The 56,629-nt window shown below is 72.8% G+C and carries 51 protein-coding genes and 1 tRNA gene (1 of these 52 only partly in view); 38 read left to right on the top strand and 14 right to left on the bottom strand.

Features of this window, described 5'->3' with window-relative positions; translation table 11 throughout:
- Window positions 1-16 precede the first annotated feature (16 nt).
- From ID804_RS11470 to ID804_RS11460, 3 genes are read right to left on the bottom strand one after another with little or no spacing between them, the layout of a single operon-like run.
- Window positions 17-1,243, bottom strand: a complete 1,227-nt coding sequence (locus ID804_RS11470) for a DUF4350 domain-containing protein (protein WP_169080242.1) — start codon at window positions 1,241-1,243, stop codon at window positions 17-19.
- Window positions 1,240-1,908, bottom strand: coding sequence for a DUF4129 domain-containing protein (locus tag ID804_RS11465; protein ID WP_169080240.1), 669 nt, complete (start codon window positions 1,906-1,908; stop codon window positions 1,240-1,242). Before ID804_RS11465 ends, ID804_RS11470 begins: the two co-directional genes overlap by 4 nt.
- The gene (locus tag ID804_RS11460) at window positions 1,905-3,080 is read right to left on the bottom strand and encodes a glycerophosphoryl diester phosphodiesterase membrane domain-containing protein (protein WP_169080238.1); all 1,176 of its coding nucleotides are present in this window, start codon (window positions 3,078-3,080) and stop codon (window positions 1,905-1,907) included. The genes ID804_RS11465 and ID804_RS11460 overlap by 4 nt, the downstream gene beginning before the upstream one ends.
- 132 nt (window positions 3,081-3,212) lie before the next feature.
- Between ID804_RS11460 and mtrA the strand changes: the two genes are divergently transcribed.
- The 6 genes from mtrA (at window position 3,213) to secA (ending at window position 11,877) form a co-directional block, all read left to right on the top strand.
- Entirely contained in the window at window positions 3,213-3,893 is a 681-nt protein-coding gene (gene mtrA, locus ID804_RS11455; RefSeq protein WP_169080219.1) for an MtrAB system response regulator MtrA, read from the top strand.
- A gap of 4 nt (window positions 3,894-3,897) precedes the next feature.
- Window positions 3,898-5,517, top strand: coding sequence for an MtrAB system histidine kinase MtrB (gene mtrB, locus ID804_RS11450; RefSeq protein WP_169080217.1), 1,620 nt, complete (start codon window positions 3,898-3,900; stop codon window positions 5,515-5,517).
- A complete protein-coding gene (locus ID804_RS11445; protein WP_169080215.1) occupies window positions 5,510-7,201 on the top strand; it encodes a GerMN domain-containing protein in 1,692 nt (563 codons plus the stop codon). Before mtrB ends, ID804_RS11445 begins: the two co-directional genes overlap by 8 nt.
- A 94-nt stretch (window positions 7,202-7,295) precedes the next feature.
- Window positions 7,296-8,045 (top strand): ComF family protein, encoded by a 750-nt coding sequence (locus ID804_RS11440; RefSeq protein WP_169080213.1) that lies wholly within the window; start codon window positions 7,296-7,298, stop codon window positions 8,043-8,045.
- A 91-nt stretch (window positions 8,046-8,136) separates the two neighbouring features.
- Window positions 8,137-8,817 carry a ribosome hibernation-promoting factor, HPF/YfiA family gene (hpf, locus tag ID804_RS11435; RefSeq protein WP_169080211.1) on the top strand — a complete coding sequence of 227 codons (681 nt, stop codon included), beginning with the start codon at window positions 8,137-8,139 and terminating at the stop codon, window positions 8,815-8,817.
- 225 nt (window positions 8,818-9,042) lie between these two features.
- A complete protein-coding gene (secA, locus tag ID804_RS11430; RefSeq protein ID WP_169080209.1) occupies window positions 9,043-11,877 on the top strand; it encodes a preprotein translocase subunit SecA in 2,835 nt (944 codons plus the stop codon).
- A 153-nt stretch (window positions 11,878-12,030) separates the two neighbouring features.
- Here the strand turns inward: secA and ID804_RS11425 are convergent, their stop codons facing one another.
- Window positions 12,031-12,519: an Rv3235 family protein gene (locus ID804_RS11425; protein WP_211161227.1), complete on the bottom strand. Its 489-nt coding sequence runs from the start codon at window positions 12,517-12,519 to the stop codon at window positions 12,031-12,033.
- 190 nt (window positions 12,520-12,709) lie between these two features.
- Here ID804_RS11425 and ID804_RS11420 point away from each other — a divergent pair, with 190 nt between their 5' ends.
- On the top strand, window positions 12,710-13,294 hold the full coding sequence (locus tag ID804_RS11420; RefSeq protein WP_169080207.1) for a hypothetical protein: 585 nt from the start codon (window positions 12,710-12,712) through the stop codon (window positions 13,292-13,294).
- Here ID804_RS11420 and ID804_RS11415 read toward each other — a convergent pair.
- Window positions 13,270-13,554 (bottom strand): helix-turn-helix domain-containing protein, encoded by a 285-nt coding sequence (locus tag ID804_RS11415; RefSeq protein WP_317451282.1) that lies wholly within the window; start codon window positions 13,552-13,554, stop codon window positions 13,270-13,272. The two genes, ID804_RS11420 and ID804_RS11415, sit on opposite strands and share 25 nt — an antisense overlap.
- A gap of 131 nt (window positions 13,555-13,685) precedes the next feature.
- Between ID804_RS11415 and ID804_RS11410 the strand changes: the two genes are divergently transcribed.
- From ID804_RS11410 to ID804_RS11400, 3 genes are read left to right on the top strand one after another with little or no spacing between them, the layout of a single operon-like run.
- Complete coding sequence (locus ID804_RS11410) at window positions 13,686-14,324, top strand: CpaB family protein (RefSeq protein ID WP_169080205.1); 639 nt, start codon at window positions 13,686-13,688, stop codon at window positions 14,322-14,324.
- 1 nt (window position 14,325) lies between these two features.
- Entirely contained in the window at window positions 14,326-15,954 is a 1,629-nt protein-coding gene (locus tag ID804_RS11405; protein WP_169080203.1) for a nucleotide-binding protein, read from the top strand.
- 4 nt (window positions 15,955-15,958) lie between these two features.
- A complete protein-coding gene (locus ID804_RS11400) occupies window positions 15,959-17,458 on the top strand; it encodes a sensor histidine kinase (RefSeq protein ID WP_169080201.1) in 1,500 nt (499 codons plus the stop codon).
- A 129-nt stretch (window positions 17,459-17,587) separates the two neighbouring features.
- Here the strand turns inward: ID804_RS11400 and ID804_RS11395 are convergent, their stop codons facing one another.
- The gene (locus tag ID804_RS11395) at window positions 17,588-17,836 is read right to left on the bottom strand and encodes a WhiB family transcriptional regulator (protein ID WP_055859575.1); all 249 of its coding nucleotides are present in this window, start codon (window positions 17,834-17,836) and stop codon (window positions 17,588-17,590) included.
- A 244-nt stretch (window positions 17,837-18,080) separates the two neighbouring features.
- On the opposite strand from ID804_RS11395, the gene ID804_RS11390 reads away from it, so the two are divergent.
- Window positions 18,081-18,458, top strand: a complete 378-nt coding sequence (locus ID804_RS11390; RefSeq protein WP_169080200.1) for a hypothetical protein — start codon at window positions 18,081-18,083, stop codon at window positions 18,456-18,458.
- A 61-nt stretch (window positions 18,459-18,519) separates the two neighbouring features.
- Here ID804_RS11390 and bcp read toward each other — a convergent pair whose 3' ends face one another.
- A complete protein-coding gene (gene bcp / locus ID804_RS11385; RefSeq protein WP_169080198.1) occupies window positions 18,520-18,996 on the bottom strand; it encodes a thioredoxin-dependent thiol peroxidase in 477 nt (158 codons plus the stop codon).
- 166 nt (window positions 18,997-19,162) lie between these two features.
- Between bcp and ID804_RS11380 the strand changes: the two genes are divergently transcribed.
- Window positions 19,163-19,235, top strand: a tRNA-Lys gene (locus tag ID804_RS11380).
- A 12-nt stretch (window positions 19,236-19,247) separates the two neighbouring features.
- Here ID804_RS11380 and ID804_RS11375 read toward each other — a convergent pair.
- Entirely contained in the window at window positions 19,248-20,576 is a 1,329-nt protein-coding gene (locus ID804_RS11375) for a hemolysin family protein (RefSeq protein WP_169080196.1), read from the bottom strand.
- A gap of 200 nt (window positions 20,577-20,776) precedes the next feature.
- On the opposite strand from ID804_RS11375, the gene ID804_RS11370 reads away from it, so the two are divergent.
- Together ID804_RS11370 and ID804_RS11365 are read left to right on the top strand one after the other, a co-directional pair.
- Window positions 20,777-21,409 (top strand): LysE family translocator, encoded by a 633-nt coding sequence (locus tag ID804_RS11370; protein ID WP_317451281.1) that lies wholly within the window; start codon window positions 20,777-20,779, stop codon window positions 21,407-21,409.
- A 124-nt stretch (window positions 21,410-21,533) separates the two neighbouring features.
- Window positions 21,534-24,239: an AMP-binding protein gene (locus tag ID804_RS11365; RefSeq protein ID WP_169080192.1), complete on the top strand. Its 2,706-nt coding sequence runs from the start codon at window positions 21,534-21,536 to the stop codon at window positions 24,237-24,239.
- Here ID804_RS11365 and ID804_RS11360 read toward each other — a convergent pair.
- Complete coding sequence (locus ID804_RS11360) at window positions 24,184-24,390, bottom strand: hypothetical protein (protein ID WP_169080190.1); 207 nt, start codon at window positions 24,388-24,390, stop codon at window positions 24,184-24,186. The genes ID804_RS11365 and ID804_RS11360 overlap by 56 nt on opposite strands.
- 142 nt (window positions 24,391-24,532) lie before the next feature.
- Between ID804_RS11360 and ID804_RS11355 the strand changes: the two genes are divergently transcribed.
- The 3 genes from ID804_RS11355 to ID804_RS11345 are packed head-to-tail and all read left to right on the top strand — an operon-like array spanning window position 24,533 to window position 29,904.
- Entirely contained in the window at window positions 24,533-25,111 is a 579-nt protein-coding gene (locus ID804_RS11355) for a TetR/AcrR family transcriptional regulator (RefSeq protein WP_317451280.1), read from the top strand.
- A 9-nt stretch (window positions 25,112-25,120) separates the two neighbouring features.
- Window positions 25,121-28,003: an MMPL family transporter gene (locus ID804_RS11350; protein ID WP_169080186.1), complete on the top strand. Its 2,883-nt coding sequence runs from the start codon at window positions 25,121-25,123 to the stop codon at window positions 28,001-28,003.
- Entirely contained in the window at window positions 28,000-29,904 is a 1,905-nt protein-coding gene (locus tag ID804_RS11345) for a YhgE/Pip domain-containing protein (RefSeq protein ID WP_169080184.1), read from the top strand. The genes ID804_RS11350 and ID804_RS11345 overlap by 4 nt, the downstream gene beginning before the upstream one ends.
- Window positions 29,905-30,021: 117 nt before the next feature.
- Here the strand turns inward: ID804_RS11345 and ID804_RS11340 are convergent, their stop codons facing one another.
- Window positions 30,022-31,539 (bottom strand): amino acid permease, encoded by a 1,518-nt coding sequence (locus tag ID804_RS11340; RefSeq protein WP_169080182.1) that lies wholly within the window; start codon window positions 31,537-31,539, stop codon window positions 30,022-30,024.
- A gap of 214 nt (window positions 31,540-31,753) precedes the next feature.
- On the opposite strand from ID804_RS11340, the gene ID804_RS11335 reads away from it, so the two are divergent.
- Genes ID804_RS11335 through ID804_RS11315 form a run of 5 tightly spaced genes read left to right on the top strand, consistent with a single transcriptional unit; the run spans window position 31,754 to window position 36,774 of the window.
- Complete coding sequence (locus ID804_RS11335) at window positions 31,754-33,133, top strand: glutamine synthetase family protein (RefSeq protein WP_169080180.1); 1,380 nt, start codon at window positions 31,754-31,756, stop codon at window positions 33,131-33,133.
- A complete protein-coding gene (locus tag ID804_RS11330) occupies window positions 33,114-33,872 on the top strand; it encodes a gamma-glutamyl-gamma-aminobutyrate hydrolase family protein (protein ID WP_169080178.1) in 759 nt (252 codons plus the stop codon). Before ID804_RS11335 ends, ID804_RS11330 begins: the two co-directional genes overlap by 20 nt.
- Window positions 33,869-35,227, top strand: coding sequence for an aldehyde dehydrogenase family protein (locus ID804_RS11325; protein WP_169080176.1), 1,359 nt, complete (start codon window positions 33,869-33,871; stop codon window positions 35,225-35,227). The genes ID804_RS11330 and ID804_RS11325 overlap by 4 nt, the downstream gene beginning before the upstream one ends.
- A 16-nt stretch (window positions 35,228-35,243) precedes the next feature.
- Entirely contained in the window at window positions 35,244-36,032 is a 789-nt protein-coding gene (locus ID804_RS11320; RefSeq protein ID WP_169080174.1) for a 3-oxoacyl-ACP reductase, read from the top strand.
- 10 nt (window positions 36,033-36,042) lie between these two features.
- The gene (locus ID804_RS11315) at window positions 36,043-36,774 is read left to right on the top strand and encodes a FadR/GntR family transcriptional regulator (RefSeq protein WP_169080172.1); all 732 of its coding nucleotides are present in this window, start codon (window positions 36,043-36,045) and stop codon (window positions 36,772-36,774) included.
- 21 nt (window positions 36,775-36,795) lie between these two features.
- On the opposite strand, the gene ID804_RS11310 is transcribed toward ID804_RS11315, so the two are convergent.
- On the bottom strand, window positions 36,796-37,599 hold the full coding sequence (locus tag ID804_RS11310; RefSeq protein WP_211161226.1) for a sugar phosphate isomerase/epimerase family protein: 804 nt from the start codon (window positions 37,597-37,599) through the stop codon (window positions 36,796-36,798).
- 142 nt (window positions 37,600-37,741) lie between these two features.
- On the opposite strand from ID804_RS11310, the gene otsA reads away from it, so the two are divergent.
- The 12 genes from otsA (at window position 37,742) to ilvC (ending at window position 51,448) form a co-directional block, all read left to right on the top strand.
- Window positions 37,742-39,163 (top strand): alpha,alpha-trehalose-phosphate synthase (UDP-forming), encoded by a 1,422-nt coding sequence (gene otsA / locus ID804_RS11305; RefSeq protein WP_169080170.1) that lies wholly within the window; start codon window positions 37,742-37,744, stop codon window positions 39,161-39,163.
- The gene (gene otsB, locus ID804_RS11300) at window positions 39,160-39,963 is read left to right on the top strand and encodes a trehalose-phosphatase (protein WP_169080168.1); all 804 of its coding nucleotides are present in this window, start codon (window positions 39,160-39,162) and stop codon (window positions 39,961-39,963) included. The genes otsA and otsB overlap by 4 nt, the downstream gene beginning before the upstream one ends.
- Before the next feature lie 69 nt (window positions 39,964-40,032).
- Window positions 40,033-42,945, top strand: coding sequence for a Na+/H+ antiporter subunit A (locus tag ID804_RS11295; protein WP_169080166.1), 2,913 nt, complete (start codon window positions 40,033-40,035; stop codon window positions 42,943-42,945).
- Window positions 42,942-43,376, top strand: a complete 435-nt coding sequence (locus tag ID804_RS11290; RefSeq protein ID WP_169080164.1) for a Na(+)/H(+) antiporter subunit C — start codon at window positions 42,942-42,944, stop codon at window positions 43,374-43,376. Before ID804_RS11295 ends, ID804_RS11290 begins: the two co-directional genes overlap by 4 nt.
- On the top strand, window positions 43,373-44,950 hold the full coding sequence (locus ID804_RS11285) for a Na+/H+ antiporter subunit D (RefSeq protein WP_169080162.1): 1,578 nt from the start codon (window positions 43,373-43,375) through the stop codon (window positions 44,948-44,950). The genes ID804_RS11290 and ID804_RS11285 overlap by 4 nt, the downstream gene beginning before the upstream one ends.
- Window positions 44,947-45,537: a Na+/H+ antiporter subunit E gene (locus ID804_RS11280; protein ID WP_169080160.1), complete on the top strand. Its 591-nt coding sequence runs from the start codon at window positions 44,947-44,949 to the stop codon at window positions 45,535-45,537. Before ID804_RS11285 ends, ID804_RS11280 begins: the two co-directional genes overlap by 4 nt.
- On the top strand, window positions 45,534-45,896 hold the full coding sequence (locus ID804_RS11275; protein ID WP_169080158.1) for an MrpF/PhaF family protein: 363 nt from the start codon (window positions 45,534-45,536) through the stop codon (window positions 45,894-45,896). Before ID804_RS11280 ends, ID804_RS11275 begins: the two co-directional genes overlap by 4 nt.
- Window positions 45,893-46,300, top strand: coding sequence for a monovalent cation/H(+) antiporter subunit G (gene mnhG / locus ID804_RS11270; RefSeq protein ID WP_169080155.1), 408 nt, complete (start codon window positions 45,893-45,895; stop codon window positions 46,298-46,300). Before ID804_RS11275 ends, mnhG begins: the two co-directional genes overlap by 4 nt.
- A gap of 9 nt (window positions 46,301-46,309) precedes the next feature.
- Entirely contained in the window at window positions 46,310-48,004 is a 1,695-nt protein-coding gene (gene ilvD / locus ID804_RS11265; RefSeq protein ID WP_169080153.1) for a dihydroxy-acid dehydratase, read from the top strand.
- Window positions 48,005-48,047: 43 nt separating this feature from the next.
- Complete coding sequence (locus ID804_RS11260; RefSeq protein ID WP_169080151.1) at window positions 48,048-49,847, top strand: acetolactate synthase large subunit; 1,800 nt, start codon at window positions 48,048-48,050, stop codon at window positions 49,845-49,847.
- A 3-nt stretch (window positions 49,848-49,850) separates the two neighbouring features.
- Window positions 49,851-50,363 (top strand): acetolactate synthase small subunit, encoded by a 513-nt coding sequence (ilvN, locus tag ID804_RS11255; RefSeq protein ID WP_169080149.1) that lies wholly within the window; start codon window positions 49,851-49,853, stop codon window positions 50,361-50,363.
- A 59-nt stretch (window positions 50,364-50,422) separates the two neighbouring features.
- Window positions 50,423-51,448, top strand: a complete 1,026-nt coding sequence (gene ilvC, locus ID804_RS11250; RefSeq protein WP_169080147.1) for a ketol-acid reductoisomerase — start codon at window positions 50,423-50,425, stop codon at window positions 51,446-51,448.
- Between the two features lie 122 nt (window positions 51,449-51,570).
- On the opposite strand, the gene ID804_RS11245 is transcribed toward ilvC, so the two are convergent.
- Window positions 51,571-52,365 (bottom strand): DUF1353 domain-containing protein, encoded by a 795-nt coding sequence (locus tag ID804_RS11245; RefSeq protein ID WP_169080145.1) that lies wholly within the window; start codon window positions 52,363-52,365, stop codon window positions 51,571-51,573.
- Between the two features lie 81 nt (window positions 52,366-52,446).
- On the opposite strand from ID804_RS11245, the gene ID804_RS11240 reads away from it, so the two are divergent.
- Both ID804_RS11240 and ID804_RS11235 read left to right on the top strand, forming a co-directional pair.
- Window positions 52,447-52,956 carry a hypothetical protein gene (locus tag ID804_RS11240; protein WP_169080143.1) on the top strand — a complete coding sequence of 170 codons (510 nt, stop codon included), beginning with the start codon at window positions 52,447-52,449 and terminating at the stop codon, window positions 52,954-52,956.
- On the top strand, window positions 52,953-53,264 hold the full coding sequence (locus ID804_RS11235; RefSeq protein WP_169080141.1) for a hypothetical protein: 312 nt from the start codon (window positions 52,953-52,955) through the stop codon (window positions 53,262-53,264). Before ID804_RS11240 ends, ID804_RS11235 begins: the two co-directional genes overlap by 4 nt.
- Here ID804_RS11235 and ID804_RS11230 read toward each other — a convergent pair.
- Window positions 53,261-53,638: a DoxX family protein gene (locus ID804_RS11230; RefSeq protein ID WP_317451279.1), complete on the bottom strand. Its 378-nt coding sequence runs from the start codon at window positions 53,636-53,638 to the stop codon at window positions 53,261-53,263. The two genes, ID804_RS11235 and ID804_RS11230, sit on opposite strands and share 4 nt — an antisense overlap.
- Window positions 53,639-53,760: 122 nt before the next feature.
- Between ID804_RS11230 and serA the strand changes: the two genes are divergently transcribed.
- On the top strand, window positions 53,761-55,353 hold the full coding sequence (gene serA / locus ID804_RS11225) for a phosphoglycerate dehydrogenase (RefSeq protein WP_169080137.1): 1,593 nt from the start codon (window positions 53,761-53,763) through the stop codon (window positions 55,351-55,353).
- Between the two features lie 91 nt (window positions 55,354-55,444).
- On the opposite strand, the gene ID804_RS11220 is transcribed toward serA, so the two are convergent.
- A complete protein-coding gene (locus ID804_RS11220) occupies window positions 55,445-55,684 on the bottom strand; it encodes a DUF6458 family protein (RefSeq protein ID WP_169080135.1) in 240 nt (79 codons plus the stop codon).
- 208 nt (window positions 55,685-55,892) lie between these two features.
- On the opposite strand from ID804_RS11220, the gene ID804_RS11215 reads away from it, so the two are divergent.
- On the top strand, window positions 55,893-56,629 hold the 5' portion of the coding sequence (locus ID804_RS11215; RefSeq protein WP_169080133.1) for a 3-isopropylmalate dehydrogenase. It continues 322 nt past the right edge of the window; 737 of the gene's 1,059 nt are visible here — the first part of the coding sequence; its start codon is at window positions 55,893-55,895; the stop codon falls past the right edge of the window.

Below are 56,629 nucleotides of genomic sequence, written 5' to 3'. Positions count from 1 at the left end.
GGGGTCGTGGTCTCGGTCACGGTGATGCTCCGTCCGCTCGGTCGTCGAGGGCGACGCGGCGCCGCACCTGCCGCTCGAGCTCGAGCAGCTCGTCGCTGAGGCGCACGAGCTCGCCGTCGTCGCGCGGCTCGCGGTCGACGAGCAGGGCGCGCAGGCCGGTGAGGTCTCGGCCGGTGATGCCCGCGACGGCGGCGACGATGTCGTCGACGCCCGCCGCGGAGCCGAGGGCGAGGCCATCGGCGAGCCGGCGCAGCGTGCCGACCCGCAGGGCGTCGAGCGCGCGCAGCCGAGCGCCCGATGTCGCGTAGAGGCGCGCGCGCCCCTCCATCGTCTCGGTCGTGCGCACGACGACGGGCAGGTTCTCGATGACGACGGGGCCCAGTCGGCGCCCGCGCCAGATCGCCGCGGCGAGGCCGACGGTGAGCGCGAGCCAGGCGACCGGGTTCACCCAGCCGGGGTAGAGCTCCGACAGCGGCGTGTCGCCGCCGGCGAGATCGGCGGGCGAGGCGACGTACCAGACAAGGATCGGATGCTCGCCCGCGAGCCCGAGTGCGAGCGCGGCGTTGCCCTGCACCCCCAGGAAGCCGTTCTGCACGACCGCACTCGCCCCGAGCAGGTGCAGCGCGCCCTCGCCGCCTGGCTGCTCGAGCGTCACGAGCCCGGAGCCCTCCGACCCGGTGAAGCAGGCCTCGGCACCAGCCGCGGCGCTCGCGTCGAGCGCGACCCCGTCGGCGGTGATGCTGCCGGCGCGCTGCGCGGCAGGCACCGAGCATCCGGCCTCGTCGCGCACCGCATCGATGACGGGGATGCCCGGGGCGACCTCGGCGGCGAGCGCCCCGACCGCGAGGGCGGGCGGCTCGATCACGATCACGCTCGCGGCGGCGCCGTCGAGTCGCTGCCACTGCTCCGCGGTGAGCACGGCGCGGGGGTCGGCGGCGACGAGCGTCGTCGCTCCGGGGTCGTCGACGGCGGCGAGCGCCTCGTCGAGGGTCGACGCGACGACGACGTCGATGCCCTGCTCGCCGAGCACCTGCACGAGGGCGCGCGACCCCGCCGGGGCGGCCTCATCGGCGTCGAAGCGGTTCGCCTCGCTCGCGGTGCGCGTGGTGAGCCCGTACACGGCGGCGAAGGCGACGAGCAGCACGGCGACGACGATCCAGAACAGCCAGCGGCGCAGGGCGCGGCGCACGGTGGGGGTGACGACCCCGGCCGGTGCGTCGGCGCGCGCGGCGGTGATCGTCATCGCGGCACCGCCGGTGCGCTCGGGGCGGCCGACGCGAGCTCGGGCTGCGTGGCGACGAGCCGCTCATCGAGGGCGCGCACCCGCTCGTAGCCGTCGCGGTCGCCCGCGCGGTCGAGGTAGCGCACTCCGTCGAACAGGTCGGCGGCGGCCTCCAGCTCGGCGCCCGCGTCGGGGAAGGTGCGCGCGCCCTGCCGGGCGACGGCGTGGGCGGTCGTCCCGGGCAGGAGGGAGACGAGCGTGCGCTCGTCGAGCCCGCGGGCGATCGCGCGGTAGCGGTCGGCGATGGCGGTGCGCCAGTCGCCGCGCGCGGCGGCGGTCTGGGCATCCCGTCGCAGCTCGCGCGCGGTGCGCGCGTCGCTCTCGCCGAAGAGCTCGTCGGTGACGCGCGACCGCCGGCGGAACCTCGGCAGGCCGTACACGAGCAGCGCGACGAGCACGGCGGCGGCGACGATCGCGAGGCCCACGAGCAGCACGCCGAGCGGGAAGCCCCCGCCGCCTCCGAGACGCAGGCTGCCGAACCAATCGAGCACCGCCTGCACGAGCAGGTCGAACCAGGTCGGCTGCGCCTGCGCGTACTCGAGCTTCGACAGCTCGTCCAGCAGCAGGTCGCGCGCCTCGTCGGCGTCGGGCTCGAGCGGAGCCGCGAGCAGCCAGCCGGGCGTCACGACGCGGCGGGCAGGTAGGGGTCGGGGGTCGAGGCGCCCTGGGCGCGCGCCTCGACCGTGCGCTGCAGGTCGAGGTCGAGCCCCTCGTCGCGCATGCGCGCGTCGACGTACAGCAGCGTCGCAGCCGCGGCGAGCAGCACCGCGCCGATCGCGCCGACGACGGCGCCGAGCACGAGCGCCACGAGGTTGAGGGCGATGAGGAACCCGAGGTCGGTCGTGAGGTCGCCGGTCGGGTTCACGAGCGCGCCCGCAAGCCCCGCCGCGAGGCTGAACGGTGCGGTGACGATGCTCGCGGCCGTCTGCACGACGACGTTCATGAGCAGCAGGATGCCGAAGGAGCGCCAGAAGCGCCCGCGCACGAGCGCCCATCCGCGGCTCACCGCGACGCGGAGCGGCAGGCGCTCGAGCACGATCGCGTGCGGCACGAAGGCGAGCTTGATCCAGAGCCAGGCGGCGAGCACGGCCATGCCGAGGCCGCCGCCGATGCCGAGCAGCACGCCGGCGACGATGCCGGCCTGATCGCCGAGGGTCACCATGGCGAGCACGATCGCGACGAGGATGGCGATCGTGGCGACGAGCGCGCCGCTCAGCAGCATCGCCCAGCCGATGAGGGCGCCCCAGCGCCCGCGGCCGCGCGCCCAGATCTGCCGGAAGGTGAGGCGCTCGCCGAGCGAGGCGCTCGCGACCTCGATCGCGATGACGCCCTGCAGCACGGCGCTGACGATGACCGAGAGCGCGGCGGTGAGCAAGGCGGAGAGCACCACGAGGGCCCCGGTGCCGACGGCGATCGCCTCGGCATCCTCGGGCGCGGCGCGGGCGATGCGGTCGGCCCCGACGAGGGCGACGAGCGTGACGACGGCGCCGGTCACGAAGGTGACGAGTGTCGTCAGACCCACGCCGACCCCGAACACGGGTCGCGGGTTGCGGCGCAGCACGCGGAAGGTCGTGCCGAAGACGGTGCCGAAGTCGAGGGGGCGGAGGGGGAAGAGGCCCGGCTTGGGCGGCGGGGCCCAGCCGACGGGGGCGGCGGAGGGAGCGGATGACCAGGGGGATGCGCCCGCGGTCTCGGCGACCGGCGGTGCCGCGCTCGCGGCGGGGCTCGCCCACGGGTTCGCGGGCTGGCCGGGGCCGAGAGGCTCGGAGGGCGCCTGCCAACTCGCGTCGTTCGTCATCTCGCGCGTCCTCACCCCGGCTGCCGTTCGCTGTCGAACGTATGGTGCCACACTCGTCTAGGCTGGGGCGAACACCCGTCGGGGGCGCGCAGCCAGGCGACCCGAGCAGGCCGAGGAGGGCTCGAGAGCACCATGACCCCGCGCATCCTCGTCGTCGATGACGACATGGCGCTCGCCGAGATGATCGGCATCGTCCTGCGCGGTGAGGGGTACGACCCCGTCTTCTCGCACGACGGCGGAGAGGCGGTCGACGCCTTCACGCGGCACCAGCCCGACCTCGTGCTGCTCGACCTCATGCTGCCGGGCATGGACGGCATCCAGGTGTGCCGGGCGATCCGCGAGCAGAGCGGCACGCCGATCATCATGCTCACGGCGAAGTCCGACACGGCCGATGTCGTGCAGGGCCTCGAGAGTGGCGCCGACGACTACGTCGTGAAGCCCTTCAACCCGAAGGAGCTCGTCGCACGCATCAAGACCCGGCTGCGCCCCACGCCGCAGGCGGCCGTCTCGACGCTGCCAATCGGCGACCTCGTCATCGACGTCACCGGGCACGAGGTCAAGCGCGGCGACCAGGCGATCTCGCTCACGCCGCTGGAGTTCGACCTGCTGCTGGCCCTGGCCATGAAGCCCAACCAGGTCTTCACGCGCGAGATGCTGCTCGAGCAGGTGTGGGGCTACCAGTACAAGGCCGACACCCGCCTGGTGAACGTGCACGTGCAGCGCCTGCGGGCGAAGGTCGAGCTCGACCCCGACGAGCCGCGCATCGTCATGACCGTGCGCGGCGTGGGCTACCGGGCCGGCGCGACCGCCTGAGCCCATGCCGCCCCTCGACTGGCGCGACTGGCTCTCGCGAGCCAGGAGGCTGTGGCGCAGCTCGCTGCAGCTGCGCACGGTCGCGATCACCGTCGCGCTCTCGACCGTCGCGGTGACGATCATCTCCGGCTACATGTCGATCAGCATCGCCACGAACCTGTACGAGGCGCGCAAGCAGCAGGTGCTCGCCGAGGCGCGCCAGGCGACGGCGACCGCGCAGCAGGTGTTCGACTCCTCGGTCACGCAGACCGGCACGATCGACCTCGAGACGGCGAACTCGACCGCGCAGACCACGATCCGCTCGGCGGGCTCGAACCCCGGCGGCACGCAGTACGCGATCCTGCGCACGGAGGGTCAGCAGTCGCCGCAGATCATGCAGCAGACCTCCACGCGCGAGCTCGACCTCTCGGTCATCTCGCCCGAGCTGCGCGCGCAGGTCGCCGAGGGCGACGGCTCGGTGTACGCCCAGGCCGTGACGATCGACACCGAGACCGCGGTCGACCCGGGCATCGTCGTCGGCGGCGCGATCGAGGTGCCGACCGCGGGCCAGTACGAGGTGTACCTCGTCTACAACGTACGCGACGTGCAGCAGACCCTCGACTTCGTGCAGCAGACCCTCGTGATCGGCTCGCTCTTGCTCGTGCTCACGATCGCCCTCGTCACCTTCTTCGTCGTGCGCCTTGCGATCGAACCGGTGCGCGTCGCGGCGGCGACGGCCGAGAAGCTCGCCGCCGGTCAGCTCGAGGAGCGCATCCCCGAGCGCGGCGAGGACGTCATCGCGACCCTCGCTCGCTCGTTCAACCGCATGGCCGACAGCCTGCAGCGGCAGATCACCCAGCTCGCCGACCTCTCGCGCGTGCAGCAGCGCTTCGTGAGCGACGTCAGCCACGAGCTGCGCACGCCACTGACGACGATCCGCCTTGCCGGCGCCGTGCTCTACGACCAGCGCGAGCAGTTCCCGCCGGCGACGGCCCGCACCGCGGAGCTGCTGCACACCCAGGTCGAGCGCTTCGAGGTCATGCTCGGCGACCTGCTGGAGATGAGCCGCTTCGACGCCGGCGCGGCTCAGCTCGAGACCGAGCCGACGAACCTCGTGCGGCTCGTCGAGGACTCGCTCGAGGGCATCCGCCCGCTCGCCGACGAGAAGGGCAGCGAGCTGCGGCTGGTCGCGCCGGGCGGGTACTTCGAGGCCGACGTCGACGCGCGTCGACTGCGCCGCATCCTGCAGAACCTGCTCGGCAACGCCGTCGACCACGGCGAGGGGCGGCCCGTGGTCGTGCACGTCGACTCGGATGCCCGTGCCGTCGCGATCGCCGTGCGCGACTACGGCATCGGCATGAGCCCCGAGCAGCTCGAGCGCGTGTTCGACCGCTTCTGGCGCGCCGACCCCTCCCGCCAGCGCACGACCGGCGGCACCGGGCTCGGTCTCGCGATCGCGACGGAGGACGCGCACCTCCACGGCGGCGTCATCGACGTCTGGTCTGCGGAGGGGGAGGGCACGTGCTTCCGCCTGACGCTGCCCCGTCGCCCCGGTGAGCCGCTCGGCACCTCGCCGATCGAGCTGCCGCCCGCGGATCCGTTCGATGCGGCGCTCGCCACCGAGCAGGGGAGTCACGATGACTGAGCGACGACTCCGCGCCACGCTGCGCCGGTGGGGCGCGCTCGCGCTGCTGCCCGTCGTGCTGCTGACCGCGTGCGTGCAGGTGCCCTTCTCGGGCCCGGTGCAGCCCGGCGGCGAGATCGAGCAGGACGTCGACGCAGACTTCGACTTCCTGCCCTCGGGCCCGACCGAGGGTGCGAGCCAGGAGGAGATCCTCGCCGGCTTCCTCGCGGCGACGACGGCCTCGCAGAACAACTACCGCATCGCCCGGCAGTACCTGGCTGAGGAGGCGCAGCTCACCTGGAACCCGTACGCCGGCACACTCGTGCGCGCGCGCGAGGGCGAGGTCGAGCGCGTCGACGACCAGACGCTCACCTACACCGTGCCGGTGTCGGCCGAGGTCGACGGGCTCGGGCGCTACAGTCAGGCGGCCTCCGGCCCGCAGGAGCTCGCGCCGTTCCGCTTCGTGGAGGAGGAGGGCGAGTGGCGCATCGCCGAGCTGCAGGACGGCATCCTCATCTCGCAGCAGGCGTTCCCCTCCGCCTTCAGCCCGCACGCCGTCTACTACTACGATGCCGCGTTCCAGAACCTCGTGCCCGACCTGCGCTGGTTCCCGACCCGCGCCGAGCTGGCCTCGCGCGTCGTCCGCGCCGTGCTCGAAGCGCCGACGACCTGGCTCGAGGGCGCCGTCGTCTCGGCGGTGCCGGAGGGCACGGCGCTCGCCGCCCCCGTCGAGGTCGTGAGCGGGCAGGCGCAGGTCGACCTCACCGACGAGGTGCTCGTGATCGACGACGGCCAGCGCCGCGCGCTGCGCCGCCAGCTCGAAGCGAGCCTGCGCAACGTCAGCGGCGTCGCGGCGGTGCAGATCACGGTCGACCAGAATCCGGTCGCGATCGCCGAGGGGCCGATCGGCCTCGACGTGCCGCCGCAGGTCGACGCGCGCCTGCTCGTGCGCACCGAGGAGGCCTTCGGCTTCGTCGGCGGATCCGGCATCGAGCAGCTCGGCGAGCTGAGCGACCGCGTGCTCGAACTGGGTGCGACCGCCGTCACGCTCGGTCCGAGCGGCACGCTCGCCGCGGCCCTCACCTCGGCAGGCGTGTGGTCGGTGCGCACGGGGGATGCCCCGCCGGCGCTCCTCGACGCGCGTCAGGGTCTCGTCGCCCCGAGCGTCGACGGGTACAGCTTCGTGTGGAGCGCGACGGCGAGCGGCGCCGGCGGCATCCGCGCGACCGAGCTCGACGGCACCCCGCACGCCGTCGAGGCGGCGATCGGGCCCGACGACCGCGTGGTCTCGCTCGACGTCTCGCGCGACGACGCCCGCGTGCTGCTGCTGCTCGACGGTGCGAGCGGGCCGCGCCTGGTCGTGGCGGGCATCATCCGCGACCCGGAGTCGAACGTGCCCGTGCGCCTCGGGCAGTTCGAAGAGCTGCCGGTCGTCGAGGGCACGCCGATCGACGCCGCCTGGGTCGATGAGGTGCGCGTCGCGGTGCTCGTCTCCGACGACGAGGGCCCGCTCGCGCAGCTGCTCGAGATCGGCGGCCGCTCCCGCTCTCTGGGCCGACCCGCCGCGGCGGTGCAGCTCGTCGGCGGCAACGGCGGCACCGACGGCCTGCGCGCCCTGACCACCGAGGGCGTGGTGCTCGAGCCGCGCGGCTCCGGCTGGCAGGGCACGGGGGTGACCGCGGTCTTCCTCGGCGTGCAGCAGTAGCGGCCGCGCCTCCCCACGGCTGGCCGAGCGCGGCCTTCCCCGCGCGGTGCCGCGTGCGCCCCTGCACCATTGCTGCTCGGCGCACACTGGCGCGATGCTGCTCGCTCGCGCCCTGCTCGACGCCGCCGCGCTCGTCGCGCCCGTCGACTGCGCAGGATGCGGTGCGCCCGACCGCGCCCTGTGCCCCGCGTGCGCCGCGCAGCTGGCTCCCACCCCGCGCACGGCGCTCCTCGACGTCGCACCCGACCACCCGCCCCTGCCGATCGTCGCCGGCACGGCCTACGCCGGCGCCGCGCGCGCGGCCCTGCTCGCGCTCAAGGAGGAGGGTCGCACAGAGCTCGCCCGCCCCCTGCGCGCGCCGCTGCTCGCCGCGCTCGAGCTCGCCTACGCGCTGCCGCTGGCTGAGGGCGCCGTGCTCGTGCCCGTGCCGGGCTCGCGCGCGGCACTCGGCCGGCGCGGCTTCCAGCCGGTCGAGCTGCTCGCCCGCCGGGCGGGCCTCGCCGTGGCCCGTGCGCTCGAGCTCGCGCCCGAGCCGCGCGACGGTCGAGCGGTGGTGCAGAAGCAGCGCTCGCTCGCCGAGCGCACGAGTCTTCGCAGCGAGCCCCGGGTGACGCGCGACCTCCAGGGTCGGCGGGTCGTGCTGCTCGACGACGTGGTGACGAGCGGGGCGACCCTGCGCGCCGCCGCGCGCGCCCTCGCGCGGGCCGGTGCCGCGGTCGTGGGCGGCGCCGCGATCGCCGCGACGCCGCGTCGGCACGGTGAGTCAGCCATCCGCTGGCACCTCGTCGGCGCACTCAGCGCCCGCCAAGGGGATGAACCGGGAACACCTCAGCGGGCCTCGTGACAACGCCCCGCGACAGGACTAGCGTGACGTCATGGAAGGCGTGATCACCGCCTGACCGCAGGCGGCACGCTCAACGGTCAAGGAGGTCGACGTGGACATCACCATCACGGGTCGCAACATCGGGATCACCGACAGGTTCCGCGACTACGCCACCGAGAAGGCGGAGAAGGTCTCCCACCTCGCCGATCGTGCGCTCGCGCTCGAGATCAAGGTCTCGCGCCACCACGAGAAGGTCGGCGGGCACGCCGGAGACGACCGTGTGGAGATGACGCTCGTGGGGCCGGGCCCCGTGGTGCGCGCCGAATCGGCGGGCAGCGACAAGTACGTGGCCTTCGATCTCGCGATCGACAAGCTGCTGGAACGCCTGCGGCGAGCCAAGGACAAGAAGAAGGTCCATCGCGGCCAGCATCGGCCGGTGTCACTGCGGGAGGCGAGCGCCGACGGCTTCCGCGTCGTCGACATCACGCCGGCCGACCCGGAGACGATCGCGAAGGTCGCGACGGGGTCGATCCCGACGGTCGACGAGGCGACGGCCGACGGCGAGGAGGCCTACTCGCCCGTGGTCGTGCGCTCGAAGGTCTTCCCGGCGGCGTCGATGACCGTCGACGAGGCCGTCGACCAGCTCGAGCTCGTCGGCCACGACTTCTTCCTCTTCATCGACGCCGAGACCGATCGCCCGAGCGTGGTCTACCGCCGCACCGGCTGGAACTACGGCGTCATCGGCCTCGAGACCGAGCAGGAGGCGCCGGCGAAGAGCCGTCGTCGCGGCTGAGCCGCTCCCTCCGGCCCCCACGGTCGGATGCCCGCAGCGCCGGGTGCGCGCATCGCACGCACCCGGCGCTGTCGCGTTCGCTCTCCGACCAGCGCCGAGCGCGGGTTGCTAGCATGGGCCCGCCGCACCGCGCGGTGGGCCGCCGCATGCCCGGGCTCCGATCCCGACGGCGTCCCCGAGACCTGAGGGCCGTGCAGCGCACGCCCGATGAGTGGAGTTATCGAAGTGGCGAATGTTCTCGAGCGAGTCCTCCGGGTCGGCGAAGGCCGCATCCTCCGCAGGCTGAAGGCGTACGCCGACGCGATCAACCAGCTCGAGGACGACTTCACCGAACTCACTGACGACGAGCTGAAGAACGAGACCGCCGAGCTGCGCGAGCGCTACGGCAACGGCGAGTCGCTCGACGACCTGCTGCCCGAGGCCTTCGCCGCGGTGCGCGAGGCGGCCAAGCGCACGCTCGGCATGCGGCACTTCGACGTGCAGCTCATGGGCGGCGCCGCCCTGCACCTGGGCAACATCGCGGAGATGAAGACGGGTGAGGGCAAGACGCTCGTCGCCACGCTCGCCGCGTACCTCAACGCGATCCCCGCGCGCGGCGTGCACGTCATCACCGTCAACGACTACCTGGCGAGCTACCAGTCGGAGCTCATGGGCCGCATCTTCCGCGCCCTGGGCATGACGACCGGCTGCATCCTCTCGGGCCAGACGCCGGAGGTGCGCCGCCAGCAGTACGCGGCCGACATCACCTACGGCACGAACAACGAGTTCGGCTTCGACTACCTGCGCGACAACATGGCCTGGCAGGCCAGCGACATGGTGCAGCGCGGCCACTTCTTCGCGATCGTCGACGAGGTCGACTCGATCCTCATCGACGAGGCCCGCACGCCGCTCATCATCTCCGGCCCCTCCTCGGGCGAGGCCAACCGCTGGTTCCAGGAGTTCGCGCGCATCGCCACGCGCCTCGTGCCGGGTGAGGACTACGAGGTCGACGAGAAGAAGCGCACCGTCGGCGTGCTCGAGCCCGGCATCGAGAAGGTCGAAGACTACCTGGGCATCGACAACCTCTACGAGTCGGCGAACACGCCGCTGATCTCGTTCCTCAACAACGCCATCAAGGCCTCGGCGCTGTTCAAGCGCGACAAGGACTACGTCGTCATGAACGGCGAGGTGCTCATCGTCGACGAGCACACGGGCCGCATCCTCGTGGGCCGCCGCTACAACGAGGGAATTCACCAGGCGATCGAGGCGAAGGAGGGCGTCACGGTCAAGGCCGAGAACCAGACGCTCGCGACCGTGACGCTGCAGAACTACTTCCGCCTGTATTCCAAGCTCTCGGGCATGACCGGTACCGCCGAGACCGAGGCGGCCGAGTTCATGAGCACCTACAAGCTCGGCGTCGTGCCCATCCCGACGAACCGCCCCATGCAGCGCATCGACCAGCCCGACCTCGTCTACAAGAACGAGCAGGCGAAGTTCGAGCAGGTCGTGGAGGACATCGTGCGCCGCCACGAGAAGGGCCAGCCCGTGCTCGTCGGCACGACGAGCGTGGAGAAGAGCGAGCTGCTCTCGCGCATGCTCGCCAAGCGCGGCGTGCGCCACGAGGTGCTCAACGCCAAGAACCACGCCCGCGAGGCGGCGATCATCGCCCAGGCCGGCCGCATCGGCGCCGTCACGGTCGCCACGAACATGGCTGGCCGCGGCACCGACATCATGCTCGGCGGCAACGCCGAGTTCCTCGCCGTCGCCGAGATGAACTCGCGCGGGCTGAGCCCCGTCGAGACGCCCGACGAGTACGAGGCGGAGTGGGATGCGGTCTTCGACCGCGTGAAGGAGCAGGTCGCGGTCGAGGCCGAGAAGGTCATCGCCGCCGGGGGCCTCTACGTGCTCGGCACGGAGCGTCACGAGTCGCGCCGCATCGACAACCAGCTGCGCGGTCGCTCCGGCCGTCAGGGCGACCCGGGCGAGAGTCGCTTCTACCTCTCGCTGCAGGACGACCTCATGCGCCTGTTCAACGCGGGTGCCGCCGAGGCGCTCATGAGCCGCTCGAACGTGCCGGACGACCTCGCCATCGAGTCGAAGGTCGTCAGCCGCGCGATCCGCTCGGCGCAGTCGCAGGTCGAGTCGCGCAACGCCGAGATCCGCAAGAACGTGCTCAAGTACGACGACGTGCTCAACCGCCAGCGCGAGGCGATCTACACCGACCGCCGGCACATCCTCGAGGGCGACGACCTGCAGGAGCGCGTGCAGTCGTTCATCGAGGCCGTCATCACCGAGGTCGTCGAGTCGCACACCGCCGCGGGCCACAGCGACGACTGGGATCTGGACCAGCTCTGGACGGAGCTCAAGACCCTCTACCCGGTCTCGCTCACGATCGACGAGGTCATCAGCGAGGCGGGGCCCAAGCTCACGAGCGCCTTCCTCGTGCGCGAGCTCGTCTCCGATGCGAAGCTCGCCTACGCGAAGCGGGAGGAGAGCCTCGGCCGCACGGCGACGCGCGAGCTCGAGCGTCGCGTCGTGCTGAGCGTGATCGACCGCCGCTGGCGCGACCACCTCTACGAGATGGACTACCTGAAGGACGGCATCGGCCTGCGCGCCATGGCGCAGCGCGACCCGCTCGTGGAGTACCAGCGCGAGGGCTACGCCCTGTTCCAGTCGATGATGGGCCAGATCCGCGAGGACGCGGTCGGGTTCCTGTTCAACCTCGAGGTCGAGGTCACGGGCGGCAAGGGCACCGCGCAGGTCACGGCGAAGGGGCTCAACGCGCCGCAGACGCCGCAGAACCTCAGCTACACCGCCCCGAGCGCCGACGGCGACGTGGAGGTGCGCAACCAGCGCGGGCAGTTGCAGCAGGCCGAGACGGCGAAGGCGCGGCAGGCCGCACCGACCGCGACGCCCCGCACGGGCGGCGCCCCCGCGGCGCGTCCCGCTGCGGGCCGACCGGGTGCGCCGGCCGCGCGCCCGGCGGGAACGACCGGAGCCTTCGGGCAGCGCACCGACGGCGAGTCGGCGCCGGCGCCCGCCAACCGCGCCGAGCGCCGCAAGAACGACCGCAAGGGCTGAGCCGAGCGGCTCGGCACGAGAACGGCCCCGGGGGAGCATCCCTCGGGGCCGTTCTCGTCGGAGCGCGAGCCTGGGGGCCCGCTGCGCTCCTCGCGATCGACGTCGGGGGACGGTGATCGCGCTCGCTGCGGCGCGCTCGATCGGCGCCGCTGGTCAGAGCACGTGGATGGCGCTCGCCCGCCAGCGGCGGTCGAGCCCCTCCAGTCGCACGGCGACGGCGCGCGACCGCGCGCGAGAGTTCACCACGACGACAGCCTCGATGATGCCGTCGCGGGGCTCGCAGATGATCGTGGAGCCGAGGGCGAACGCCGGGCGGATGACCGGCTTGCCGCGCGCGGCGCGGGCGCGGGCGGAGATCACCTGGCGCTTCAGGAGCGTGGAGTAGACGTCGTCGGTGACCCAGCGGGCGATCTGCTCGAGCTCGCGCGCCCCGGCGAGGATCTCGACCACGCAGCGGGTCAGGTTCTCGACGAGCGGGCGGGGGTCGGGGAGGTCGGCGGTGGAGGTCGGCTGGTAGTCGAAGAACTCCTCGTGGGCGATGCGCGCGTGGATCGTGCGGCCCGAGCGCGGGCGCTTCGGTGCGGGCGCGGTCTCGGTGACCGGTGCGTTCTCAACGGCGGGGGCGGCAGCGACGGGGCTCATGATGCGACTCCTCTTCTCCGAGGCGGGCCGGTCGATCGACCTCGCGCGGGGCGCTCAGCAGACCGAAGCGATCACCCCCGTTCGGGGGGCGATCACACCTAAGCAGAATGATTCCTCACTGTCCAGGGGGTGGCGCCGATTGTGGAGAACCATGTCGCGAGCGTCGGAGGCGGTGGCTACCGTCGCCCGCATGCGCTGGGATCACCTCTTCGACGACCTCGCCGGCCAGCTCGAGCACGAGCTGCGCGCGGAGGAGGCGGATCTGCAGCAGGAGGAGGAGCGCCTGCGTCTCGGTCGGCTCACCCTGCGCGAGCGCATCGCGGCGGTCCAGCGCTCGGCGGACCCGGCGGCCCGCCGCATCCGCTACCGCTCCCTGGCGGGCGAGATGCACGTGCTCCGGCCCCTCACGGTGGGGCGCGATTGGATGGCGGGCGACCTCGACGACCGCTCCGGAGTGCAGGCCGTCGTGCCCTTCTCGGCGATCGATGCGCTGCTGCTCGACCGCGGGCAGGTGGAGGCGTCGCTCGCGCCCGCACCGGAATCGCCCGTGCTCGCGGCCCGGCTCGGCATCGCCTTCCTGCTGCGCGACCTGTGCCGCCGCCGGACGGCGCTCGCGGTCGAGACGTCGACCTCGGTCGTGACCGGCACGATCGATCGCGTCGGGCGCGACCACCTCGACCTCGCGGTGCACGAGCTCGGCACGCCGCGACGCGAGAGCGCCGTCGATCACATCCGCGTGATCGCGCTCGATCAGGTGCTCCTGCTGCGCCTCTGATCGGGGAACATCTCCGCGACGTCGGCGTACTCGGCCTCGTGCCAGAGCGCGAGGCGCCGACTCTCGTCGTACTTGTCGGTGATGAACGACTCCAGCACGGCGTGCTCGACCCGCCACTGCCCGATCGAGCCGAGCCGGATCGCGGGAAGCTCGCCCGAGCGCACGAGCGCCAGCACCTCCGCCGCGGTCAGGCTCAGCACCTCGGCGACGTCGGTGAGCGTCAGGAAGCGACCCATCGCACTCGAGGTCTGCTCGGACATGCGTCGATCATCCCACCGTCCTCGAGCGCGACGCCGCTGTGTGGATAACTGCACGGCACGACGTGGTGCATTGCTCAGTATCGTTCGCGTTCCGCCGGGCCCCGCGCCCCTCGACCCCCCAGGGAGCCTTCATGCCTCAGCGCGATCGCGACGACCGGCCCTCGCGCCGCCGTGCGCCCGACCCGCGCCTGCTCATCGGCCTCGCCCTCGTCGTCGCCTCGATCGCCGCCGTCGTCGGCATCGTCGCGGTCAACGACGACGGCGTCGAGGTCTACGCGGCGCCCCGGCTGCTGACCGCGGGCGAGCGCGTCGTCGCCGACGATCTCGAGCTGCGTCGCGTGTCGCTCGGCGCGGACGTCGATGCCTACCTCACCGCCGACGCGATGCCGGAGGAGGGCGTCGTCGTCGCTCGCACAATCGGGGAGGGCGAGCTCGTGCCGTTCGCCGCAGTGGGCGACGAGCGCGGCCCCTCCACAACGACGATCGTGGTCGCGCTCACCACGCCCCTGGGCGAGACGGTGCGGCCCGGTGACGTCGTCGACGTCTGGGCCTCCCCGCAGGAGGAGGCCGGTCGGTTCGGCGCGCCCGTCGTCATCAGCTCCGGCGCCCAGCTCGTGCGCGAGCTCGCGGAGGAGGGCCTCGTCGCCGGCGCGGAGGCCGCTCGCGTCGAGCTGCTCGTGCCTCGCCGTGACGTCGCGCGCATCCTCGACGCCCTCGCCAACGGCGACGCGCTCGCGGCGGTGCCGGCGGCCATCGCGCTGGGGCGCTGACGTGCAGGTCGCACTCGCCCTTCCCGGTCTCGACGCCGACGCCGTCGAGCTCGCGCTGCTGCGCGCGGGGCATCGCATCGCGTGGCGGGCCACGGGCCACGACGAGGTGCTGGCGCAGCTCGGCGAGGTCGTCCCCGACGTCGTGCTCGTCGCCGACGACCCCGCCGTGGCGACCGCCGAGGTGGTCGCGGCCTGCGACCTCCTGGGTGTGCGCACGTGCCTGGTGCGCGCCGACGATGCGCTCTCGGCGACCGCCGGACTGCTCGGCGTGCACGACATCCTGCGCGCCGTGCCCGGTCGCCCGATCGACCTCGCGGTGCTGTCGCCCGCGTTCGACGCTCTCGACGGCGGCATCGACGAGGCGGCCGGTGCGCATCCCGGCTTCGCGGGGGCCCGCCCGGCCACGCCGTCGACCCCGATGCCGGATGCTCCGCCCGCCCTCGCGCCGTCGACCGATCTCGATCCCGCCGAAGACGGCGGGCGTGCGCGGCGCGACGATGCTCGTCGCCTGCGGCCGCGCGCCCCGCACCGCATCGACCCTCCCGCGCTCGAGCCGGAGGCCAGCAGCTCGCGGAGCGCCGACCGTTTCGCCGCGCGCGGAGTCCGACGGTGGCCCTGGTCGCGCTCGACGCGCGACGCGGAGCTGGCGGCGCCGCCCGCGCCGCCGGCTGCGGCGGCCGAGCACGCCGGAGAGATCGCAGCGGACGCGGCCCCCCTCGGCGCGGCAGACGAGAGGGAGGGTGCGAGCGACTCGCCCGCGCGTCGCATCGTGGCGGTGTGGGGCCCGGCAGGAGCCCCCGGCCGCACGACGATCGCGATCGCTCTCGCCGCCGAGCTCGCGTCGCGCGGGCTCGAGGTGTGCCTGGTGGATTCCGACACCTACGGGGGCACGATCGCGCCCGCGCTGGGGCTGCTCGACGAGGCACCGGGGTTCGCCGCCGCCTGCCGTCTCGCGGGCTCCGACGCGCTCGACGACGGCGAGCTCGACCGCATCGCCCTGACCTACGGCGGCACGGCCGCGCCGTTCCGCGTGCTCACCGGCATCGGGCGGCCGCACCGCTGGCCCGAGCTCTCACGCGACCGCGTGGCGCGGGCGCTCGAGGCGACGCGGTCGTGGTGCGACGTCGTGGTCGTCGACACGGGCTTCAACCTCGAGACCGACGAAGAGGTCTCGAGCGATCTGCTCGCGCCACGCCGCAACGCCGCGACGATCGCGGCGCTGCGGGCGGCGGACGACGTCGTGGTGGTCGGCGCCGCTGACCCCGTCGGCCTGGCTCGACTGCTGCGTACGCACGCCGACCTGCTCGAGACCGTGACGACCGATCGTGTGCACGTCGTGGCCAATCGGGTGCGGGCGAGCGTGCTCGGCATCGACCCGGCCGGGCAGGTGCGGCAGACGCTCGACCGCTTCGGGGGCATCACCGACCCCGTGCTCATCGCCGACGACCCGGGCGCGGCCGACGCGGCGCTGCTGAGCGCCCGCACCGTCGTCGACGTCGCCCCGCGCTCGGCGCTGCGGGCCGGTGCCGGGCGCGTGGCCGACCGGGTCGGGTTCGCACCGGCGCCCGCGAGCGGTCGGGCACGGGCGCTGCGCTCCGGCCGAGTGCGCGCGGCGGACGGGGTAGCCTGACGGGGTGTCGACCCTGTCCGATCTCGTGCACGAGCACGCCGCGCTGACCGACGCCGACATCGAGTGGCTGCACCTGCTCATCGCCGAGGGGCAGCTGCTGGCCGATCTCGCCTTCGCCGACATCGTGCTGTGGGTGCCGACGACCGAGGGCGGCTTCGTCGCGGTCGCGCACGCGCGGCCGTCGAGCTCGGCGACGCTGTTCTACCGCGACTTCGTGGGCCAGGAGATCAAGCCCGAGTGGCGGCGGCAGGTCACGCAGGCCTTCGAGAGCGCGAGCATCGTCGACTCGAGCGCGCCCGACTGGTACGAGGAGACGCCCACGCGCGTGCGGGCCGTGCCGGTGCTGCGGCGACTGTCGCCGGGCGGCAAGGCGGTGGGGGAGCATCCGATCGCGGTGCTCACCCGGCACACGAACCTCAGTGAGGCGCGCATGCCGAGCCGGCAGGAGCTCACCTTCAACGAGTGCGCCAACGACCTCTTCGAGATGATCGCGAGCGCCGACTTCCCCGACCTGGCGGCGCCGAGCGGGCCGCGCCGCGGTGCGCCGCGCGCCTCCGACGGGCTCATCCGCCTCGATGTCGACGGCATCGTCACCTTCGCGAGCCCCAACGGCCTGAGTGCCTTCAACCGCATGGGCTTCGCGGGCGAGCTCGAGGGCGAGTCGCTCGCCGACGTCACGACGCGCCTCGTGCACGGCAAGGCCGTCGTCGACGAGTCGCTGCCGCTCGTGGTGACCGGCCGCGCGCCCTGGCGCACCGACATCGACGCGCGCGGCGTGACGGTGAGCCTGCGGGCGATCCCGCTGCGGCTCGGCGGCGTGCGCATCGGCGCCATCGTGCTGTGCCGCGACGTCACCGAGGTGCGCCACCAGGAGCGCGAGCTCATCACCAAGGATGCGACGATCCGCGAGATCCACCACCGGGTGAAGAACAATCTGCAGACGGTCGCCTCGCTGCTGCGCATCCAGGCCCGCCGTACGCACAGCGAGGGGGCGCGGGATGCCCTGACGCAGGCCATGCGTCGCGTCGCGGCGATCGCCGTGGTGCACGACACCCTCTCGGAGGGCCTCAGTCAGAACGTCGACTTCGACGAGGTCTTCGCGCGCGTGCTCATGCTCATCGCCGAGGTGGCCTCGAGCCACAACACGGTCGTGCGCCCGCGCTCGACGGGCAGCTTCGGAACGCTGCCGAGCGAGTACGCGACGCCGCTCGCGCTCGCGCTCACCGAGCTCGTGACGAACGCCGTCGAGCACGGTCTCGTGGGTCGCGGCGACGGCGAGGTCGAGATCATCGCGACGCGCAGCGACGACGGGCTCACCGTCAAGGTGCGCGACAACGGCGGCGGCCTGCCCGAGGGCAAGGTCGGCACGGGGCTCGGCACGCAGATCGTGCGCACCCTGATCCAGGGCGAGCTCGGCGGCACGATCGACTGGCACACCCTCGAGGGTGAGGGCACCGAGGTCACGATCGAGGTGCCGCTGCTGTACCTGCGGCGCCGCGGCTAGGCGGTCGGGCAGCGCAGGCGCGCAGCGCGGTCGCGGCGCCGGTCGGGCATCCGGTCGCCGCGCGGAGGGCAGAGGAACGCCCCGCCTCCGCGCGACGACCGCAGCGACGACGGGGCGGGTCTGTGGCGGCTAGGAGGCCCGGCGGGCTCGCGCTGCGCGGCGCTTGAGAGCTCGGCGCTCATCCTCGCTGAGGCCGCCCCACACGCCCGAGTCCTGGTTGGTCTCGAGGGCGTACTGCAGGCACGTCTCAGTCACCGAGCATCGGCCGCACACCGTCTTGGCCTTCTCGATCTGGTCGACCGCGGGGCCGGTGTTGCCGACCGGGAAGAACAGCTCGGGGTCAGCGGTGAGGCAGGCTGCCTTGTCACGCCAGTCCATGGGACAGTGCTCCTTGGGTTGGGCTGCGGGCGCCTTCGACGAGACCTTCGGCATCGGGTTGACGGGCGCACCGCGACCTCGGCGAACCGAGGTGTCGAGTGGGGAGTGAAGAGGATCTTCAAGACGGCCCACGGCGCTGTAGGCGGTTCATCAACCTCGAATAGTCTGACCCGTAACACACTCGAAATCAAGAGTTTCAGCGAGGGCGATTTCCCTGAACGACACCGGCCGTACACCTCTCGTCGTGCTGCTCGTCACCATCATCGGTGCCGAGGCGGCGCTCATGGCGGGCGTCACGATCTTCCTCGGCTACGAGCTCGCGACGCAGCCGACGACCTCTGTCGCGACCGCGATCGCGCTGCTCGTCGTCGCCGCGATCGCCGCGTTCTGGCTGATCACGCTGACGATCGCGATGTGGCGCGGCCGTTCGTGGACGCGCGGCGGAGCGCTCGTGTGGCAGTTCCTGCAGGTCGCGGTGGGGGTCGGCAGCATCCAGGGCTTCCTGCCGCGGCCCGATATCGCCTCCTGGCTGCTGATCCCCGCGATCGTCGCGATCGTGCTGCTGCTGACACCTTCGGTGAGCGAACACCTGGCCAGGCACGACGACGGGCCCGAGTCGTAGGCGACTCGAGCCCGTCGGGGTCGTGCGATTCAGCGCCGCGGAGGCGCCGGCGAGGCGCGGCTCAGGCGTCGATGCCGAGCTTCTTGCGCAGGCTCGCCACGTGGCCGGTGGCCTTGACGTTGTAGAGCGGGTGCGTCACGACGCCGTTCTCGTCGATGACGAAGGTCGAGCGGATGACGCCCGTGACGGTCTTGCCGTACATCGACTTCTCACCGTAGGCGCCGTAGGCCTGGTGCACCGCGAGGTCGGGGTCGCTCAGCAGCGGGAAGTTCAGGTTCTCCTCCTCGGCGAACTTCTGCAGCGCCGGGCCCTGATCCTTCGAGACGCCGAGCACCTGGTAGCCGGCGGCGGCGAGCGAGTTGAGGCTGTCGCGGAAGTCGCACGCCTGCGTAGTGCAGCCGGGCGTCGAGGCGGCGGGGTAGAAGTACAGCACGACCTTCTTCCCGGCGTAGTCGGAGAGCGAGACGTGCTGGCCGTCCTTGTCGGCGAGCGTGAAGGCGGGCGCGGGCGCGCCGGCCTCGAGGCGGGCCTCGGTCATGAGGGGCTCCTTGCGAGATGAGAGGGCGGGGCGCGCCGGCCCTGCGGGCCTCGGCGCTCGCTGGTCAGTGTATGGATGCCCGCCCCGCACCGGCTGGACGCCCGCCGTGTGGAACGCGCCTCTCGATCTCTGCTATCGTTGCCTCTCGGTTCGCTCGTCGAACTGCGCACCTCTAGCTCAATTGGCAGAGCAACTGACTCTTAATCAGTGGGTTCCGGGTTCAAGTCCCGGGGGGTGTACGACAGGCCCGGTCAGCTCTCGCCAGCTGCCGGGCCTTTCGCATGCTCGGCGTCCTCCGCCGTGCTCGACGCGCGATCGAGCCGCACCACGGTGATGCGGCGGCGCCGCACCGTCGCGACCGTGAGCGTCGCGCCGTTGACGGCCACCGCATCCCCCTGCTCGGCGAGGCGACCGAGGCGCGCGACGACGAAACCGGCGACCGTCTCATACGGCCCCTCCTCGAGCGTCAGGCCCGTGAGCTCGGCGAAGCGGTCGAGCGTCGTGTCGCCCGGCACGGTCGAGAGCTCCGGGCCGGGCGTCTCCCGACCGCGCGCGCGGTCGGCGGGGTCGTACTCGTCGTGGACCTCGCCGATGAGCTCCTCGACCAGGTCCTCCAGCGTGACGAGACCGTCGGTGCCGCCGTACTCGTCGACGACGATGGCCAGGTGCGCGCCGGCGTCGCGCAGGGCCGCGAGCGTCGGCAGCACGAGCGCGGTGCCGGGCACGAGGGCGACCGGTCGAGCCAGCTCGTCGATGCGTCGTTCCGGCTGCTCGGCCCACGCGAGGTCGCGCACGTGCACGAAGCGGTCGATGTCGTCGGCGCTCTCGCGCAGCACCGGGTAGCGCGAGTACGGCTGCTCGCGCACCGCCTCGCGCGCCTCGGCGATCGTCATGCCGGCGCGCAGGGAGACGATGTCGCCGCGCGGACGCATGACCTCGACGATCGTGCGGTCGGCGGCGCCGAGCACGTCGGCGACGATCTCGCGCTCCTCATCGCCGAGCCCCTCGTGCGAGGCCACGAGCGAGCGCAGCTCGTCGTCGCTCATCGACTCGCCGCGGCGTCGCGGGTCGCCCCCGAGCAGCCGCACGACGAGGTCGGTCGAGCGACCGAGCAGCCAGATGAGCGGGCGCAGCAGGCGCGAGAGCGTCGCGAGCGGTGGCGCGACGACGAGCGCGAAGGCCTCGGCGCGCTGCAGCGCGAGCCGCTTCGGCGCGAGCTCGCCGAACACGAGGGAGGCGTAGGCGACGAGCAGCGTCATGACGACGACCGCGACCGTCTCGGCGGTCGCGCGCTCGAGCCCGAGCCCCTCGAGCGCGGGGGAGAGGTACGGCGCGAGCGCCGTCGCGCCGTACGCGGCGGAGAGAAAGCCGGCGACGGTGACGCCGACCTGCACCGCGGCGAGGAAGGTGTTCGGGTCGCGCGCGACGGCCGCGACGCGCGCGCCGCGAGCGCTGCGCGCCTCGAGCGCGGCGAGCTGGCTCTCGCGCAGCGAGACGAGGGCGAGCTCGGTGGCGGCGAAGACGCCGCCGATGCCGACGAAGACCGCCACGAGGGCGAGGTCGATCCAGAGCTGGTTCATGCGCGAGCCCCCGCCCGTCGGTCGCGGAGCAGGGGCCAGGGCCTATGGTGCGCGTCGTCCACGGCAGCACTGTGCCGCAGCGACTTCGGTGCGAGCCGAGAGCGCTGCGGGGCATCCGGATGCTCGCCTCGCGAACGTCGCCCGCAGCCGACGGCGACCGGCGTTCGGAGGCCGCTCGGCGCGGCCCTAGCATCGTGCTCGTGGTGTTCGGTCCCGAGCTGCTGGCGTTCGTGCTCACCTCGGTCGTCATCATCGTCGTGCCGGGGCCCGGCGTGCTGTTCGTCATCGGTCGCGCGCTCGCGCTCGGCACGCGCGCGGCCCTGTTGAGCGTGCTCGGCGGGGCGGTCGGGGTGGGGCTGCAGATCGTGTCGGTCGCGCTCGGGGTCGGCGTCGTCATCGCGCAGTCGGCTGTGCTGTTCACCGTGCTGAAGGTCGCCGGCGCGCTCGTGCTCGTGTGGCTGGGCGTCCAGTCGATCCGGCACCGGAGCGAGTTCGGCGAGGGCGAGCTCGACCCCGTCACCCCGCGCACCCGCACGATCGTGCGCGAGAGCGTCGTCGTGGGGCTCACCAACCCGAAGACGATCGTGTTCTTCGTCGCCGCGCTGCCCCAGGCGGTCGTGCCCGATGCCGGCGACCCCGCGCTGCAGATGATCGGGCTCGGCGCGATCTTCCTCGCCATGGGCGTCGTGAGCGACTCGCTCTACGGCATCGCCGCCGGCACCGCGCGGGAGTGCTTCGCCTCGAACCGGCGCCGCATCGCCGCCCTCCGCGCCGTCGGCGGCTGCGCCCTGATCCTGCTCGGCATCGGCATGGCGTTCGCCGCGCAGGGCTGAACGAGGGCACCCCCGCACGGCGCGAGTGTCGAGTGTGCAGGCCCGCGCGGCGGCCGCATAGCTTAGGCTTCCCTTACTCGCGGGCCGTCACGCTCGTCCGCGCCGCCGCCCCCTCCTCAGGATCATGACCGCTCCCTCGACGACCACCCTCGCCCGTGCCCGCGAGCTGCCGCTGCTCGCCGGAGCCGACGACGACGTCGCGCTCGTCGGGCCGCACGGGCGCGTCACCTACGGGGAGCTGCGCGACCGCGTCGCGGAGCGCTCCGCGCTGCTCGGCGCCGAGCGCAGGCTCGTCATGCTCGCCTGCCGGCGAGACGAGCAGACGATCGTGAGCCTGCTCGCCGCGCTCGCGGGCGGGCATCCCGTCGTGCTCGTCGATGCAGGGGAGGGGCCCGCCGCGACGCTGCGGCGCAGCATCCTCGACGCGTACGACCCCGACACCGTGCTCGACAGCCTCGACGGCGAGCTCGTGCTCGAGCACAGCCGCGACGGCAGCGCCCACGAGCTGCACCCCGAGCTCGCGATGCTGCTGAGCACCTCCGGCTCGACCGGCTCGCCGAAGCTCGTGCGGCTCTCGCGCGAGAACCTGCGCAGTAACGCCCGCGCGATCGCGGAGTACCTGCGGCTGACGCGCGAGGACCGCGGGGCGACCACGCTGCCGCTGCACTACTGCTACGGCCTGTCGATCGTGACGAGCCACCTGGCAGCCGGGGCGAGCGTGCTGCTGACCGAGCGCAGCGTCGTCGACCCCGCCTTCTGGAGCGACGCGCGCGAGGCCCGCGTCACCTCGCTCGCCGGCGTGCCGCACACCTTCTCGCTGCTTGAGGCCTCCGAGGCGCGACCCTTCGCACTGCCGAGCCTGCGCCTCATGACGCAGGCCGGCGGGCGCCTCGCTGCCGACCGCGTGCGCCGCTGGGCGGGCGAGGCCGCCGAGCACGGCGCCGACTTCGTCGTCATGTACGGCGCGACCGAGGCCACCGCGCGCATGGCCTACCTGCCGCCGCACCTCGCCGCCTCGCGCCCCGAGGCGATCGGCGTGGCCATCCCCGGCGGCGCGCTGCGCATCGACGCGCCCGATGAGGCCGGATGCGGCGAGCTCGTCTACACCGGACCGAACGTCATGATGGGCTACGCCGCGAGCACCGCCGACCTCGCCCGCGGGGCCAAGCTCGACGAGCTGCGCACCGGCGACCTCGCGCGCATCGCCCCGGACGGCCTCGTCGAGATCGTCGGGCGCGCGAGCCGGTTCGTGAAGCTCTTCGGCCTGCGCGTCGACCTCGACCGGCTCGAGACGCTGCTGGGCGAGAAGGGGCTGCCCGCCTACGCCGTGGAGGGCCCCGACGGCGTGCTCGTCGGCTCGCCGGCGACGGCCGCCGAGCTCGAGTGCGTGCCCGCCGTGCTCGCCGCCGCGACGGGCCTGCCGACGCGCTCGTTCGCGGTCGCGCGCCTGGGAGCGCTCGCGGTGACCTCGAGCGGCAAGCCCGACCGTGGCGAGCTGCGCGAGCTCGCCGAGCGGCTCGCGGCGGCGACCGCGCAGCTCCCGGCGGGCGAGGAGAGTGCCGTGTCCTCGGCGCGGGCCGCCGACGACGACCCCGCTGCGCTGACCGAGGCGGTGCGCGCCCTCTACGCGACCGTGCTCGACCGCCCCGACGCCGCCGCGACCGACAGCTTCGTCACCCTCGACGGCGACTCGCTCGCCTACGTCGAGGCCGTCGTGCGGCTCGAGCGCCTCGTCGGGGCGCTGCCGCGCGAGTGGCCGACCATGACGGCGGCCGAGCTCGGAGCCCTCGCGGCCGCTCGCGCCGAGGCGGGCCTTGCGGCCGCGGCGTCGACGGGCGACGGCGAGCGGGCATCCACCGCGACCGCCACCGCCGCGTCAGCCGCGTCGAGGCGGCGCTCGTCGTGGGCGCTCGTCACCGTCGAGGCGCCCGTCGCGCTGCGGGCCCTCGCGATCGTGCTCATCGTCGGCACGCACGCGAACCTGCTCGGCATCCAGGGCGGGGCGCACGTGCTGCTCGCGGTGCTCGGCTACAACCTCGCGCGGTTCCCGCTCGCCGGAGCGACGCGCGCGGCTCGCGTGCGCGGGCTCGTGCGCGCGACCGCGATGATCGCCGTGCCGGCCGTGCTGTGGATCGGCGGCGTCGCGCTCACCACCGGCGCGTACGAGCCGACGACCGCGCTGCTGCTGAATTCTGTGCTCGGCGATGCCTCCGGCTGGAGCGAGCAGTGGCGGTTCTGGTTCCTCGAGGCCGCCGTCTGGGCGACGCTGCTCGGCGCGCTCGCGCTCCTCGTGCCGGGCGTCGACCGGCTCGAGCGGCGCGCGCCCTTCGCGCTCGCCGTCGGCGTCGTCGTCGCGGCGCTTGGCGTGCGGCTCGCCGTCACCGGCGGCGTCACGTCAGGCGCCGTCGAGCGCTACGCCCTGCCGGGGGTGCTGTGGCTGCTCGCGCTCGGCTGGGCGATCGCGCGGGCCGAGACGGTCGGGCAGCGCGCGGCGGTCTCCGGCCTCGCGCTCATCGGCACGATCGGGTTCTTCGGCGATGTGCAGCGGGAGGCGGTCGTCGTGGCCGGGCTGCTCGCGCTGACGTGGCTGCGCTCGGTGCGCATCCCCCGCCTCGTCGTGCCGGTCGTGACGACCGTCGCGACGGCGTCGCTCTTCGTCTACCTCGTGCACTGGGAGCTGTACCCGCTGCTCGAGGACGACGCGCCGCTCGCGGCGACCCTCGTCTCGTTCGCGGCGGGAATCGCGGTGCACGCACTGTGGCGCGCGGCGTCGATCAGCTGTCGACGAGCTGGAAGGCGGGGTCGCCGGGCTTCTTCTGATCCTCGATGATCGTGCCGACCGCGATCGCGACGCTGATGCCCCAGCTGGCCCACATGAGGGCGAGGCGCCAGTCGCGCGGGCCCTTGCGGGTCGCATTGATGACGCTCACGGCCGAGACCGCGGCGCTCAAGATCGCGCCGTTGAACAGGTACTTGCGCACGAGTGCACCTCCATCGGATCGTCGCCCCACGCTAGCGGGCGTCGTCGCGATCGCGCCCGGAAAGCTGGGAGATGGGGGAGAGCGACCCCAGAACTGACCGCCCGGTCAGATGCTGACCGATCGGTCAGGTAGCCTCGATCGAGTGTCACGCTCCGACGACCTCCGCCTGATCGCCCTCGACGAGTTCGCCTCCGCTGGCTACGCCGCGACGAGCCTCCAGCGCATCGCCGACCTCGCCGGCAGCTCGAAGGCGAGCGTGCTCTACCACTACGACTCCAAGGAGCGCCTGCTTGAAGCGGTGCTCGCTCCCGCGCTCGACGACCTCGACGCGCTCATCGACACGACCGCCGCGCGCGGCCTCGAGCTCGAGCACCGCCCCGCCTTCCTCGAGGCCTTCGTGGACTACCTGCTGCAGCACCGCCAGGTCGTGCACCTCGTCATCAACCAGGGCTCGACCCTGGAAGACGTGCCCGTCATGCAGCGCGCCCTCGGCCTCATGCGCCGCCTCGCCGAGCTCTTCGACCTCGCGGCGAGCTCGCCCGTCGAGAAGCTGCGCTACGGGATCGCCCTCGGCGGCGCCGCCTACTGCCTCGCCGCCGCCCGGCAGCTCGCCGTCGAGGAGGAGGACCCGGTCGTGCTGCGCGCCGCCCTCCTCGCCGTCATCGGCGAGCTGCTGCTGCCGAGCGGCGCCCCCGCCCCGACCACGACCACCACCCACTAGGAGTCACCCATGGCCACCCTGCTCGCCCGCCTGGGGCGCTTCTCGTACCGCCGCGCCCGGCTCGTGCTCGTCGCCTGGCTGCTCGCCTTCGCCGCCGCCCTCGGCGGCGGGCTCGCCCTCGGCGGCCAGACGGAGGACGCCTTCTCGATCCCCGGCACCGAGTCGCAGGAGGCGCTCGACCAGCTCGACGCGCTCTTCCCGCAGGTCGCCGGAGCGAGCGCGCAGGCCGTCGTCGTCGCACCGGAGGGGGCCTCGGTGACGGATGCGGGCATCCGCGCCGAGATCGACGACCTCGCCGCCGACCTCGCCCGTGTCGACGGCGTCGAGGCCGTGCTCGGGCCGTTCGACGAGTTCGCCGAGAACCAGGTGAGCGACGACGAGCGCGTCGCGATCGTGCAGGTGCAGCTCGCCGGCACCTCGGAGGAGGTCAGCGACGCCACGCTGGAGGAGCTCATCGCGACGGGCGAGGGCCGCGAGGCGCGCGTCGAGTTCGCCGGGCAGGTCTTCCAGGACACGACCGTCGGCATCACCATCCTCGAGGTCTTCGGCGTCGTCGTCGCCGGGGTGGTGCTCGTCGTCACCTTCGGCTCGCTCGCCGCGGCCGGCATGCCGCTCGTCACGGCGCTCGTCGGCGTCGGCACCGTCATGGGCGGCATCCTCGCGCTCGCCGCCGCGGTGCCCGTGTCGAGCTCGGCACCGCTGCTCGCGCTCATGATCGGCCTCGCCGTCGGCATCGACTACGCGCTGTTCATCGTCTCGCGCCACCGCACGCAGCTCGGCCGCGGCATGGAGCCGGAGGAGTCGACCGCGATCGCCGTCGGCACCGCCGGCAGCGCCGTCGTCTTCGCGGGGCTGACCGTCATCATCGCGCTCATGGGGCTGCTCGTGGTGGGCATCCCCTTCCTCTCGGTCATGGGCATCGGCGCCGCGTTCGCCGTGCTCGTCGCGATCGCCGGCGCCGTCACCCTGCTGCCGGCCCTGCTCGGCCTCGCCGGGAGCCGACTCGTTCCGAAGCCCGGCTCGCGCGCCTGGCGCCGCGCCCAGCCCGAGGCCGAGCACGCCCGCACGATGGGGCGCCGCTGGGTGCGCGGCGTCATGAAGCGGCCCGTGCTCACGACGGTCGCCGTCGTGGCCGTGCTCGGCACCCTCTCGATCCCGACCTTCTCGCTCGACCTCAACCTGCCCGACGGCGGCAACGAGCCCGCCGGCTCGACGCAGCGCGAGGCCTACGACCTCATCGCCGACGCGTTCGGCCCCGGCACCGCCGGCCCTCTGCTCGTGACGGCCGACATCACGCAGACGACCGACATCCTCGACGACCTCGCGGGCATCCGGGCCGAGCTCGAGCGGGTCGACGGGGTCGCGAGCGTCAGCCAGGGCATCCCTTCGCCGGGTCTCGAGCTCGCGATCTTCCGCGTCGCACCCGAGACCGCGCCCGACGACCCCGCGACGAAGACCGTCGTGGCCGACCTGCGCGCGGCGGCGCCCGACATCGAGGCCGAGTTCGGCACGCCGCTGTCGGTCACGGGCGTGACGGCCGTCGGCATCGACATCTCCACGCGCCTCACGAACGCGCTCGTGCCCTTCGCCCTCATCGTGTTCGGCCTGTCGATCGTGCTGCTCATGGCGGTCTTCCGCTCGGTGCTCGTGCCGCTGAAGGCGGCGCTGGGCTTCCTGCTCACGGTCGGCACCGCGCTCGGCGTGACGGTCGCGGTGTTCCAGTGGGGCTGGGGGGTCGAGCTGCTGCACACCGAGGAGGGCCCGATCCTGAGCTTCATGCCGATCATCCTCATGGCGGTGCTGTTCGGCCTTGCCATGGACTACGAGGTCTTCCTCGTCTCCGGCATGCGCGAGGAGTTCGTGCGCACGGGCGACGCCCGGGCGGCGATCGAGGACGGCTTCGCGCACGGCGCCCGCGTCGTCACGGCCGCGGCGCTCATCATGTTCGCCGTCTTCGCGGCCTTCGTGCCCGAGGGGGCCAACCTCATCAAGCCGATCGCGCTCGGCCTCGCCGTCGGCATTGCGGTCGACGCCTTCGTCGTGCGCATGACGCTCGGCCCCGCGATCATGACCCTGCTCGGTCGCTCGGCGTGGTGGATCCCGCGCGCGCTCGACCGCGCCCTGCCCGACCTCGACGTCGAGGGCGAGCGTCTGCGGCACCTGCGCGAGCTGCAGGCGTGGGCCGAGACGCAGGGCGAGGTCGCGATCGTCGCCGATCGCCTCGCCATCGAGGGGGCGGATGCTGCGCTCACCCTGACCGCGCGCGCGGGCGACCGCGTGGCGCTGGTCGCCGATCGCGGCACGCGCTCGCTCGTGGCGGCGACCCTCGCCGGCCTCGTGCCCGCCGCGGGCGGCCGCGCCCTCGTCGCGGGCGCGCTGCTGCCCTCGCAGCCGGGCGCCGCCGCGCGCCGAGTGACGCTCGTCGACCTCGGCGGCGAGCGCGTGCCCGCGGCGACGACCGTGGGCGAGCTCGTGCGCGAGCGGCTGGCGCTCGCCCCTCGCGGCGCGCGTCGTGCCGCGACGCGCCGGGCGACCGCGCGGTGGATCGATCGCCTGGCCGGGCTGGCGACGCGACACGGCCTCGACGCGACGGGCCTCGACGACGCCGGCACGAGCGTCGCCGCGCTGCCCGCCGAGTCTCGCGCGGTGCTGCTCGCTGCGGCCGCGACGCTCGACGCCACCCCCGTGCTCGTGCTCGACGGCCGCGACGACGCCGTCGACCCCGCGGTGCTCGCCCGGCTTGACGACCTCGTCGTCGCGCTCGCGCCCGCCGGCGTCGTGCGCGTGTGGGGCTCGGCCGCCGCGATCCCGCAGGCAGTGCCCCTGCACCTCGACGACGCCGGGCATCCCGACCCGCTGACCGCCCTCTCGCTGCAGGAGACCGCTCGATGACCGCTTCGACTCCCTCCGCCCGCCCGGGCCGCTCGGGCGCGCGCGGCGCTCGCCGCTGGGCGGGCATCGTCGCCGCCGTGCTGGTGCCGCTCGGCCTCGTGGGCGCCGCCCTCGCGGCCGTCGGCGACGCCGATGAGGCGCTCGACCGCATCCCCGCCGCCGTCGTCAACGGCGACGAGCTCGTCACGACGACCGGCCCCGACGGCGAGGAGCAGCCGGTCTTCGCCGGCCGCCAGCTCGTCACCGAGCTCACCGGACCGGACGCCGCCGGCTTCGACTGGCGCGCGACGAGCGCCGAGCAGGCCGCGGCGGATCTCGCCTCGGGTGAGGTGCTCGCCGTGCTGACCATTCCGGAGGGCTTCTCCGCCTCGCTGCTGACCGTCGGCACGCCCGAGCAGGAGATCGCGCCGATCACGGTCGAGACCGACGATGCCCACAGCTACCTCGCCGGCACGATCGTCGAGGCGGTCGGTGCGAGCCTCGCCCAGCAGTTCGGCGACACCGTCACGGCGCAGTACCTCGCGGGCCTGCAGTCGGGCCTCGGCGAGCTCGGATCGGCGCTCGGCGAGGCGGCCGACGGCGCGAGCCAGGTGGGCGGCGGCATCGCCGAGGTCGGCTCCGGCGCAAGCGCGCTCGGCGACGGCATCGCCGCGCTCGGCTCGGGCGCCTCCGCCTCCGCGCAGGGTGCCCGCGAGCTCGCCACGGGGCTCGAGCGCTACACCGGCGGCGTCGCGGGGCTGTCATCGGGTCTGGCGCAGCTCGACCGGGGCGCCGCCGGGCTCGACCAGCTCGCCCAGGCGGTGACGGGAGCCGATCAGCTCGCGCAGGCGACGGCCGCTCAGCTGACCGCGCTCGTCGCGGCGGTGCAGGCCTCGAACCTCAGCGACGCCGACAAGCAGGCCTTCATCGCCGCGCTCACGAGCGCGCAGACGGCCGCGGGCACGACCGGCGCGATCGCGCCGCAGCTGCAGGGCGCGATCGACGGCGTGCAGGGCGGCATCGCCGACTCCGCCGAGGGCGCCGCGGCGCTCGCCGGCGGCGGGCCGGCCCTCGTGCAGGGGGCGGATGCTCTCGCCGACGGCCTCGGAGCCCTCAGCTCCGGCGCCGCCGAGGCCAGCGCCGGAGCCGGCGAGCTCGCCGCAGGGGCCGACGCCCTCGCCGCGGGCGCCGACGAGCTCGCGGCGGGCCTGGCCGACGGCGCCGCGCAAGTGCCCGAATCCGGAGACGCCGAGCTCGCGGCGTCGCCCGTCGCCGTCGAGGCCGAGCGCGCCAACGCCGTCGACGGCCTCGGCGGCGTGCTCGCGGCGACGCTCGTGCCGATCGGACTGTGGCTCGGCGCGCTCGCGACGATGCTCGTGGTGCGCCCCGCGGCCTCGGCCGTGGTCGGCACGGCGGCGACCGCGGGGGCGATGCTGCGTCGGGTGCTCGCGCGGGCATCCCTCGTCGCCGCCGGCCAGGCGGTCGCGGTGACGGTGCTGCTGCTCGCGACGGGCGTGATCGGTCTCGACCTCGCGCTCGGCGTGCTGGGGCTCACGCTCGTCATCGCGCTCGCGCTGACGGCGCTGCACGCGGCGCTCGTGCTCGGGCTCGGCCCGGCGGGCCTGACGGTGTCGTTGCTACTGCTCGCCGTGCAGCTCGTCGCCGCGGGCGGGCTCGTGCCGGTCGTGGCGCTCGCCGAGCCGTTCCCGACGCTGAGCGGGGTGCTGCCGCTGTCGGCCGCGGTCGACGGCCTGCAGGCGCTGCTCGCCGGGGGAGACCCCGCGCGCATCGGCGCCGCGCTGGGCGCGATGCTCGTGCTCGGTGCGCTCTCGCTCGTGGTCGCGCGACTCGCGATCGGGCGCAGCCGTCGGCGCGAGGCGCTCGCGGCCTTCGCGCCCGGGGCGCTCGCCGCGCGGGCGTAGGCGCATCCGCCCCCGTCCCTCGCGGGAACGATGGCGGCAAGACAGGCGAACGGGCCGCGGAGATCGATCTCCGCGGCCCGTCGCGTCATGCCCTCGCGGGCGTCAGCGGATGCTGCGCTACTGCTCTTTGGTGAGCTCGTGCGTGCCGCCGCTCATGGCGTACTCCTCCTCGGGCGAGAGCACGAGGCGGTGCCGGTAGTGCAGCCAGAAGCCGAGCAGGATGAGCGCGTAGACGACGATGATCGCCACGATCGCCGCCTGGAAGGCCGGGTTGATGAGCAGACCCACGAACACGAGCGCGGCGATCGCGGCCGCGCTGTAGGCGCCGCCCAGACCCCACGGGCTCTTGTAGGGACGGTTCGCGTTCGCGAACTTCCGACGCAGGATGATGAACGACACCATCTGCAGGAAGTACGCCACGACCGCGCCCCACACCGCGATGTTGAGGATGATGGCGCCGGCGACCGCGCCAACGCCCTCCGGGTCGAGCCGCGAGAGCAGGTCGAGCGAGACGATCGCGACGAAGCCGACGACCGCGCCGACGACGAGCGCCACCCACGGGGTCTGGCTCTTGCCCGTGAGCGAGAGGAACTTCGGGTAGTAGCCGGCGCGCGACAGGGAGTACATGTTGCGCCCGTAGGCGAACATGATGCCCTGCAGCGAGGCGAGCAGGCCGATGAGGGCGAAGATCGCGAGCACGGCGGCGAGCTCGTCGCCGACGATCGCGCGGAACCCGTCGAGCAGCGGCTCGAGCGAGACGCCCGTCGCCTCGGCGCCGAGGATGCCCGTGTTGAGGAACAGCACCAGCAGGCCCGTGATGATGAGGGTGCCGCGGGCGAGCACGCCGGCGCGGGGAATGTCCTTCTCGGGGGTGTGCGACTCCTCCGCGGCGAGCGGCAGCTCCTCGATGCCGAGGAAGAACCACATGGCGAACGGCAGCGCGAACAGGATCGGCAGGATGCCCTCCGGCAGGAAGGTCGAGGCGCCGACCGCGTCCGGGTTGACCGGCATGTCCCACAGCTTGTCCCACGAGAACAGGCCGGAGGCGAGCGCCATGACCGAGAACACCAGGATGATGCCGATCGCGATGATCGACACGACGATCGCGAAGCGGAACGAGATGTGCGCGCCGGCCGCGTTGAGCGCGACGAAGGCGACGTAGAGCACGATCCACCACACCCACATGAGGTCGGCCTCGGCGAGCGAGAAGTTCAGCAGGCCGCTCGTCACGCCGTCGAGGTACTGGGCGGAGAAGAACACGATGACCGCGGTCGTCGCGACGTACTCGATCGTCTCGGCCGCGCCCGTGACGAGGCCGCCCCACGGGCCCATGGCCGAGCGCGCGAACGAGTAGGCGCCGCCCGTGTGCGGCATGGCGGCCGACATCTCGCTGATGGAGAAGGTGAGCCCGTAGTACATAACCACCAGCACGACGAAGGCGATGAGCATGCCGCCGAAGCCCGCGAAGTCGATGCCGAAGTTCCAGCCCGAGAAGTCGCCGGAGATGACCGCGGCGACGGCGAGGCCCCAGAGGCCCCACACTCCTGCCGTGCGGCGCAGCCCGCGCTTCTCGAAGTAGCCCTGGTCGACGCGGGTGTACGTGACACCGCCCGTCGCCTTGGTCGTTTCCGCCATGCATTCCTCCTGGGGGGATGGACATCGAGTCCGGGGTGGACAGGGGGTGGTGCGCGCTCGATGGCAGGGCGCCTCGTTGCGCTTGGAGGGAAGCATGCCCCCAAAGGTGGCCTGTGTCCACCATTGAGGGCCTCGACACCCCGAGAACGGGCGCGCCGGTGCTGGCCGCTGTGCTAGTAATGGTCGAAACCACGGCGGTCGAAGGAGACGAGCGATGGCGGCATCACCCCCCGACGTGCGATCGGGCAACCTCACGATGGGCGAACTCGAGCAGCGCATCCGCTCGGGCGAGATCGACACCGTCATCGTCGCCTTCACCGACATGCAGGGGCGCCTCGTCGGCAAACGGGTCTCGGCGCGGCTGTTCCTGGAGGAGGTCGGCGCGCACGGCGCCGAGTGCTGCAACTACCTGCTCGCCGTCGACGTCGAGATGAACACGGTCGGCGGATACGCGATCTCCAGCTGGGAGCGCGGCTACGGCGACATGGTCATGCGCCCCGATCTCGGCACGCTGCGCCTCGCCCCCTGGCTGCCCGGCACCGCGATGGTCATCGCCGACCTCGAGAACCACGACGGCGAGCCGGTCGCGCCGAGCCCGCGCGCGATCCTGCGCCGCCAGATCGACCGCCTCGCCGAGCGCGGCCTCGTGCCCTACGTCGGCACCGAGCTGGAGTTCATCGTCTTCGACGACGGCTACCGCGAGGCCTGGCGCAAGGGCTACCGCGACCTCACCCCGGCGAGCGACTACAACATCGACTACGCGCTCATGGCGTCGACCCGCATGGAGCCGCTGCTGCGCGACATCCGCGTGAGCATGGACGGCGCTGGCATGTACTGCGAGGGCGTCAAGGGCGAGTGCAACCTCGGCCAGCAGGAGATCGCCTTCCGCTACGCCCACGCGCTCGCCACGTGCGACAACCACTCGATCTACAAGAACGGCGCGAAGGAGATCGCCGACCGGCACGGCAAGTCGCTGACCTTCATGGCGAAGTTCAACGAGCGCGAGGGCAACAGCTGCCACATCCACCTCAGCGTGCGCGGGCTCGACGGCTCGCCGGTCATGGCCGGCGACGGCCCGCACGGCTTCTCGCCGCTCATGGAGCACTGGCTCGCCGGGCAGCTCGCCGCGATGCGCGAGCTCACGCTGTTCTTCGCGCCCGCCATCAACTCGTACAAGCGCTACGTCGAGGGCAGCTTCGCTCCGACCGCGATCGCGTGGGGCTTCGACAACCGCACGTGCGCCCTGCGCGTCGTCGGCCACGGCCACAGCCTGCGCATCGAGAACCGGGTGCCCGGCGGCGATGTCAACCAGTACCTCGCGACGGCCGCGATCATCGCCGCGGGCCTGCACGGCATCGAGCAGCAGCTCACCCTCGAGGAGGCCTTCGCCGGCAACGCCTACGGCAGCGACAAGCCGCGCGTGCCGAGCACCCTGCGCGACGCCGCCGAGCTGTTCGCAGGCTCGCAGATCGCCCGCGAGGCGTTCGGGCAGGATGTCGTCGACCACTACCTGAACATGGCGCGCGTCGAGCAGCAGGCCTACGACGCGGCCGTCACCGACTGGGAGCGCTTCCGTGGCTTCGAACGATTCTGACCGTCGCCCTCGACCCGTCATCGGGCTGACCACGTACCTCGAGCAGGCGCAGAGCGGGGTGTGGGACGTGCCCGCCGCGTTCCTGCCGAAGGTCTACTTCGAGGCGGTCACGCGCGCCGGCGGCACCGTCGTGCTGCTGCCTCCCCAGCCGATGGGCGAGGGCGTCGCCGACTGCATCCTCGACCGCCTCGACGGCCTCATCGTCACGGGCGGCAAGGATGTCGAGGCGAGCCGGTACGGGCAGGCCCCGCACCCGACGAACGATGCGCCGCGACGCGATCGCGACGACCTGGAGTTCGCGCTCCTGGAGCGCGCGCTCGACCGCGACATCCCCTTCTTCGGCATCTGCCGCGGCATGCAGGTGCTCAACGTGCTGCGCGGCGGCACCCTGATCCAGCACCTGCCCGAGGTCATCGGCAGCGAGCGCTACAACGCCGGCGGCGGGGTGTTCTCGCCCAACCCCGCGCTCACGGTGCCCGGCACCCGCCTCGCCGAGCTCGTCGGCGAGCATCTCACGGTGCAGAGCTACCACCACCAGGCGATCGACCAGGTCGGCGCGGGCCTCACCGTCAGCGCTCGCGGCGACGACGGCGTCATCCAGGCCGTCGACATCGACGGCGCGACCTTCGGGCTCGCCGTGCAGTGGCACCCGGAGGTCTCGCCGGAGGACCTGCGGCTGTTCGAGGCGCTCGTCGAGGCCGCCGCCGACTACGCCGAGAGCCGGCAGGTGCGCGCGTGAGCGAGACGACGCTCGTCAATCCGGCCGACGAGTCGGTCATCGGCACGGTGCGGCACACGACCCTCGAGGAGGTCGACGCCGCCGTCGAGCGCGCCGTCGTCGCGCAGCGCGCCTGGGCGGCGCTCGCGCCGGTCGACCGCGCGCGCGCGCTGCGCCGCTTCGCCGCCACGGTCGACGCGCACATCGACGAGCTCGCGCAGCTCGAGGTGCGCAACTCGGGCCACCCGATCGGCGCCGCCCGCTGGGAGGCGGGCAACGTGCGCGACGTGCTCGACTACTACAGCGGCGCGCCCGAGCGCCTCATCGGCCAGCAGATCCCCGTCGCGGGCGGCATCGACGTCACCTTCCACGAGCCCCTCGGCGTCGTCGGCGTCATCGTGCCCTGGAACTTCCCCATGCCGATCGCCGGCTGGGGCTTCGCGCCGGCGCTCGCCGCGGGCAACGCGGTGCTGCTGAAGCCCGCTGACTGGACCCCGCTCACCGCGATTCGGCTCGGCGAGCTCGCGCTCGAGTCGGGCCTGCCCGAGCACCTGCTGCAGGTGCTGCCGGGTCGCGGCTCGGTCGTCGGCGACCGCTTCGTCACGCACCCGCTCGTACGCAAGGTCGTCTTCACCGGATCCACCGAGGTCGGCAAGCACGTCATGGCCGGATGCGCGGCGCAGGTGAAGCCCGTGACGCTCGAGCTCGGCGGCAAGAGCGCGAACATCGTCTTCGCCGACGCCGACCTCGAGGCAGCAGCATCCTCGGCGCCCGGTTCGGTGTTCGACAACGCCGGGCAGGACTGCTGCGCCCGCTCGCGCCTGCTCGTGCAGCGCACCGTGCTCGACCGGTTCCTCGAGCTGCTCGAGCCGGCGGTCCGGGGTTTCCGCGTCGGCGACCCGAACGACGAGGCCACCGAGATGGGGCCGCTCGTCTCGCGCGGGCACCGCGAGAACGTCGCGGCCTTCCTCGACGACGACGTGCCGGTCGCGTTCACGGGCTCGGCGCCCGAGGGCCCCGGCTTCTGGATGGCCCCGACCGTGCTGCTGCCGAACCGCGGCGACCGCGTCGCGACGGAGGAGATCTTCGGCCCCGTCGTCTCGGTGTTGCCCTTCGACGACGAGGCCGACGCGATCGCGCTCGCCAACGACTCGATCTTCGGGCTCTCCGGCTCGATCTTCACGCGCGACCTCGGCCGCGCGCTGCGCGTCGCGCGCGGCGTCGAGACGGGCGCTCTGAGCGTCAACTCGCACTCCTCGGTGCGGTACGCGACCCCCTTCGGCGGGTTCAAGCAGTCCGGTCTCGGGCGAGAGCTGGGGCCGGATGCTCCGCTCGCGTTCACCGAGACCAAGAACGTGTTCTTCTCCCACGCCTAAGACAGGAGCCCGTCCCATGAGCATCACCCCCATCGACCTCACGCAGCGACTCAAGGGCAAGGTCGCCGTGATCACCGGCGGCGCGAGCGGCATCGGCTTCGCGACCGCGAAGCGCTTCGCCGCGGAGGGCGCGCGCGTCGTCATCGGCGACATGAACCCGGAGGCGGGCGAGGCCGCCGCGGCCGAGGTGGGCGGCCTGTTCGTGCAGGTCGACGTCACCGACGAGGCGCAGGTGAACCACCTCTTCGACACCGCGCAGGCGACCTACGGCTCGCTCGACATCGCGTTCAACAACGCGGGCATCTCGCCGCCCGACGACGACTCGATCGAGACGACCGAGCTGCCGGCCTGGGAGAAGGTGCAGGACGTCAACCTCAAGAGCGTGTACCTCTGCTCGCGCGCGGCCCTGCGCCACATGGTCGCCCAGCAGTCGGGGTCGATCATCAACACGGCCTCGTTCGTCGCCGTCATGGGCAGCGCGACGAGCCAGATCTCGTACACCGCCTCGAAGGGCGGCGTCCTCGCGATGACGCGCGAGCTCGGCGTGCAGTTCGCGCGTCAGGGCATCCGCGTCAATGCGCTCTGCCCCGGCCCCGTGAACACCCCGCTGCTGCAGGAGCTCTTCGCGAAAGATCCGGAGCGCGCCCAGCGCCGCCTCGTGCACATCCCGAAGGGCCGCTTCGCCGAGGCCGAGGAGCTCGCCGCGGCCGTCGCCTTCCTCGCAAGCGACGACGCCTCGTTCATCACGGGCTCGACCTTCCTCGTCGACGGCGGCATCAGCGCCGCCTACGTCACCCCGCTCTAGCGGCACGACCATGCCCGACACCGCCCCGCCGCCGGAGGGCCTCGCGCTCGAGGCGTTCAGTCGACCGGTGCGGGGCGGCAACGCCTTCGAGGAGACCCTGGCGCGGCTGCTGCAGCTCATCAGGCTCGGCATCGTCGCGCCGGGGGAGGCCCTCGCCCCCGAGCGCGAGCTCGCGGCGCGGCTCGAGGTCAGCCGCGACACCGTGCGCGAGGCGATCAAGGCGCTCGCCGAGGCCGGCTACGTCGAGTCGCGGCGAGGGCGCTACGGCGGCACGTTCGTGCGCGAGCCGCTTCCGCACCCCGAGGAGGGGCCGGGCGAGCGCGTGTCGGCCGACGAGGTGCGGGATGCCCTGCTCGTGCGCGAGGTGCTCGAGGTCGGCGCGGCGAGGGCAGCGGCATCCACGCCCCTGACGGCCGCGCAGCGCGACGATCTGGCGACCCGCATGCGGGAGGTGGCCGGCGCCGAGGGGGCCGAGTATCGCCGCCTCGACTCGCGCCTGCACCTGACCTTCGCGGAGCTCTCGGGCAGCCCGACGCTCGTGACGCTCATCGCCGACAACCGGATGCGCGTCAACGCGCTGCTCGACCGCATCCCGCTGCTGCCGCCCAACATCGCGCACTCGAACGAGCAGCACGAGCGCATCGTCTGGGCGGTGCTCACGGGCGACGCCGACGGGGCGGGCGCGGCGATGGCCGAGCACCTGGAGGGCACGGCGTCGCTGCTGCGCGGGTTCCTCGCCTAGCCGCGGACGTCACGGCGCCCGTCAGCGCAGCGCGCTCGGGCCCAGGTGCTCGCGCGCGAACGCGACGGTCTCGCAAAGCTCCGCCAGCCGGGCGCCGTCGTCGCGGCCGCAGTGCCGCGTGTTGAGCTCGGCGACGACGTCGCCCGCGAAGCCCGACACGGCAAGATGCCGCAGCAGCTCGGCGACCGGCTGCCCGCCGCGCCCCGGCACGAGGTGCGCGTCGACGAGCCGCCCGGCGCCCGGCGCGGCGGCGTCGCACAGGTGCACGTGGTGCAGGCGCTCACCCCACCCGCGGGCGAGCTCGAGGGCCGAGCGGCCGGCCATCGTCGCGTGCGAGACGTCGAGCACGAGCCGGTCGATGGTGAGCTCGCCGGGGTCCCAGTGCGGCGCGAACGCCTCGCGCGTGCGCCCGCCCGCCGCCACCGGGAACATGTTCTCGACCGCGACCACGACGCCCGAGCTCGCCGCGATCTCGCTCACGGCCTCCTCGAAGCGCGCGGCCCACCGGCGCTGCCAGCGCCAGGGCGGGTGGGCGACGACCGTGGCGGCTCCCAGCTCGGCGGCGAGGGCGGCGGCGCGCTGCAGCTTCGTGCGCGGGTCGCGCCCGAAGACGAGGGTGCTGAAGAGCAGGACGGGGGCGTGGATGCTCAGCACGGGCATCCCGTACCGCGCCGACAGCGCCGCGATCGCGCGAGCCCTCTGCGTGGCCGGGTCGCTCGTGATCATCACCTCGACGCCGTCGAAGCCGGCCTCGCGCGCGAGCCGGAACGCGGGCTCGAGCCGGCGGGGGAGCACGCTCGTGGTGCCCATGCCGACTCGGATCACGCGGCCAGCCTAGGCGGCCCTTCGGGCGCGCCCGAGCGGTGGATGTCTGAGAGAACGATGAGTCTCGGCTGATACGGTGGCCGACCGGCGGGGCCCCACGGGGCCGACGCCGTACGGACGCGCGGACGAGAAGAGAGTGAACATGAGCCCCAGCACCGGCCGCTTCGACTTCGTGGTGGTCTCGAACCGCCTCCCCGTCGACCGGGTGATCGACCCCGACGGATCGGCTCGCTGGCAGCGCTCGCCCGGCGGCCTCGTGACGGCGCTGGAGCCGGTCATGCGCGCCGCCGACGGCGCCTGGGTGGGCTGGCCCGGCAAGGCCGACGTCGAGGTCGAGCCCTTCGAGGCCGACGACATGCACCTCGTGCCCGTGGCCCTCTCCGCCGGCGAGGTCGAGCGCTACTACGAGGGCTTCAGCAACGACACGCTCTGGCCGCTCTACCACGACGTCATCTCGCCGCCGGCCTACCACCGCGAGTGGTGGGAGTCGTACCGCGCGGTCAACGAGCGCTTCGCGCGCGCGAGCGCCGAGGCGGCGGCGCCGAACGCGACGGTGTGGGTGCAGGACTACCAGCTGCAGCTCGTGCCGAGCATGCTGCGCGCACTGCGCCCCGACCTCACGATCGGGTTCTTCAACCACATCCCGTTTCCGCCGTACGGCATCTTCTCGCAGCTGCCGTGGCGCCGCGCGATCGTCGAGGGGCTGCTCGGGGCCGACGTCATCGGCTTCCAGCGCGCCTCCGACGCCGCCAACTTCTTCAGTGCCGTGCGCCGCCTGTTCGGGTACGGGATGCGCAGCCCCGAGGTGCGCGTGCCCGACGGGCAGGGCGGCCACCGCACCGTCATCGCCAAGGCCTTCCCGATCTCGATCGACGTCGAGAGCTTCGAGGAGATCGCGCGGCGGCCGGAGGTCATCGCGCGCGCCGCGCAGATCCGGCACGACCTCGGCGACCCCGGCACGATCATGCTCGGCGTCGACCGGCTCGACTACACGAAGGGCATCGGCCACCGGCTGAAGGCTTTCGGCGAGCTGCTGCGCGACGGCTCGGCCCGCACGGGCGAGGTCGCCCTCGTGCAGGTCGCGAGCCCGAGCCGCGAGCGCGTCGAGGCGTACATGCAGCTGCGCGACGAGATCGAGCTCACGGTCGGCCGCCTCAACGGCGACTACTCGACGATCAGCCATCCGGCGATCTCGTACCTGCACCACGGCTACCCGCGCGAGGAGATGGTGGCGCTGTACCTCGCCGCCGACGTCATGCTCGTCACGGCTCTGCGCGACGGCATGAACCTCGTGGCGAAGGAGTACGTCGCCTGCCGCCACGACGAGGACGGCGTGCTCATCCTCAGCGAGTTCGCCGGCGCCGCCGACGAGCTCAAGAACGCGCTGCTGGTGAATCCGCACGACATCGAGGGCCTCAAGGAGGCCATGCTCAGGGCCATCGCGATGCCCAAGCGCGAGCGCTCGACCCGCATGCGCGCCCTGCGTCGCCGCGTGCGCGAGAACGACGTCGCGCGCTGGTCGCAGAGCTTCCTCGACACGCTGCGGCACGTGGGCAGCCGATGAGCGGCGGCGCGCTCACCGGCCCCGCCCTCGCCGCCGAGCTCGATCGCCTCGCCGCGGCGCCGCGGCTGCTCGTCGCCCTCGACTTCGACGGCACCCTCGCCCCGCTCGTCGACGACCCGGCCGCCGCGCGCGCGTTGCCGGCGGCTCGCGAGGCGCTGCTCGGTCTGCACGCGCTGCCCGGCACGAGCGTCGCCCTCGTCTCGGGTCGCGCCCTCGCGAGCCTCGCGGAGGTCGGCGAGGCGCCCGACGACCTGCCGCTCATCGGCTCGCACGGCCTCGAGGTGCGCATGAGCGCGACGGATGCCCTGCCGCCCCTCGACGCCGCCGACGCCGACCGCGTGCTCGCCCTGCGATCGCGGCTCGAGCCGCTCGTCGCCCAGGTCGAGGGTGCGTGGATCGAGGCGAAGCCCGCGGGTCTCGCGGTGCACTCCCGCCTCGTGACTGACGCGGAGGCGGCGCGGCTCCTCGACGCGGCGGTGCGGGCCAGCGCCGCCGAGCTTGACCCCGCGCTGACCGTGCGCGCGGGCAAGGGCGTGGTGGAGTTCGCGGTGCGCGACGCGACGAAGGGCGACGGCCTGCGCATCCTCATCGATCGTCTCGCCCCCGATGCGGTGCTGTTCGCCGGCGACGACGTGACCGATGAGGACGGCTTCGCCGTGCTCGGCCCGCACGATCTCGGCGTCAAGGTCGGTGACGGCCCGACGGCGGCGCGCGCCCGCGTCGCCGACCCGGCCGCGATGGCGGCCCTGCTCACCCACGTGCTCGACGCTCGCCGCCGCCTCTCAGGCGACACTCGGTAAACTCGACACGAGAGCGCTTCACGCCAGCCCTCTCCCGCCCGTGCCGCACCGACACCCGAGGGAGGACCCGTGTTCGTCTCCCTCGCGCTGTTCGGCCTCGCGGCCCTCGTGCTCGTGCACCTCACGCCGTGGCTCAAGCAGCGGGTCTTCCTCGTCGCCGCCCTCGTGCCGCTCGGCGCCTTCGCGCACGCGCTCGCCGTCGGCCCCGCCGTGCTCGCCGGTGAGGCGCTCGTCGAGCGCGCGGCGTGGATCCCGCAGCTGCAGCTGACCCTCGACCTGCGCATGGACGCGCTCGGCTGGCTCATGACGCTCATCGTCACGGGCGTCGGCGCGCTCGTCATGGTCTACTGCGCCTTTTATTTCGGCCGCGACAGCGAGGGCATCGGCCGCTTCGCCTCGACCCTCACCGCGTTCGCCGGCGCCATGTACGGGCTCGTCCTCGCGGAGGACGTCTTCCTGCTGTTCGTCTTCTGGGAGCTCACGAGCGTCTTCTCGTACCTGCTCATCGGCCACTATCAGGGGCGCAAGGCGAGCCGTGGCGCGGCGCTGCAGGCGCTCATCACGACGACGCTCGGCGGCCTCGTCATGCTCGTCGGCCTCGTGCTGCTCGCCCAGCAGGCTGGCAGCGCGAGCATCGAGGTGATCCTCGCCGCGACGCCGGAGGGGCCGCTCACGACGGCCGCGATCGTGCTCGTGCTCGTCGGAGCACTGTCGAAGTCGGCAATTCTGCCCTTCCACTTCTGGCTGCCCGGCGCCATGGCGGCCCCCACCCCCGTCAGCGCCTACCTGCACGCCGCCGCGATGGTCAAGGCGGGCATCTACCTCATCGCGCGGTTCGCTCCCGCGTTCGCCGCGACCCCGGGCTGGCGCGAGCTGCTCGTCGGGCTCGGCCTCGCGACGATGATCCTCGGCGGGTGGGTCGCGCTGCGCCAGCACGACCTGAAGCTCCTGCTCGCCTACGGCACGGTGAGCCAGCTCGGCTTCCTCACCGTCATCACCGGCTGGGGCACGCGCGACGCGGCGCTCGCGGCGGCCGCCCTCCTCGTCGCCCACGCGCTGTTCAAGGCGACCCTCTTCCTCGTCGTCGGCATCATCGACCACGGCGCGGGCACGCGCGACCTCCGCAAGCTGTCGGGCCTCGGCCGCCGCGCCCCCTCCCTCGCCGTCATCGCCGGGCTCGCGCTCGCTTCGATGGCGGGCCTGCCGCCGCTGTTCGGCTTCGTCGCGAAGGAGGCCGTGCTGTACGCGCTGCTCGTCGACGCGCGAGACGGCGACGCGCTCGCCGCGATCGCGACGATCGGCGTCGTGATCGGGTCGGCGCTCACGGCGGCGTACAGCATCCGCTTCTTCTGGGGCGCGTTCGCCCGCAAGAGCGACGCGACGGATGCCTCGGTGCTGCAGCGGGTCGGCCCCGGCTTCCTGCTCGCTCCCGCCGCGCTCGCGGTCGCGGGTCTCGCGCTGGGCGCACTCGCCCCGCTCGCCGACGCCGCGCTCGCGCCGGTCGCGGCGGCCGTCGACGGCGCGAGCGACTACCACCTGGAGCTCTGGCACGGGTTCACACTCGAGCTCGCCCTGTCGATCGGCGCGCTGCTGGCCGGCGTCGCCCTGTTCGCGGCGCGCGAGCCGATCGCCCGCCTGCACGCACGCGTGCACAGCCCGATGAGCGCGACCGACCTCTACTGGGATTCGGTCGGCGCGGTCGACCGCCTCGCCGTGCGGGTCACGAGCCTCACGCAGCGCGGGTCGCTGCCGTTCTACCTCGGGGTGATCCTCGTGGTGTTCATCGCCGGTACCGGGGCGACGCTGCTGCTCGGCGGCTCGGGGCCCGGCGAGGTGCGCCTGTGGGATACGCCCGCGCAGCTCGCGATCGGCCTCGTCATGGTCATCGCCGCCGTCGCGGCCACGCGCGCGCAGAAGCGCTTCACCGCGGTCGTCGTGGTCGGCGTGACGGGCTTCGGCATGTCCGCGCTCTTCGCGATCATGGGCGCGCCCGATCTGGCGATCACGCAGATTCTCGTCGAGCTCGTGACGCTCATCGCCTTCGTGCTGGTGCTGCGCCGGCTGCCCGCGCAGCTCGGCGACCGGCACGGCAGCACGCGGAAGGCGCTGCGCGCCGTCATCGCCGTCGCGGTCGGCGCGACGATGGGCGTCATCGCGCTCGTCGCGGCCGGCGCGCGCACCGAGCAGCCGATCTCGCTCGCCTGGCCGCAGCTGGCCTACGAGATCGGTCACGGCCGTAACACCGTCAACGTGGCGATCGTCGATCTGCGCGCCTGGGACACGCTCGGCGAGCTCGCCGTCGTCATCGCCGCCGCGACGGGCGTCGCGAGCCTGCTGTTCATCCGCGGGCGCGACGACGCGCTGCCGCGGGCGCCGCGCGGGCAGCTGCGCCGCCGCGTGGAGGCGCGGCTCGACCGCGTGCGCGAGCAGGGCCGCCCCGGTGAGCTGCGCAACGCCTGGATCCTCGCCGGACCCACCCTCGACCCGCGCAACCGCTCGATCCTGCTCGAGGTGGTCGTGCGACTCACCTTCCACGCGATCATCGTCGTGTCGCTCTACCTGCTCTTCGCGGGCCACAACCTGCCGGGTGGCGGCTTCGGCGGCGGCCTCGTCGCGGGCCTCGCGCTCGTGGGCCGCTACCTCGCGGGCGGGCGCTTCGAGCTCGGGGCGGCGGCGCCGATCGGCGCGGGCACGGTGCTCGGCACCGGCATGCTCCTCGCGGTCGGCACGGCCGCGGCGCCGCTGCTGCTGGGGGCGGATGCCCTGACCTCCGCCTTCGTCGAGACCGAGCTGCCCGTGCTCGGCCACGTCGAGTTCGTCACCTCGACGATCTTCGACATCGGCGTCTACCTCATCGTCGTGGGCCTCGTGCTCGACGTGCTGCGCAGCCTCGGCGCCGAGGTCGACCGGCAGGGCGAGGCCGCCCGCTCGACGACGCCCGTGCAGCCCGCCGCACCCGCGACCCCCGGAGGCCGTCCGTGACCGTCTCGCTCGTCCTCGTCATCGTCATGTCGGCGCTCTACGCGTGCGCGGTCTACTTGCTGCTCGAGCGCAGCCTCACGCGCGTGCTGCTGGGGTTCCTCCTCGCCGGCAACGCCACGAACCTGCTCATCATCATCATGGTCGGCGAAGCCGGGCTCGCGCCGATCTTCGACCCGGCGATCGCGCCGGAGGAGTACACCGACCCGCTGCCGCAGGCGCTCGTGCTCACGGCGATCGTCATCACCTTCGCCGTGTCGTCGTTCCTGCTCGCCCTCATCTACCGCTCCTGGCGCCTGGCGAACGCCGACGACGTGAGCGACGACGCCGACGACGTCGCGCTGCGCGGGGGAGCGGTGCTCATCGAGGCGGAGGAGACCGCGCCAGAGGCCTCGACGACCGACTTCCCGCACGAGACGGAGCCGCAGCGATGACCGCGCTCGTGCCCCTCGTCGTGCTCGTGCCGCTGCTCGGTGCGGCGCTCACGCTCGTGGCCGGCCGTCGCCCGCGCCCGCAGCGGGCGATCGCCATCACCTCGCTCGTCGTGCTGCTCGCGATCGGCGCGGTGCTGCTGTGGCAGGTCGACCAGGTGGGCCCGCTCGTGATGGAGGTCGGCGGTTGGGCGGCGCCCTACGGCATCGTGCTCATCGTCGACCGGCTCGCGGCGCTCATGATCGTCGTCTCGGCCGTCGTGCTGCTCGCGGTGCTCGTGTTCTCGGTCGGGCAGGGTCTCGCCGACGGCGACGACGAGACCCCGGTCTCGATCTACAACCCGACCTACCTGATCCTCACCACGGGCGTCATGGTCGCCTTCGTCGCGGGCGACCTGTTCAACCTCTACGTAGGGTTCGAGATCCTGCTGGTGTCGAGCTACGTGCTCATCACCCTCGGCGGCACGGAGTCGCGCATCCGCGCCGGCGTCACGTACGTCGTGGTGAGCCTCGTGTCGTCGCTGCTGTTCCTCGCCTCGATCGCGATGATCTACGGCGCGCTCGGCACCGTCACGATCGCGCAGATCGCGCAGCGCATCGACGAGCTGCCGGTCGACGTGCAGATCCTGCTGCACGTCATGCTGCTCGTCGCCTTCGGCATCAAGGCCGCCGTTTTCCCGCTGTCGTTCTGGCTGCCCGACTCCTACCCGACGGCGCCCGCGCCGGTCACGGCGGCGTTCGCGGGCCTGCTGACGAAGATCGGCGTCTACGCGATCATCCGCGTCGAGACCGTCATCTTCCCCGGGCCCGAGCTCAACCCGGCGCTCATGGTGCTCGCGCTGCTGACGATGATCGTCGGCGCGCTCGGCGCAGTGGCGCAGGCCGACATCAAGCGCATCCTGTCGTTCACGCTCGTGAGCCACATCGGCTACATGATCCTCGGCGTCGCGCTCGGCACGGTCGAGGGCACGGCCGCGGCGATCTACTACATCGTGCATCACATCGTCGTGCAGACGACGCTCTTCCTCGCCGCTGGCCTGATCGAGCGCGAGGCGGGCAGCACCTCGATCTCGCGCATCGGCGGCCTCGCCGCGAGCGCCCCCGTGGTCGCGGCGCTGTTCCTGATCCCCGCCCTTAACCTCGGCGGCATCCCGCCGTTCTCCGGCTTCCTCGGCAAGCTCGGTCTCTTCCAGGCGACCGCCGAGCAGGGGGATGCCCTGGCCTACGCCCTCATCGCCGGCGGCGCGCTCGTCTCCCTCCTCACCCTCTACGCCCTCATCCGGGTGTGGAACCTGGCGTTCTGGCGCTCGGCCGACGCCGTGGAGGGCGACCAGTCGCGACTGCTGCGCTCGGTCGAGGAGGCGCCGCTCTCGACCTCGACCGTCTCCGGCACCCGGTCGACGCCGCGGCTCATGACGGCGTCGACCGCCGGCATGGTCGCGGTGAGCGTCGCGCTCACCGTCTTCGCGGGGCCGGTCTACGCGATCGCCGACCGCGCCGGCCAGAACCTCGACGGCCCGAGCGTGTACATCCAGACGGTGTTCCCGAGCTCGGCCGAGGGGGGTGAGCTCGAATGACCGATCCCGTCGCCGCGCGCGGCGCGGCCGACATGACCGAGGCGGATGCCCGGGCCGCCGAGCGCGCGCGCGTGCCGCTCAAGCAGAAGGCCCCGCTCCTGCTCGCGCTCGTGCTGCTCTGGATGATGCTGTGGGGCTCGGTCACCCCCCTCACCGTGCTGACAGGCCTCGTCGTCGCGCTCATCGTCACGCAGGCGCTGTACCTGCCGCCCGTCGTGCTATCCGGCCGCTTCAACGCCTGGTGGATGCTCGTCTTCCTCGCCCGCTTCCTCGGCGACCTCGTCGTCGCCTCCTTCGAGGTCGCCTGGCTCGCGGTGCGGCCGCGCGGCGTGCCCCGCAGCGCCGTCATCCGCGTCGACCTCACGACGCGCAGCGACTTCGTGCTCACCGGCACGGCGCTCGCCGTCTCGCTCGTGCCCGGCTCGGTCGTGCTCGAGGTCGACCGCCCGAACTCGGTGCTCTACGTGCACGCCCTCGGCGTCGACTCCGCCGAGCGCGTCGAGCGCACGCGCGCCCACGTGCTCGACTACGAGCGCCGCCTGCTGCGCGCGATCGGCTCGCGCGAGGAGTGGGAGGCCGTGCGATGACCGTGCTCATCACGATCGCGGGGGCGATCCTCGCCGTCGCCGCCCTCCTGGCCCTGTGGCGCGTGATCCGCGGGCCGAGCATCGTCGACCGCGTCATCGGCTCCGACGTGCTGCTGACCACGCTCATCCTCGTCGTCGGCACCGAGATGGTCGCCAACGGGCACACCCGCACGATCCCGCTCATGGTCGTGCTCGCCGCGACCGCGATCCTCGGCACCGTCTCGGTCGCGCGCTTCGTCACGCGCCCCGAGGCGACGAGCGCGACGGGGGCAACCTCGACGCCCGACGGCGCGGGGTTCTCGAGCCGCAGCGCGGCCTCGGCGATGCCCGACTCCGCGGGGAAGGAGCTCGACTCGTGATCGACGCAGCGCCCGTGGCGGGCATCCTCGACATCGTCGCCGGCGTTCTCCTCATCGGCGGCGCCCTCCTCTCGCTCGCCGCCGCGATCGGCCTGCTGCGCTTCCCGGATGCCCTGAGCAGGCTGCACGCGGCGACCAAGCCGCAGATCCTCGGCCTCGTGCTCGTCGTGCTCGCGCTCGCGCTGAGCCTGCGCAGCTGGACCTCGCTGCTGCTGCTCATCCCGGTCGTCGTGCTGCAGATGCTGACGGCGCCCATCTCGGCGCACATGGTGGGGCGGGCGGGGTACCGCACGGGCGACTTCGACGCCGCGACGCTCGTCGCCGATGAGCTCGCCGACGACGTCGCGGATGCGGGCCGCTCCGACCTCCCCGGCGCGTCGGAGCCGCCTCGCGGCACGCCCTAAACTCGTGCCATGACGGAGATCGACCACAAGCCCCGCTCCCGCGTCGTCACCGATGGCATCGAGGCGACCACCTCCCGCGGCATGTTGCGCGCGGTCGGCATGGGCGACGACGACTGGGAGAAGCCCCAGGTCGGCATCGCGAGCTCGTGGAACGAGATCACCCCGTGCAACCTCTCGCTCTCGCGCCTCGCGCAGGCGGCGAAGGAGGGCGTGCACGCCGGCGGCGGCTACCCGCTGCAGTTCGGCACCGTGAGCGTGAGCGACGGCATCTCGATGGGCCACGAGGGCATGCACTTCTCGCTTGTCAGCCGCGAGGTCATCGCCGACAGCGTCGAGACCGTCATGCAGGCCGAGCGCCTCGACGGCAGCGTGCTGCTGGCCGGCTGCGACAAGTCGATCCCCGGCATGCTCATGGCCGCGGCGCGCCTGGACCTCTCGAGCGTCTTCCTCTACGCCGGCTCGATCGCGCCCGGCTGGGTCAAGCTCAGCGACGGCACCGAGAAGCCCATCACGATCATCGACTCGTTCGAGGCCGTCGGCGCCGTCAAGGCCGGCAAGATGAGCCTGGAGGACGCCCACCGCATCGAGTGCGCCTTCGCCCCCGGCGAAGGTGCCTGCGGCGGCATGTACACGGCCAACACGATGGCCTCGGTCGCCGAGGCGCTCGGGCTCAGCCTGCCCGGCTCGGCGAGCCCCGCGAGCTACGACCGCCGCCGCGACATGTACGCCCACCGCTCCGGCGAGGCCGTCGTCAACCTGCTCAAGAAGGGCATCACGGCCCGGCAGATCCTCACCAAGGAGGCCTTCGAGAACGCCGTCACCGTCGCGATGGCGCTCGGCGGATCGACGAACGTCGTGCTGCACATCCTCGCGATCGCGAACGAGGCCGAGGTGCCGTTCACGCTCGACGACTTCAACCGCATCGGCAATCGCGTGCCGCACATCGGCGACCTCAAGCCCTTCGGCAAGTACGTCATGAACGACGTCGACCGCCAGGGCGGCCTGCCCGTGCTGCTCAAGGCGCTGCTCGACGAGGGCCTGCTGCACGGCGACGTCATGACCGTCACGGGCAAGACGATGGCCGAGAACCTCGCCGAGCTGAACCCCGACCCGCTCGACGGCGAGGTGCTGCGCAAGCTCGACGACCCCATCCACGCCACCGGCGGCATCACGATCCTCCACGGGTCGATGGCTCCCGAGGGCGCCGTCGTGAAGACCGCCGGCTTCGACGCCGCCGTCTTCGAGGGCCCCGCGCGCGTGTTCGAGCGCGAGCGCGCCGCGATGGACGCGCTGACGAACGGCGAGATCTCCGCCGGCGACGTCGTCGTCATCCGCTACGAGGGGCCCAAGGGCGGCCCCGGCATGCGCGAGATGCTCGCGATCACCGCCGCCATCAAGGGCGCAGGGCTCGGAAAAGATGTACTACTCTTGACCGACGGTCGATTCTCCGGCGGCACAACCGGCCTGTGCATCGGCCACGTTGCTCCCGAGGCGGTGGATGCTGGTCCTATCGCCTTCGTGCGCGATGGTGATCTCATCCGGGTCGATATCGCTGCTCGCTCCCTCGACCTACTGGTCGACGCAGACGAGCTGGAGGCGCGCCGCACCGACTGGGCGCCCCTGCCTCCGCGCTACACCCGCGGCGTTCTCGCCAAGTACTCGAAGCTCGTGCGCTCCGCCTCCGAAGGAGCCGTGACCGGGTAGCTCGGCGCCTCGCCTCTCCACGCCCACGACCTCAGGATCCTTCATGCCTTCGGAAACGACTCCCGTGCCGAGCCCGTCCGCGTCCGCCCGCGCCGAGCATCCCGTGCTCACCGGGTCGGGCGCCATCCTCGCCGCCCTCGAGAAGCTCGGCGTCACCGACGTCTTCGGCCTGCCGGGCGGCGCCATCATGCCGTTCTACGACGAGCTCATGGCCTCGACCGCCATCCGCCACATCCTCGTGCGCCACGAGCAGGGCGCCGGCCACGCGGCCGAGGGCTACGCCGCCGCGAGCGGCCGCCTCGGCGTCTGCATCGCGACCTCCGGCCCCGGCGCGACGAACCTCGTCACCGCCATCGCGGATGCCTACATGGATTCGGTGCCGCTGCTGGCGATCACCGGCCAGGTGTTCTCGACCTCGATGGGCACCGACGCGTTCCAGGAGGTCGACATCACGGGCATCACGATGCCCATCACGAAGCACTCCTTCCTCGTCACCAAGCCCGAAGACATCCCCGGCGTGCTCGCCGCGGCGGTGCACATCGCCACGACCGGCCGACCCGGCCCGGTGCTCGTCGATGTCACGAAGGATGCGCAGCAGAAGTCGGCCCCCTTCATCTGGCCGCCCAAGGTCGAGCTGCCCGGCTACCGCCCGGTGACGAAGGCGCACGGCAAGCAGATTGGCGCCGCCGCCCAGCTCATCGCCGAGTCGCGCCGCCCCGTGCTCTACGTCGGCGGCGGCGTCGTGCGCGCCGGCGCCCACGCCGAGCTGCTGCGCTTCGCGGAGGAGACTGGCGCCCCCGTCGTCACGACGCTCATGGCGCGCGGCGCCTTCCCCGACTCGCACCCGCAGAACCTCGGCATGCCCGGCATGCACGGCACCGTTCCGGCCGTGCTCGGCCTGCAGGAGAGCGACCTGCTCATCGCCCTCGGCGCGCGCTTCGACGACCGGGTCACGGGCAAGGTGAGCGAGTTCGCGCCGCATGCGAAGGTCATCCACGTCGACATCGACCCGGCCGAGATCGGCAAGATCCGCGCCGCCGACGTGCCGATCGTGGGGGATGCCCGCGAGGTGCTGCTCGACCTGCTGCCCGCGTACCGCGACGTGGCGAAGCAGGCGAAGCCCGACTTCTCCGACTGGTGGAAGCGGCTCGAGAGCCTGCGCGCGCAGTACCCGCTCGGCTACACCATGCCGGAGGACGGCCTGCTGTCGCCGCAGTGGATCATCGAGAAGATCGGCGAGCTCTCCGGCCCCGAGGCGGTGTACGCCGCCGGCGTCGGGCAGCACCAGATGTGGGCCGCGCAGTTCATCCAGTACGAGCGCCCCGGCGCGTGGCTGAACTCCGGCGGCGCCGGCACCATGGGCTACGCGATCCCCGCCGCGATGGGCGCCAAGGTCGCCCAGCCCGACCGCCTCGTGTGGGCGATCGACGGCGACGGCTGCTTCCAGATGACCAATCAAGAGCTGGCGACCTGCACGATCAACGACATCCCGATCAAGGTCGCGATCATCAACAACTCCTCGCTCGGCATGGTGCGCCAGTGGCAGACCCTCTTCTACGACGGTCGCCACTCGTTCACCGACCTCAACACGGGGCACGACACCGCGATGGTGCCCGACTTCGTCAAGCTCGCCGACGCCTACGGCGCCCTCGGCATCCGCGTGACGAAGCAGGAGGAGGTCGAGCCGGCCATCAGGCTCGCCATGGAGACCAACGACCGCCCCGTCGTCATCGACTTCGTTGTCAGCCGCGACGCCATGGTGTGGCCGATGGTGCCGCAGGGCGTCGGCAACTCGCAGGTCCAGTACGCGCGCGACCATGCGCCCGAGTGGGAGAGGGAGTAACCCATGTCGCACCACGTGCTCTCGCTCCTCGTCGAGGACAAGCCCGGTCTGCTCACGCGCGTCGCGGGGCTCTTCGCCCGCCGCGGGTTCAACATCATCTCGCTCGCCGTCGGCACGACGGAGGTGCCCGGACTCTCGCGCATCACCGTCGTGGTGGATGTCGAGGGACTGCCCCTGGAGCAGGTCACCAAGCAGCTCAACAAGCTCGTCAACGTGCTCAAGATCGTCGAGCTCGACCCCAGCCAGTCGGTGCAGCGCGAGCACATGCTCATCAAGGTGCGCGTCGACAACACCACCCGCTCGCAGATCCTCGAGGCGACGAACCTCTTCCGCGCCCGCGTGGTCGACGTCGCCACCGACGCCCTCGTCATCGAGGTCACTGGCGACACCGCCAAGGTCGAGGCCCTGCTGCGCGTGCTCGAGCCCTATGGCATCAAGGAGATCGCCCAGTCGGGCCTGCTCGCCATGGGGCGCGGCTCGAAGAGCATCTCGGAGCGCGTGCTCAAGAACTCGTGACGTCCGCCCCGGACGCCGCACGGACATCCCACCGAACACACCACAAGGAGACACCGCTCGTGACCGAGATCTACTACGACAAGGACGCCGACCTGGCGCTCATCCAGAGCAAGAAGGTCGCGATCGTCGGCTACGGCTCGCAGGGCCACGCCCACGCGCAGAACCTGCGCGACTCGGGCGTCGAGGTCGTCATCGCGCTCAAGGAGGGCTCGAAGTCGGTCGCCAAGGCGCACGAGGAGGGCTTCACGGTCATGACCGTCGCCGAGGCCGCCGAGTGGGCCGACGTCATCATGATCCTCGCGCCCGACCAGCACCAGCGCGCCATCTACAGCGAGAGCATCCAGGGCGCCCTCAAGCCGGGCAAGACGCTCGCCTTCGCGCACGGCTTCAACATCCGCTTCGGCTACATCGACGCCCCCGAGGGCGTCGACGTCATCCTCGTCGCCCCGAAGGCCCCCGGCCACACGGTGCGCCGCGAGTTCGTCGCCGGCCGCGGCATCCCCGACATCGTCGCCGTCGAGCGCGACACCACCGGTCAGGCGTGGGATCTCGCGCTGTCGTACGCGAAGGCCATCGGTGGCACGCGCGCGGGCGTCATCAAGACGACCTTCACGGAGGAGACCGAGACCGACCTGTTCGGCGAGCAGGCCGTGCTCTGCGGCGGCACCTCGCAGCTCGTGCAGTACGGCTTCGAGGTGCTCACCGAGGCCGGCTACCAGCCCGAGATCGCCTACTTCGAGGTGCTGCACGAGCTCAAGCTCATCGTCGACCTCATGTGGGAGGGCGGCATCGCCAAGCAGCGCTGGAGCGTCTCGGACACCGCCGAGTACGGCGACTACGTCTCCGGCCCGCGCGTCATCGACCCCTCGGTGAAGGAGAACATGAAGGCGGTGCTCGCCGACATCCAGTCGGGCGCCTTTGCGAAGCGCTTCATCGCCGACCAGGACGCGGGCGCCCCCGAGTTCAAGGAGCTGCGCGCCAAGGGCGAGCAGCACCCCATCGAGGAGACCGGCCGCAAGCTGCGCGCCCTCTTCGCGTGGAAGCAGCAGGACGCGGACTACGTCGACGGCAGCGCTGCGCGCTAGTCCTTCGCAGCGATGCAGGCCGGTCGCCCTTCGGGGCGGCCGGCCTTCCGCGTCTCCGCCCGGCGACGTCGCGGTGCGCCGCGCCACACGGCCGTGAGCAGCGGCGCGGCGCGAGCGGCCGCTCAGCGCGGGGGCGCGATGCGCTCGCGCGCGGCCTCCGGCCCGTACTCGTCCTTCCAGCGCACGGTCGGCTCGGCCTGCGGGCGCGGGCCGCGCCGCCCGGTCGCGAGCCACACGAGCAGCGCGATGAGCCCTTCGACGTGCGAGGCGACAAACGCGCCGAGCACGAGCGGCCCGTACAGCGCGCCGAGGTACGTCGCGGCGATCACGAGCCCCGCCGAGGAGCCCCACAGCCCCGCGAGCAGCGCGGGCGCCGCGAGCGTCACGAGCCACCACGCCCCGAGCCCGGCGGCGCCGACGATCGCGAGCGCCGTCGCCGCGACGAGCCACAGCGCCCCGACCGCGACCTGGGCGACGAGCACGCGACCGAGCGCCCCGCCATGCCGCAGCCGGCTCTCGAGCCCGACCGCGGCCCACATGACCCGCGCGCGCAGCAGGTGGATGCCGTTGTCGACGAGCGCGACTCGGAACAGGTCATCGGCCGCGCGCCGCCGGGCCAGGCGCTCGGCGGCGGGCGCGCGCCGGGCATCCTCGACCATCGCGTCGTGCAGGATCGCCGGCAGCGTCTGCGGACCGTAGTTGGCGATGAGCCCCCACAGGAAGGGCGGCACCGAGGCGAAGTCGGTCGAGTTGCCCTCCGTCGGCGGCCGCGAGACGTCGTGCGCGGGCACCGTGACGACGGAGCCGTCGCGTGGGTCGCGATACGCGAACGGCTCGGTCACCTGGAAGTCGCGGCCCATGCGGTACAGCAGCGGCACGCCCGTGAGCGGTCGCCCGTCGACGGTCTCGAACGGCATGGGCCCCCTTCCCCTGCCCGACGCTAGCGGCACCCTCCGACGCTCAGCGGGCGCCGTTCCCCAGGTCGGTAGGGTGGCGGCATGAACGCCGACCGCCGCGAGGAGGCCCTCGACTGGGGCGACCCCGACGACCCGAGCTGGGTCGATCCGGGGCAGGCGCAGCCCGAGCAGCCCGTCGCCCTCGACGACGACGCGCAGGGGCAGCCGGCGGGGGATGCCCCGGCCGGGCCCGACGCGCCCGACGCGACCGCGGCATCCGCCCCCTCGATCGCGGCGCAGCCCGCGACCGACCGCGAGGCGCGGCGCCGCTCCGCGGTGACGGCGGCGACGGGTGTGCTCGCGGGCGTCTACCTCGCGTACTCGGTCGGCTGGATCCTCTCGGTCGGCACCCTGCAGCTCTCGGGTGCGACGCTGCTCATCGAGGTGCTGTACCAGTTCGGCGAGTTCCTGGCGATCATCGCGTGCGCGCTGTGGTTCGGCACGGTCATGGCGCTCACGCGCGGCGGCCGCCCGGCAGTGCGCCTGGGCTGGCTGGCGCTCGGCACGCTCGTGCTCGTGCCGTGGCCCGTGCTCATCGGGGTGCTCCCGTGAGGGCGGCGCGCATCGCGGTCGTCGTGGTGATGGGGCTGCTCGCGGCGTGGTTCCTGTTCGACGGCGTCTCGAACCTGCTGGCCTTCCCGCAGCAGCTGGAGGCGTTCGGCGTCGCCGACCGCACGCCGTGGGGCGTGCTGTGGGCGAGCGTGCTCGCGCCGCCGCTGATCTTCGCGGCCGCGGTGGTGCTGGGGTGGCGGCAGCCGGTGACGCGCTTCACGCTCGTGCTCATCGTCGCGCTCTGCGTCATGGCGACGACGCGGCTGAGCCTCATCGCCGTGGCGGGCGCAGCGGTCACCCTGGCCTAGCCGAGCCCCACCCAGAGCACGAGCGCGATGAGCGCGACCTGCATCGCCAGTCGCGGCCAGAACGGCACGGCGAAGACCCCGAACCGCTCGCGGTGCCGCGCGGCGTGCGCGTTGGCGGGGAACACGCAGACCAGGAAGACCGCGAGGGCGATGCCGGCCGCTGCCCGTGTCGGCGGCACGAGCAGCCCCACGCCGCCGGCGATCTCGGCGACGCCGGTGACCCAGACCCAGCCGCGCGCGCTGAAGGGCCGGCCGCGGAACACGTGCGGCACCATCGCGGCCATGCCGCGCACGACGAGCGGCACGAAGTGGGTGACCCCGATGCCGATGAAGACGACGGCGGTGATGATGCGGGCGAGCTCGACGGCCGTCATGGCGGCCATTCTGCCTGCGATACCCTGAGAGCACCGATCGCCCCCGACGGCGCGTGGCGATCGCACACCACCACCACCACTGCTGCTCTTTCTCGCGTTCACCCCTGCGTTAGGACGTCCTCGTGACCAAGCCGGTTGTGCTCATCGCCGAAGAACTCTCTCCCGCCACGGTCGACGCCCTCGGGCCCGACTTCGAGATCCGCCAGGTCGACGGCACCGACCGCTCGGCGCTGCTGTCGGCGCTCGCCGACGCGAGCGCGGTGCTCATCCGCTCGGCCACGCAGATGGACGCGGAGGCGATCGCCGCCGGCAAGCGCCTCAAGGTCATCGCCCGTGCGGGCGTCGGCCTCGACAACGTCGACGTGAAGGCGGCGACGACCGCGGGCGTCATGGTCGTCAACGCTCCGACCTCGAACGTCATCTCGGCCGCCGAGCTCGCGGTCGGCCACCTGCTCGCGCTCGCCCGGCACATCCCCGACGCGAACGCCTCGATGAAGCGCGGCGAGTGGAAGCGCTCGACGTTCACGGGCGTCGAGCTCTACGAGAAGACCGTCGGCATCGTCGGCCTCGGCCGCATCGGCACCCTCGTCGCTCAGCGCCTCGCGGGCTTCGGCGTCGAGCTCGTCGGCTACGACCCGTTCGTGCCGCCGGCCCGCGCGCAGCAGCTCGGCGTCACCCTGCTGAGCCTCGACGAGCTCATGGAGCGCAGCGACTTCATCACCATCCACATCCCGAAGACGCCCGAGACGACGAACCTCATCGGCGCGGGGCAGTTCGCGAAGGCGAAGCCCGGCCTGCGCATCGTCAACGCCAGCCGCGGCGGCATCATCGACGAGGATGCCCTGCATGAGGCGCTCGCCTCCGGCCGCATCGCGGGCGCGGGCCTCGACGTCTTCGTCGCCGAGCCGCCCGTCGGCTCGCCCCTGCTCGACCTGCCCACGATCCAGCTCACCCCGCACCTCGGCGCCTCGACCGACGAGGCGCAGGAGAAGGCGGGCGTCTCGGTCGCGAAGTCGGTGCGCCTCGCGCTCGACGGCGAGCTCGTGCCGGATGCCGTCAACGTCGCGGGCGGCGTCATCGACCCGACCGTGCGCCCGGGCATCCCGCTCATGGAGAAGCTGGGCCAGGTCTTCGCGAGCCTCGCCGACCACGCCTTCGCGAGCATCGACGTCGAGGTGCGCGGCGAGATCGTCGCCCACGACGTCAACGTGCTGAAGCTCGCGGCGCTCAAGGGCATCTTCAGCCGCATCTCGAGCGAGCAGGTCAGCTACGTCAACGCGCCGCTGATGGCCGACCAGCTCGGCGTCGCCGTGCGGCTCATCACCGACGCCACGAGTGAGGAGTACCGCAACCTGCTGACCATCCGCGGCGCGCTCGCCGATGGCACGCAGCTGTCGGTCTCGGGCACGCTCGTCGGGGCGAAGCAGGCGGAGAAGATCGTCGAGATCAACGGCTACGACGTCGAGGTGCCGATGGCCCAGCACCTCATCGTCATGCTCTACACCGACCGCCCGGGCATCGTCGCGGTCTACGGCAAGGAGTTCGGCGAGGCGCAGATCAACATCGCCGGCATGCAGATCGCTCGCCACGAGGCGGGCGGCCCCGCGCTGAGTGTGCTGACCGTCGATTCGCGCGTGCCGGAGGAGCTGCTCGAGCGGGTGCGCACCGCGATCGATGCGACCGTCATGCGCGAGATCACGATCGTCGAGGGCTGAGCCCCGGCATCCGCCCCGCATGGCGACGGCGCCGCCCCCGCGAGGGGAGCGGCGCCGTCGTCGTGGTGGCGCTGGTCGCGCGAGATGTCGGTCAGACGACCTCGTCGCGGCGGGTGACGCGGTCGCCCGAGACGGGATCGACGGTCGTGTGCGACGTCGACACCGAACGGCGGCGGCTCATCAGCACGACGCCGATGATCGCCGTGACCGCACCCGCGATCATGAGGATGTACCCGATGGTCGACAGCTCGATCCAGTCGAGGCTGACGTTCACGGCGAAGGCGAGGATCGCCCCGAGCGCGAACATGAAGATTCCGAAGCCGATGCTCATGGTGGAGCTCCTTTCGTATCCGAGAGGGAACTTAGCGCCGCCTGGATGCCCGGCGAAAGCCCATCGACCGCCGAGGCCCCGCCGCGGGGGTAGCCTGGAGGGGCCGACTCCCGCGGAATTCCGGGGCAGAACGGCACAACCTGGGAATCAGCCGCATCGTCCCCCGAACGAGGGTCGACCGCGCCTCCGCGAGCACCGAAAGGCCCTCATGACAACCTCGCCCTCGACCCTCGACCTCGCCGTCATCCCCGGCGACGGCATCGGCCCCGAGGTCGTCGCCGAGGCTCTCGCCGTGCTGCGCGCCGCCGCCGGCGACGACGTCGCCATCACCGAGACGACCTACGCGCTCGGCGCCGACCACTATCTCGCGACCGGCGAGATTCTCGACGACTCGACGCTCGAAGCCCTCGCGCGTCACGGTGCAATCCTGTTCGGCGCCGTCGGCGGCGATCCGCGGGATGCCCGGCTCGCCGGCGGCATCATCGAGCGCGGTCTGCTGCTGAAGCTCCGCTTCGCGTTCGACCACTACGTCAACCTGCGCCCCACGACGCTCTTCCCGGGCGTCGTGTCGCCGCTCGCGAGCCCCGGCGCGGTCGACTTCGTCGTCGTGCGCGAGGGCACCGAGGGCCCCTACGTGGGCAACGGCGGCAGTATCCGTGTGGGAACCCCGCACGAGATCGCGAACGAGACGAGCGTGAACACCGCGTTCGGCGTCGAGCGCGTCGTGCGGTTCGGCTTCGCGCAGGCCGCCGCGCGCCGCCGGAGGCTGACGCTCGTGCACAAGACGAACGTGCTCGTGAACGCCGGCTCGCTCTGGCAGCGCACGGTCGACCGCGTCGCGGCCGAGTTCCCCGACGTCGCCGTCGACTACCTTCACGTCGATGCCGCCACGATCTTCCTCGTCACCGACCCGTCGCGCTTCGACGTCATCGTGACCGACAACCT

This window comes from Microcella alkalica (assembly GCF_014595885.1).
GTDB lineage: Bacteria > Actinomycetota > Actinomycetes > Actinomycetales > Microbacteriaceae > Microcella > Microcella alkaliphila_B.
Note: the sequence above shows the minus strand (reverse complement) of the source record. Positions and strands in the feature narration are given on the sequence as shown.

Excerpts from the sequence above, each read along its gene's own strand:
- ID804_RS11470 (WP_169080242.1), bottom strand. The coding sequence starts at position 1,243 with ATGACGATCACCGCCGCGCGCGCCGACGCACCGGCCGGGGTCGTCACC.
- ID804_RS11460 (WP_169080238.1), bottom strand. The coding sequence starts at position 3,080 with ATGACGAACGACGCGAGTTGGCAGGCGCCCTCCGAGCCTCTCGGCCCC.
- mtrA (WP_169080219.1), top strand. The coding sequence starts at position 3,213 with ATGACCCCGCGCATCCTCGTCGTCGATGACGACATGGCGCTCGCCGAG.
- mtrB (WP_169080217.1), top strand. The coding sequence starts at position 3,898 with ATGCCGCCCCTCGACTGGCGCGACTGGCTCTCGCGAGCCAGGAGGCTG.
- ID804_RS11445 (WP_169080215.1), top strand. The coding sequence starts at position 5,510 with ATGACTGAGCGACGACTCCGCGCCACGCTGCGCCGGTGGGGCGCGCTC.
- ID804_RS11440 (WP_169080213.1), top strand. The coding sequence starts at position 7,296 with ATGCTGCTCGCTCGCGCCCTGCTCGACGCCGCCGCGCTCGTCGCGCCC.
- ID804_RS11425 (WP_211161227.1), bottom strand. The coding sequence starts at position 12,519 with ATGAGCCCCGTCGCTGCCGCCCCCGCCGTTGAGAACGCACCGGTCACC.
- ID804_RS11420 (WP_169080207.1), top strand. The coding sequence starts at position 12,710 with ATGCGCTGGGATCACCTCTTCGACGACCTCGCCGGCCAGCTCGAGCAC.
- ID804_RS11415 (WP_317451282.1), bottom strand. The coding sequence starts at position 13,554 with ATGTCCGAGCAGACCTCGAGTGCGATGGGTCGCTTCCTGACGCTCACC.
- ID804_RS11410 (WP_169080205.1), top strand. The coding sequence starts at position 13,686 with ATGCCTCAGCGCGATCGCGACGACCGGCCCTCGCGCCGCCGTGCGCCC.
- ID804_RS11395 (WP_055859575.1), bottom strand. The coding sequence starts at position 17,836 with ATGGACTGGCGTGACAAGGCAGCCTGCCTCACCGCTGACCCCGAGCTG.
- bcp (WP_169080198.1), bottom strand. The coding sequence starts at position 18,996 with ATGACCGAGGCCCGCCTCGAGGCCGGCGCGCCCGCGCCCGCCTTCACG.
- ID804_RS11375 (WP_169080196.1), bottom strand. The coding sequence starts at position 20,576 with ATGAACCAGCTCTGGATCGACCTCGCCCTCGTGGCGGTCTTCGTCGGC.
- ID804_RS11365 (WP_169080192.1), top strand. The coding sequence starts at position 21,534 with ATGACCGCTCCCTCGACGACCACCCTCGCCCGTGCCCGCGAGCTGCCG.
- ID804_RS11350 (WP_169080186.1), top strand. The coding sequence starts at position 25,121 with ATGGCCACCCTGCTCGCCCGCCTGGGGCGCTTCTCGTACCGCCGCGCC.
- ID804_RS11345 (WP_169080184.1), top strand. The coding sequence starts at position 28,000 with ATGACCGCTTCGACTCCCTCCGCCCGCCCGGGCCGCTCGGGCGCGCGC.
- ID804_RS11340 (WP_169080182.1), bottom strand. The coding sequence starts at position 31,539 with ATGGCGGAAACGACCAAGGCGACGGGCGGTGTCACGTACACCCGCGTC.
- ID804_RS11335 (WP_169080180.1), top strand. The coding sequence starts at position 31,754 with ATGGCGGCATCACCCCCCGACGTGCGATCGGGCAACCTCACGATGGGC.
- ID804_RS11320 (WP_169080174.1), top strand. The coding sequence starts at position 35,244 with ATGAGCATCACCCCCATCGACCTCACGCAGCGACTCAAGGGCAAGGTC.
- ID804_RS11315 (WP_169080172.1), top strand. The coding sequence starts at position 36,043 with ATGCCCGACACCGCCCCGCCGCCGGAGGGCCTCGCGCTCGAGGCGTTC.
- otsA (WP_169080170.1), top strand. The coding sequence starts at position 37,742 with ATGAGCCCCAGCACCGGCCGCTTCGACTTCGTGGTGGTCTCGAACCGC.
- otsB (WP_169080168.1), top strand. The coding sequence starts at position 39,160 with ATGAGCGGCGGCGCGCTCACCGGCCCCGCCCTCGCCGCCGAGCTCGAT.
- ID804_RS11285 (WP_169080162.1), top strand. The coding sequence starts at position 43,373 with ATGACCGCGCTCGTGCCCCTCGTCGTGCTCGTGCCGCTGCTCGGTGCG.
- ID804_RS11280 (WP_169080160.1), top strand. The coding sequence starts at position 44,947 with ATGACCGATCCCGTCGCCGCGCGCGGCGCGGCCGACATGACCGAGGCG.
- ID804_RS11275 (WP_169080158.1), top strand. The coding sequence starts at position 45,534 with ATGACCGTGCTCATCACGATCGCGGGGGCGATCCTCGCCGTCGCCGCC.
- ilvD (WP_169080153.1), top strand. The coding sequence starts at position 46,310 with ATGACGGAGATCGACCACAAGCCCCGCTCCCGCGTCGTCACCGATGGC.
- ID804_RS11260 (WP_169080151.1), top strand. The coding sequence starts at position 48,048 with ATGCCTTCGGAAACGACTCCCGTGCCGAGCCCGTCCGCGTCCGCCCGC.
- ilvN (WP_169080149.1), top strand. The coding sequence starts at position 49,851 with ATGTCGCACCACGTGCTCTCGCTCCTCGTCGAGGACAAGCCCGGTCTG.
- ID804_RS11245 (WP_169080145.1), bottom strand. The coding sequence starts at position 52,365 with ATGCCGTTCGAGACCGTCGACGGGCGACCGCTCACGGGCGTGCCGCTG.
- ID804_RS11240 (WP_169080143.1), top strand. The coding sequence starts at position 52,447 with ATGAACGCCGACCGCCGCGAGGAGGCCCTCGACTGGGGCGACCCCGAC.
- ID804_RS11230 (WP_317451279.1), bottom strand. The coding sequence starts at position 53,638 with ATGACGGCCGTCGAGCTCGCCCGCATCATCACCGCCGTCGTCTTCATC.
- ID804_RS11220 (WP_169080135.1), bottom strand. The coding sequence starts at position 55,684 with ATGAGCATCGGCTTCGGAATCTTCATGTTCGCGCTCGGGGCGATCCTC.